This window comes from Candidatus Methylomirabilota bacterium, assembly GCA_035709005.1.
Lineage (GTDB): Bacteria > Methylomirabilota > Methylomirabilia > Rokubacteriales > CSP1-6 > 40CM-4-69-5.
The window spans coordinates 1-44,318 of record DASTFB010000092.1 but is presented as its reverse complement, the minus strand read 5'-3'; the positions used below and the strand labels follow the sequence as shown (position 1 = coordinate 44,318).

Below are 44,318 nucleotides of genomic sequence, written 5' to 3'. Positions count from 1 at the left end.
TCGTCCACGAGGAACGCCGACGGGCGCTGGGCCAAGCCTTCGGCCCCGTAGGCGCCGAGCACGCGGATTTTCACCGTGAATAGGGTAGCATAGGTTCTAGGTGTCCTCCCGCATCCTCGCGGCTCGCGCCCTCGTGAGTGGTCCCGGCGTCCCGCGTGGAGATCCGCTGCGCGGGCGGCGCGCTGCCCAAGCCGCTCGTCGCCGAAGGGGTCGTGGTGTGGCGTGACGCCGCCACGGCCGGCATCGAGTTCACCGCGCCGCCGATCGACGCGGCGTTGCCGGGCTCCTGACGGTGTGTTAAGAACAACGACATGAGCGACGCGTTCGATTATCCGGCCATGGCGCGCGCGCTGATACTGGGCGACAAGGACACGGTGGCCCGCAAGACCCGGGAAGGGCTGGAGCTCGCGATGGACCCCAAGGACCTCATCTTCAAGGGGCTCATTCCGGGGATGGACGTCGTCGGAGAGAAGTTCCGGCGCAACGAGTATTACGTGCCCCAGGTCCTGCTCTCGGCTCGCGCGATGTACGCCGGCCTGGATCTCCTCAAGCCGCTCATCACGGCCAGCGCCCGCCCCGGCGACCATCTCGGCGTGGTGGTGATCGGCACCGCCCAGGGCGACCTGCACGACATCGGCAAGAACCTCGTCGCCATGATGCTCGAGGGAGCCGGCTTCAAGGTGGTGAACCTGGGCCGCGACGTGGCGCCCGAGAAGTTCGTGGCCGCGGTGCAGGAACACGGCGCCAACATCGTCGGGATCTCCGCGCTGATGACCACGACCATGCCAGGCATGAAGCGCACGATCGACGCCCTCATCAAGGCCGGCCTGCGCGAACGCGTCAAGGTCATGGTCGGCGGGGCGCCGGTCAGCCAGGCATTCGCCGACGAGATCGGCGCCGACGGCTACGCCAAAGACTCCACCATGGCCGTGGTCAAGGCCAAAGCCCTCCTCGGCGTGGCCGCGGAGGTCCGCGGATGAAGGCGCGCGGCTGGGAGATCGTGGAGCGGATCCGCGGGGGCGAGGTCCTCCTGTTCGACGGCGGCTACGGCACGATGCTCTTCGCCGCCGGTCTGCTCAACGGCGCCTGCCCGGAGCTGTGGAACGCCACGCACCCCGAGGTGGTGCGGGGGATCCACCGAGGCTACTTCGAGGCCGGCAGCGAGATCGTCGAGACCAATACCTTCGGCGGCTCCCGGCTGAAGCTCAACGAGTATGCGCTGGGCGACCGGACCGGCGAGCTCAACGTCAAGGGCGCCGAGCTGGTCCGCTCGGTGGCTCCCCCCGGCGCTTACGTGGCCGGCTCCATCGGCCCCACCAGCCGGTTGCCCGCCGAGTACGAGCCGCTCGGCGACACGACCGACGAAGAGTATTTCGAGACCTTCAGGGAGCAGGCGACGGCCCTGGCCGAAGGCGGCGTGGACCTCTTCGCGGTGGAGACCATGATGTTCCCGCAGGAGGCGGTCGCCGCGATCCACGCCTGCAAGGCCGTGGCCGACCTGCCCGTGATGGCCACCATGTTCTTCCAGTACGAGGAGCTGCACGAGCGCGACCGCACGATGTGGGGCGAGAGTCCCACCGAGGTCGCGCGCAACCTGCTCGCTGCCGGCGCCGACGTGGTCGGGATGAACTGCGGCCGCGGCCCCGACCGGGCCATCGCCATCATCGGCGAGATGCGGGCCGCAACCGACGCCCCGCTGGTGGCCTATCCCAATGCCGGGCTGCCCGTCACCACCGGCGACAGCGTGACCTACGAGCTGGGACCCGAGGCGATGGCCCGCGAGTACCCGGCCCTCCTCGACGCCGGCTGCAACATCGTCGGCGCCTGCTGCGGCTCCACCCCCGCCCACCTCCGGCTGATTGCAGATGTAGTGCGCAGCCGCAGGGCGACGAGCCGCCGATAGGCGGCCGGCGCCCGAGGCGAGCGGTGAAATGGCGCTCAGGGAAGAACAGGTCAGCGTCCTCACCGACCTCCCCCTCGAGATAGATCCCGAGGAGGTGCTGCGCTTCCAGGGCTACAAGCGCGGCATCGACGTGCCCGACCCCGACGTGCTGGCCCTCTTCGAGGAAGCCCTCGCGCTCGGCCGGCGGCTGATCGTGCCCCGGGCCGCCATCCGCTGGACCGCCGTGCGCCGGCAGCAAGGCGACACCCTGGAGGCGGACGACGTCACGCTCACGATTCCTGGCGTGTCCCGCGGCTGGGGTGCCGTCCGCCATCTGGCCGCCGGCATCGTGACGATCGGCGACGCCCTCGAGCGCCGCATGGGCCAGCTCTGGGAGGCGCGGGAGATGCCTCTGGCCGCCATGCTGGACAGCGTCGGCTCGGGGGCGGTGGAGAGCCTGGCCGAGTACGTCAACGATCTGCTCTGCCAGGAAGGACTGACCCGCGGCTGGAAGGTCACCAACCGGATCAGCCCTGGGTACGGCGCCTGGGATGTGGGGGATCAGACCCGGCTGTTTCGGCTGTGCCCGGGAGCGCCGGTCGGCGTGCACCTCAACGAGGCCTGCTTCATGACGCCGGAAAAGTCCATCTCGCTGCTGATCGGGGCTGGGCCCGAAGCCCGCGTCGATCACTACTTCAGCCAGTGCGCCCGCTGCTGGATGGCCGACTGTCAGTACCGGCGCGCTCCGATCCGCCGGCCCGTCCGTCGCGCCTGACGGCCCGCTCTCGCCGGGCGTTGGACCCGCGCATTGCAGGGCGACGTGTCGCCGTGCTACCGTCCGCCAGCCACGATGAGTGAGAACATCACGCTGATTCGCGAGGGGCCGATCGCCTGCGTCACGCTGAACCGCCCCGACCGCCGCAACGCGCTCAGCGACGCCTTGCTTTCCGAGCTGGCAAGGGCCCTCGCCGACTTACGCGACGATGCCACCTCGCGCGTGGTCGTCCTCACTGGCGCCCCACCGGTCTTCTCGGCCGGTGCCGACGCGCCGCTGCGGCGGGGCATGTCGGACGAGGAGCGCCGGCAGGCGTTCGGCCGCCGGCAGAGCCAGTTCCGCCGGCTGTTCGAGCGCGTGACCACCCTGCTGGAAGGGCTCGAGCAATCCACGATCGCCGCCATCAACGGTCACGCCGTGGGTGGCGGCTGGGGGCTGACCCTGGCCTGCGATTTCCGGATCGCCGCGGCCGGGGCGGATTTCTGGATTCCCGAGGTGGACCTCGGGGTCCCGCTGGGCGTGGGCTCCACGACGCGGTTCGTGCGGCTGGTGGGCCCCGCCCGGGCGAAGGAGATCATCATGGAGTGCCGGCGCTACACGGCGGACGAAATTCGCGCCCTCGGCCTCCTGCACCAGGTGGTTGCCGGGGACGAGCTGGGCAAGGCGACGCGGGCGCTCGCCGAGCGGCTCGCCGCCAAGCCGGCCCGGCCGCTGGCCGAGGTCAAGGCCCGGATCAATGCCATCGCCCGCACCGGACTCCCGGAGGTCAATGCGATGACCGAAGGCTTTCTCGACCGCGAGTGATCCTCGCCGGACTGCGCGTTCTCGACCTCTCCCGGGTCATCGCCGGGCCCTACTGCGCCACGCTGCTCGCCGATCTCGGGGCCGACGTCGTCAAGCTGGAACGCCCCGGACGTGGGGACGACCTTCGTCACTGGCGCGGCGGCCAGGGAATGAGCCCGGTCTACGCGGCCATCAACCGGAACAAGCGCTGTGTGGCCGTGGACCTGCAGCATCCGGAGGGCGCGCGGCTGGCCAGGCTGCTGGCCCAACAGGCCGACGTCGTCATCGAAAACTTCCTGCCTGGCGTGGCCGACCGGCTGGGCGTGGGCTACGCAGCGGTGAGCGCGGACAACCCGGCCGTCGTGTATGCCTCGGTGACGGGATTCGGCCAGACGGGCCCGTATGCGCAACGCTCCGGCTACAACACCATCGCCCAGGGCATGAGCGGGCTCATGGCCCTCACCGGGATGCCTGACCAGCCGCCGACCAAGGTCGGCGGCTCGGTGGCCGACTTGGCCGCCGCCTTCCTCACCTTCGGCGGCGTCTGCGCCGCGCTCGTCCATCGGTTCCGAACCGGACAAGGACAGTACCTCGACGTGAATCTGCTGGCCTCGACGCTGGCCCTGCTGCCCGATCCGGTGGCGCACTTCTTCGCCTCGGGCGGCGTACGGCCCGCGCGCGCCGGCAATCGGAATCCCAGTCTGGCGCCGGCCGAGGCATTCCGCACACGGGACGGTCACCTCAACGTCGTGATCATGAACCCCGACCAGTGGGAACGGTTCTGCGAGGCGCTGGGCGACCGGGCCATGGCCACCGATCCCCGCTTCGCCACGAACGACGCCCGCGTGGCCAACCGTGAGGAGTTCCGGGCCCGCGTGGAGGCCACCCTGGCCGCTGAGGACACGGCGGCCTGGGTGGCACGGTTCGAGAAGGCCAGCATCGCCTGCGGGCCGATCTATGAGTTCGACGAAGTGTTCGACGACGCCCAGGTGCGCCACCTGGAGCTGGTGGCCCAGGTCGACCAGCCGGACCTGGGGCCGGTCCGGATGCTAGCCTTTCCCTACCGCCTGTCGGCGGGACCCGTGCGGATCCGCCGCCCGGCGCCGCGGCTGGGCGAGCACACCACCGAGGTCTTGCGCGAGCTGGGGATCCCGGCGGCGGACATCGAGCGCCTGGCCCGGGCCGGCGTCGTGCACTCGGAGACGACTCCGCCGGGGTGACATCCAGGCTGCCCTGGCCCCTCGTCTTCCAGGTCCTCGGCGTCATCGCCGCCGTCTGGCTGGTGGTGCGGACCTGGCAGATCTGGCTGCTGGCCTTCACGGCGCTGATCGTCGCCGCGGCCATCCTTCCCGCGGCCCGTCTGGGCGAGCGCTACCGCGTGCGGCGGGGGGTCACCATCCTCGTGGTCTATCTGGTGGCCGCGACTGTCCTGTCCGTCATGGGACGCCTGCTGTGGCCGGCGCTGACCGAGCAGTGGACGCAGTTCATGGAGCAACTGCCCAAGCTCATCGAGAACGTCCAGCGCTGGATGGGCAGCTTCGACGTGTTCCTGTGGCGATGGGGCGCCTCCCTGCCGGTTCCCAAGCCCGAGGACCTGCAGGGCCTGGTCGGCACCCTGCTGGCCAACACGCTGCAGGTGACCGCGGGGGTCGTCGGCTTCGTGGTGGGCCTGCTGGCGGTCATCGTCATCGCCGCCTACCTCGTGATCGACGCCGACAGCATCGGACGGGATCTGCTGCGTATCGTGCCCCCCACGTACCGAGGACGGGTGGCCAGCCTGGCCCAGCCCGTCCTGTGGCGCATCGGCGGATACGTGCGCGGCCAGATCTTATCGAGCCTCTGCGTGGGGGTCGTGCTGGCCGTCGGGATGGGGCTGCTGGGAGTGCGCTATGCGCTGCTGATCGGGGCCCTGGCTGCGGTGCTCAACGTGGTCCCCTTCGTGGGCTCGCTCCTGGCCGCCATCCTGGGCATTCTTTCCGCGCTGAGCGAGTCGATCGGGCTGGCCATCGGGACGGCCGTGCTGTTCTGGGGGACGAATCTCCTCGAAGGCAAGCTGCTCGCTCCCCAATTCGTGGGGCGGGCGACCGGTCTGCATCCGCTGGTCGTCCTGGTGGCGTTGCTGGCCGGCGCTCACCTGGCCGGGCTCATCGGCGCCCTGGTGGCCGTGCCCTTTCTGGCCGCGGTGTGGGAGATCGTCCGGGGCCTCTACCTACAGCCCGACGCCTGCTGAGTCGGTTCCCCGCGATCTGATAGGATGCGGGACATGCAGCGTGGCAGCATCATCCTGGTGGGGTTCATGGGCGCGGGGAAATCCGTCTGCGGCCGCCTGCTGGCCCGGCGGCTCGGGCGCTGTTTCGTCGAGACCGATGACATGATCGTCGCTCGACAGGGACGCTCGATCCCCGAGATCTTCAGGACCGACGGCGAAGAGCGGTTCCGCAGCCTCGAGGCCGAGATCCTGACATCGCTCGCGCTGAAATCCGGGGACGTCGTCGCCACCGGCGGCGGGTTTCCCTGCCGGGCGGGCCGGATGGAGGCGCTCCGCGCGCTGGGCACCGTGGTCTGGCTGCGGGGCCGGCTGGACGACCTGTGCGCGCGGGCCCGGCGCAGCGGCGATCGGCCGATGCTGGCCGGCCGCGCCGCCGCGGAGGTGGCGGCGCTCTACCGCGCCCGCGAGCCGTACTACGCTCAGGCCCACCTCACCGTGGACACCACGGGCCTGGGGCCCGACCAGGTCGTGGGCCGCGTGCTGGCCGCGCTGCGCGAGGCCGATGCCGCACGCCTTTAGCCGCCGGCTCGCCGAAGCGCCGCTGCTCTGCGACGGCGCGATGGGCACCTTGCTCTACGCGCGCGGGGTGTCCATGGATGCCTGCTTCGATCTCCTCAACATCAACCAGCCCAAGCTCGTCGAGGCGGTGCACAGTGACTACATCGCCGCCGGTGCCGACTGCATCGAGACCAACACGTTCGGCGCCAACCGCTTCAAGCTGGCCGTCCACGGCGCCGCCGGCGACGTGCGGGCCATCAATCTCAAGGGGGTGAAGCTGGCCCGCGACGTCCGCGAGAGCAGCGGGCGCGACGTGTTCGTACTGGGCTCGCTGGGACCGCTGGGGAAGTACCTGGCGCCCCTGGGCACGGTCACGGCTGACGAGGCGGCAGCGGCGTTCCGCGAGCAAGCCGAGGCGCTGCTGGAGGGCGGGGTCGACGCTTTCGTGGTGGAGACGTTCTCCGACCTCGCAGAGATCACGCTGGCCATCGAGGCCATCCGGTCGGTGACCGACCTGCCGATCGTGGCCCAGATGGCGTTCACCGACGAAGGACTGACCTTCACCGGCCGCACGGGCGGCGAGGTGGCGCGGGCCCTGCGCGCCCTGGACGTGACGGTGCTGGGGGCCAACTGCTCGGTGGGCTCCAGCGTCCTCTACGAAGTGCTGGAGCACATGCTGCCCGAGGCCGGCGGCGTCCCGCTGGCGATCCAGCCGAACGCCGGACTGCCCCGTCGCGTCGGCGAGCGCCTGATGTACCTGTCCTCGCCGGCCTACATGGCGGAGTGGGCGGGGCGCATGCTCGAGGCGGGGGCCCGGATCGTCGGTGGCTGCTGCGGCACCACGCCGCTCCACATCGCGGCGATGCGCGACGTCGTCGACCGGCGGGCTCCCGTGCGCCGGCCGGCTCAGCGACCGGTGGTGAGCGTGCGCTCGGGCGAGGCGTTGGAGAGCCCGGGCCTCCGCGGCGCGGCCGCGCCCACGCTCCTGGGCCGCAAGCTCGAGGCGGGCGACTTCATCGTGACGGTGGAGCTCGACCCGCCGCGTGGGCACAGTGTGGAGAAGCTGATCCAGGGCGCCAAGCTCCTCAAGGAGCGCGGCGTGGAGGTCGTCGACATCAACGACGGCTCGCTGGGCCGCGTCCGCATGTCGGTCCTGCCCACCGCCATCCTGGTGCGCGAGGCTACCGGCCTCGACATCAACATGCACTTCACCTGTCGGGACCGGAATCTCATGGGCATCCAGGCCGATCTGCTGGGCGGCCACGCGCTGGGCATCCGCAACATCCTGGCCATGACCGGCGATCCCCCGCGGGCCGGCGACTACGTCAACGCGACCGCGGTGTTCGACGTCGACGCCGTTGGTCTCATGGAAGTCCTGCGCCGGATGAACGAGGGCCTGGACGCCACTGGCAACGGGATCGGCGAGCCGACGAGCTTCTGCTACGGCGCCGCCCTGGACCCGCTGGCCCCCGATCCGGGCCGCGAGATCGAGCGCTTCCAGCGCAAGGTGGCGGCGGGGGCGCGCTGGGTCCAGACCCAACCAGTCTACGATCTGCAGGCGCTCGACCGCTTCTTCGAGCGGGCGGGTGGCTCGCCGGTGCCGGTCGTGGTCGGTGTGCTGCCCCTGCACAGCTTCCGCCACGCCGAGTTCCTGCACAACGAGGTGCCGGGCATCACGATTCCGGATGCGGTGCGCGCCCGCCTGCGCTCGGCCGGCGAAGGCGCGCTGCGTCTGGGGATCGAGATGGCCCAGGAGCTGATCCAGGCCATTCGCCGCCGTTACGCCGGCGTCTATCTGATGCCTTCGTTCGGCCGGTTCGAGGTCGTCGCCGAAGTGCTCGATGCCCTCCACTGATTCCCCCGCGCAGACCGAGCTGGGGGCGCGCCAGGCGGCCCAGGCGATTCGCGCCGGCCGACTGTCTCCCGTCGCGCTCGTGGAAGCCTGCCTGGCCCGGATCAAGGCGCTGGACGGGGAGCTGCGCGCGTGGGTCCACGTCGACGAGGCTGGCGCCCTGGCTCTTGCGCGCGAGTGCGAGGCCGAAGCGCAGGCCAGACGGTTCGCCGGCGCGCTGCACGGTGTCCCCGTGGGGATCAAGGACATCATCGACGTGGCGGGAATGCCCACCACGGCGGGCGCGCGAGCCTGGGCGCACCGGCGCGCGACCACGGATGCAACCTGCGTGGCCAGGCTGCGCGCGGCCGGAGCCATCGTGCTGGGCAAGACGGCCACCACGGAGTTCGCCTACCGCGATCCGGCGCCGACTCGCAACCCGTGGAACCGCGCCCACACCCCGGGCGGCTCCTCGGCGGGCTCGGGGGCGGCCGTGAGCAGCGGCATGGTGCCGCTGGCCCTGGGCTCTCAAACCGTCGGCTCCGTCCTGCGCCCGGCCGCCTACTGCGGCGTGGTGGGCTTCAAGAGCACCTACGGCATCGTGCCCGTGGACGGCGTGGTACCGCTCGCCTGGTCGCTGGACCACGTCGGCGTATTCGCGCGCGCCGTGGAGGACGTGGCGCTGGGCTTCGGCATCCTGGCCGGCCGGGACGTCGAGCCGGCCGCCGTCAGCCGGCCCCGTCTGGCGTTGGCGCCCGAAGCCCTGGAGGCCTCCGCGCCCGACATGGCCGCGCACGTGAAGGCGGTGGCCGACCGGTTCGCCGCTGCCGGCGCCGAGATCGTCACGGTCGCTCTGCCGTCCTCGTACGCGGCGGGCCGGGAGGCGGGGGCCATCGTGCTGGAGGCGGAGGCGGCGGCCTACCACGAGAAGTCGTTCGCTCAGCACGCCGGCGAGTACGGTCCGGAGATCCGGGGCCTGATCCAGGCGGGCCTCAAGCGCGCCGCCACCGAGTACGCGCGCGCCAACCGGCAGCGGCTCGCCTTTCGCGACGACATCATGCCGCTGCTCGCCGCTCACGATGCGCTGATCATGCCCACGGCGCCGGGGCCGGCCCCGGCCGGTCTGGGCTCCACCGGCGACGGGTCGTTCTGCGCGCCCTGGAGCAACGCGGGGGTGCCGGCCATCACGTTGCCCAGCGGATTGGCGCCGTCCGGGCTGCCCTACGCGGTTCAGCTGGTCCAGGCCACCGGGGCCACGACCCGACTGCTCGGGGTGGCCGCCTGGTGCGAACGCGTGCTGAACTTCACCGCGCGCCCCCCCCTGTGACGACAGGTGAGACGGCGAGCATGGTGTCGGCGCGCGTGAACGGGGGAGGTCTGGAGGGGGGCGCGTCTCGTGCCCCCCTCCAAGCTAACAAGATCGGAACTACATGACCCAGCTCGATATCAAAGTCGAGGGCGCTACGGTGATCGACGGGACCGGCACCGCCGGCGGGCGCACCGACCTGGGCATCCGGGACGAGACCATCGTGGCGCTGGGCGATCTGTCCCGCGAGTCCGCCGGGCGCACCATCCACGCAGCCGGACGCGTGGTGGCCCCGGGCTTCATCGACATGCACTCGCACTCGGACTGGCGGTTGTGGGACAACCGCCGGGCCGAATCCAAGATCCGCCAGGGCGTTACCACCGAGGTGGTGGGCAACTGTGGATTTTCTCCGGCGCCGGTGTCGGCGGAACACCTCGAGGATCTCCGCGGCTTCGCCCTGTACCTGCCACGCGGCATGGACTTCCGCTGGCGCTCCGTCGGCGAATATCTCGACGCGTTCGACGGCGAGGGCACCGGCCTCAATGTGATTCAGCTCGTCGGCCACGGCACGCTGCGGGTGGCCGCCATGGGGTTCGCCCGGCGGCCGCCGAGCGCGGGAGAGCTCGGGCTCATGCAGCGGATGCTGGAGGCGGCCGTCGAGGACGGCGCGTGGGGACTGTCCACGGGGCTCATCTACGCGCCGGGCTCGTATGCGACCACCGACGAGATCGTGGCCGTCGCTCGGGGAGCGCGACGGCGGGGGTTCTACGCCAGCCACATCCGCGGGGAAGGGTCCACGTTGGTGACGGCGGTGGACGAGGCGATCAGGATCGGGCGTGAGGCGGATCTGCCGGTGCAGGTGAGCCACATCAAGGCGGCCGGCCGGCCCAACTGGGGTCAGGTCGGTGCGGCTCTCGATCGCATCGATGCGGCGGTCGCCGACGGTCTCGACGTGACGGCTGACTGCTACCCGTACACGGCGTCCAGCACGACGCTGCGCACGTTGCTGCCCGACTGGGCGCTGGAGGGCGGCATCGACGCGATGCTGGCGCGGCTGCGCGACCCCGAGACGCGCCAGCGCGTGCGGCGCGACGTCGTCTCGCCCGCCAACGGGCAGAGCCTGGTCGATCGGATCGGCTGGGAGAACATCATGGTCGCTTCCTGCACCCGGCGGAAGGACGCCGAGGGCCGGCGGCTCAGCGAGGTGGGCATCGCCCGAGGCCTGGATCCGCTGGACGCGGCCCTCGAGCTCATCGCCGACGAAGACGGTCGAGGGTACGTGATCCTCTTCCAGCTCGACGAGCAGGACGTGCGGCGGGCCCTGCAGCACCCCCGCGTGATGGTCGGCTCCGACGGCTCGAGCCTGGCCCCGAACGGGCCGCTCGGGGAAGGCAAACCCCACCCGCGCAGCTACGGGACCTTTCCCCGGGTGCTCGGCGAGTACGCCCGTGAGCAGCGCGTGCTGTCGCTGGCCCAGGCGGTCCACAAGATGACGGGATTGCCCGCCCGGCGTCTCGGCCTCAAGGATCGCGGTATCATCCGGGTGGGCGCTCGCGCGGATCTCGTGGTGTTCGATCCCAAGCTCGTCGCCGATCGGGCCACCTATGGCGATCCCCACCGCTATCCGGCGGGCATCGAGCACGTCATGGTGAACGGCCGCCTGGTCGTCCGAGACGGTGAGCACACCGGCAGCCTGCCCGGTCGCGTGTTGCGTTTGCCGTGATCGCCAGCGGCCCGGTCGTCAGGGAGCTCGAGACCGGCGCCTCCTGGGAGGAAGGGCTGCAGCGGGCGCTGCGCCGTTTGCTCACCCTGACCGGCGCCACCGCCGGAGCGCTGGCCTATCGCCCCGACCGGGCGGAGGCGCAGGTGGTCACCGCGTTGAGCGGCCGCGCGCCCCGAGCCGTCGAAGACTGGCTCGCCCGGCGCCTGGCCGGGCCGCCTGCCCGCGGGCTACGACTGGCCCGCGTGGCGCCGGCCGGCGTGCCGGAGCGGACGGTGTTGCTGCGCGTGCCCCTGGGCCCTCCCCGTCGCGCCCGGGCCGAGCTGGCGCTGCTGGGCCGCCTGACCCGGACCACGCTGCCCCGCGATCTGCCCCGCGAGCTGGGCCTGGCCGTGGAGCAGGCCTGGCGCCACCACCGTGAGATGCGGCGCATGCGCGTCGCCACCGAGCTCACGCGCCTGGGCCGCTCGGGGGAGCCGCTCGACGCCGTCTACCGCGCCTTCGCCGAGGGCGTGGCCGGCCTGGTGTCGTTCGATTCCATCGGCGTCTCGTTGATCGAGGCCGAGGGGCGAGAGTTCACCATCGTCGATCTACCGGCGCGCACGCTCGGCCAGGGGGCCCGGCGGGACACCCGCATGCCGCTGGAGGGGACGCTGCTCGCGCAGATGGCCGCCAGCGGTACGCCGGTGCGGGTGGATGACCTCGCTGCCGCCACTGTGCCGCCGCTGAGCCGGCAAGCCTTGGCCGCCCGCGGTTACCGCTCGGCGCTCCTGGTGCCCCTGATGTCGCGCGGCACGGTGGCGGGTGGGGTCATGCTGACCTCGCGTCGCCCGGCCGCCTTCGACGACGCCGACGGCGAGGTCGTGGGCGGCCTGGCCCTGCCCCTGGCCTCCGCCATCGACCAGCGGCGGTTGCACGAGGACAGCCGGCGGCATGCCGACCAGACGCGTGCGCTCCTGCAGGCCGGGCGAGCGGTCTCGGCCAGTCTGGACATCCAGCAAACGATCCGGGTCATCCTGGACGAGGCGCGCCGTGTGCTGGGCGTGGAATCGTGCAGCGTGGCGACGCTGGAACCAGCCACCGGCCTGCTCACCATCCTGGCCAGCCTGGATCTGCCGCACGAGATGCTGACGCAGATCCAGATGCGCGCCGGCGAAGGCATCACCGGTCGGGCGGTCAGCGAAGGACGCCCCGTGAAGAGCGCTGACCTGTTCACCGACGGCCGCGTCCAGTATCCGGACATTCCCCGGCTCACTCGATTTCGCTCGATGCTGGCGGTGCCGCTCCGGGTGGGCGACCGGATCACGGGCACCCTCAGCGTCTTCCGGCGCGACGTCCATCATTTCTCGGCGTCGGAAGAGGAGCTGCTGCTGGCCCTCGCCGACCAGGCGGCCATCGCCCTGGAGCACGCGCGTCTGTACACCCAGCTCGAAGGTATGGTCGCCGAGCGCACCCGCGAGCTCGACGGCCAGAAGCGCTTCGTGGAGGTCGTGCTGGAAACGTTGCCGCTGGGAGTGTTCGTGCTCGACACGGAGCTGCGTGTGGTCCGCGCCAACCGGCATGCCGCCCGGGTGCTGGGATGCGGCGAGCCGGCGGGTGCGCGCCTGACCGAGCTGATGTCCACGGAGCGCGCCACGGCCGTAGAGGAGCTGGCGCGCGGCGTCCTGGCCGCGCGCCGGGTGGCCTCGACCGAGGTGGAGATGATGATCGGGGACGGGACGAAGCTCCTGCGCCTGACCGCGGCGCCCATCGAGCCGTCCACCGACCACCTCGTCCTGCTCGTGGAGGACATCACGTTGGCCAAGCGACTGGAGCGCCAGATGCTGCTCACCGAGCGCCTGACCACTGCGGGGCGGCTGGCGGCCGGGGTCGCCCACGAGCTGAACAACCCACTGGCCACGATCGCCGGGTGCGCCGAGTCGCTCCTGGCCCGCAGCCGGGAGGGCACGCTCGCTCACGCGCCGGCGATCGAGGAGTTCCGCCAGTACCTGGGCCTCATCGAGGAGGAGGCCTATCGGTGCAAGGAGATCACGGCGAGCCTGCTGCAGTTCGTGCGGGAGCCGGGCAGCCGGCGCGCCCCCGCCGACCTCAATGCGCTCGTCTTGAAGACGATCGACCTGCTGTCGCACCAGTCCCGATTCAAGGACCGCCAGTTCGCCTCCGCGCTCGATCCCGAGCTGCCGCTGGTCACCATCAACGAGGGACAGCTCCGCCAGGTGTTTCTGGGCATCGCCGCCAACGCTCTGGAGGCCATGGGCGGCGAGGGAACGCTGCACGTCCGCTCCCGGCGGCTGCGCGACGAAGTCGAGGTGGAATTCGAAGACGAGGGGCCGGGGATCAGCGACGAGCTGCTCGGCCGTATCTTCGACGCCTTCTTCACGACCAAGCCACCGGGGCAGGGCACGGGCCTGGGGCTGGCCATCGCCCAGGGCATCGTCACCGACCACGGCGGCCGCATCGAAGTCACGTCCCGGGTCGGCAAAGGCTCCGTCTTCCGCGTGGTGCTACCGGTATGACGCGCCCGATCCGCGTCCTGGTGGCCGATGACGAGCGCAATCTGCGCGAGCTGCTGGTCCGGGAACTGACGCGCCGGGGGCACGAGGTCGACGGCGTCGCCGACGGCGTGGCGGCGCTGGAGCGGATCGCCGAGGGCGGCTACGACGTCGTGGTGCTCGACATGAAGATGCCCCGCAAGGAGGGTATCGACGTGCTGCGCGAGCTGGCCGGCGCACCGGAGTGTCCTCAAGTTATCGTCATGACCGGATTCCAGGAAGTCTCCACTGCGGTGGAGGCCATGAAGCTGGGCGCCTACGACTACCTCACCAAGCCCGCCAAGCTCGAGGAGCTCGACGTGCTCATCGGCAAGGCGGCAGAGAAGGCCCAGCTCCTGCGCGAGAACGTCGCGCTTCGCGCCCACGGCCCCGGCGCGGAGCTCCCGGGCGGCATCCTGACGCGGAGCCCGCGCATGCATGAGGTGCTGCGTATCGTCGAGCGCGTGGCCCCTACTGATTCGTCCGTCCTCGTGCTCGGCGAGAGCGGAACCGGCAAGGAGCTGGTGGCCCGGGCCATCCACGAGCGTTCGCCGCGGGCCGGCCGGCCGTTCGTGCCCATCCACTGCGGCGCCTTGCCTCGGGAAGTCCTCGAATCCGAGCTGTTCGGCCACGAGAAAGGCGCCTTCACCGGGGCGCTCGGCGCCAAGCCCGGGCTCATCGAGCTGGCCGACGGGGGCACGCTGTTCCTCGACGAGATCGGCGAGATGGAGCCGGAAAGCCAGGTCAAGCTGCTGCGCGTTCTGGAGAGCCGCAGTTTCTTCCGCGTGGGCGGGACCCGGCCCCGCCGGGTCGACCTCCGTCTGGTGGCCGCGACCAACCGTGACCTCGCCGAGGCCATGAAGGCCGGTCAGTTCCGGCAGGACCTGTATTACCGGATCAACACGATCACCGTGCAGCTGCCCCCGTTGCGCGAACGTCCCGAGGACGTGGCCCTGCTCGCGCGCCACTTCGTGGACGCCAACGCCGGCTATGGCCCCAAGCGGCTCGGGGCCGCCGCGCTGGCCTGCCTGGAGGCGTACGCCTGGCCCGGCAACGTGCGGGAGCTGGAGCACGCGATCGAGCGGGCCGCGATCCTGGCCAAGGGCGAGGAGATCCAGCTTGACGACCTCCCGGCCGAAATCACCCGCGGCGCCCCGGCCCCGGCGGCGCCGGTGGCCGGCAGCCTGGAGGCGATGGAGCGCCAGCACATCGTCAGCACGCTCCGTGCGGTCGGCGGCCACCGCGGGAAGGCGGCGGCGCTGCTCCAGGTCGACCCCAAGACCCTTTATCGAAAAATCCTCGCGTACCAGATCGCCGCCGAGGAGTGGAAGTAGGCGATTCCCCGGGGCTCATGCTACCGTCGGTCGTAGGCGATGGATCCCGGACGTCAGCTGGGCCTGGTCGTCGACGACGACACCGATATCCGGTCGATGCTCGCCGACTACCTCGCCATGTCGGGATTCGAGGTCCGCCAGGCCGCCAACGGGCTCGAGGCGCTGGTGCACGTCAAGCGGGAACGCCCGCAGGTCATCGTCCTGGACCTCCACATGCCGCGCCTCAATGGGCTCGATGCCGTCCAGCGGATCCGGGCCGTGGACCGCACGGCCAAGGTCATCGTGGTCACCGGGGATGCCGACCGGGCCCTGCACGATCGTGCCTTGCGGCTGGGCGCCAGCGTGGTGTTGACCAAGCCGCTCGACTTGGCCGCCCTGGACGCGGCCATCGGGCCGCCGCCCTCTTCTCCATCCGCCGCGGCCGATGTGGGCGAGGCGGAGGCGCTCGCAGCGGTCGTCACGCCGGGGCCGCGCCGGCTAGTGCTGATCGTCGACGACGATCCGGAGCTGCGCGCCGCCCTGGAGGAGCTCATGGTCGCGCACGGCCATCGCGCGCAGGTGGCCAACGACGCCGTCGCCGCGCTCCGCATGATCGGTCACGAGGCGCCGGACCTGGTGTTGCTCGACATCGAGCTGCCGGGCCTGAAGGGCTCCGACGCGCTGCCGGCCATCCTGACGCTGGCCCCCCGTGCGAAGGTGATCATGGTGAGCGGAAGCCCGAACAGCGACGTCGCCAAGCAGTCGCTGGCCGCGGGCGCCTTCGACTACGTGATGAAGCCCATCGACCTCGAATACCTGACCCAGACCGTGGAGACGGCGCTGGCCACGACCCGGGCGGGACGCTAGGCGATGGCCTCCCCCCGTCACCGCGTCATCATCATCGACGACGAGCCCGCGCTGCTCAGCGTCCTCAAGGAATACATCGAGACCCGGCGGCCGCCGGCGGAGTGCGTCGTGGAGACGGCGCGCGACGGATCGGAGGGGCTGGACCTCCTCGTTCGTCACCGGCCCGACCTGATCATCCTCGACGTCGACATGCCCGGGCCGAACGGGCTCGTCGTGCTCCGCAAGATCCACAACCTCGATCCCACGATCCCGGTCGTCATGCTGACGGGAAAGGCCAACGCCGCCCAGGCCGGCGAGACGCTCAAGGACGGTGCAGTCATGTACGTGCCGAAGCCTTTGGACCTGCGGTACCTCGATCATCTGCTCGCGATGTACTGCCCGCCGGCGGCGTGAGCACCCTCGTCGGCTCAGGTCATCGCGACGCTTGCGCCCGGGTCGGACCTGTGTAGACTGAGGAACGTCTGCCGGTATGGCCGGACCTCGCCTCCGACGTCGCTCTTCCGTCCACGGGGCGTGCGAGTCGGTCTGGGAAGAGTCGAGGAGGTGACACAGATGGCGGCGAAACTCTACATCGGCGGTCTTTCCTACTCCACCACCAGCGAAGCCCTACGGGAGTTCTTCGCACAGTCCGGCAACGTGGTCTCCGCGACCGTCATCACCGATCGCTTCTCCGGGCAATCCCGGGGCTTCGGGTTCGTCGAGATGGGCACCACCGAGGATGCGCAGAACGCCATCGCCCAGCTGAACGGCCGCGAGCTCGACGGCCGCCGCATCGTCGTGGAAATCTCCAACCCGCAAGCGCCCCGCACCGGTGGCGGCGGTGGCGGTCGGCCGGGCGGGGGCGGACGTCCCGGCGGCGGAGGCGGTGGTCGGCGGCCCGGCGGTGGTGGCGGCCGCGAGAGCGGTTACGCGCACCGGCCCTCCAAGCCCATCAAGTGGTGACGCCGAGCGCGGCTCGCTCCGGAACTGCGTCGCACCTCACGTGAACGGGGGAAGTTTGAAGGGGGGCGCGTCTCGCGCCCCCCTTCAAACTAATAGAAGAAAGATCGCCGCCTAGCCGCTCTCCGAGCTAAAGATCCGGTCGTAGCGTCCGTACTCCCGGGCGGTGTCCATGAACCAGCGCACGATGTCCGGGTTCGAGCGCGGAGGGATCTCGCACGACGTCGACAGGATGAAGCCGGAGTGCCGCGCCGCGCTGTCGATGCAGCGCTTGACTTCGGCCTCGATCTCCTCCCGCGTCGCCCGTTCGAACTTCGTGGCGTCGACGTTGCCGATCGCCACCGCCCGCCCCCGGGCGACCTGCATGAAGCGGTCGAGCTGGTCCACGTAGAGGCTGGGATCGGCCTGCTGGTCCAGATCGAAGGAGATCGTGGTGAAGCCGCACTGGATGAGGTCCTCATAGATCGGGTACGTCGTGCCACAGATGTGGGTGGTCACACCCACTTTCTTGGCCTTGAAATGGGCGACGAGCTCCTTGTGATAGGGAGCGATGAAGTCGCGGTAATTGTCGGGCGAGATCAGGCTGATGGACGCCGTGGGCTCGGAGAAGCTCAGCCCGATCCCGGTCTTCACGATCGCGTCGCCCCACAGCTTGCAGAAGTCCGTGGCGACCCGCATGAGGTCGTGAATGAACTGCGGGTCCTCGAACGTGTCGAGCAGCATGGTCTCCGGGTTGCGCAGGAGCATGGCGATCGTCCAGGGGCCCACGGCCACGGCTCCGATGGCCGTCGGCGGGCGGGCGTTCACCAGCGCCTCGCACTGCTCGAGGAATCCGGGCAGCCGAGCCGTGCGGTACGGATCGGGCATGGCCAGCGTGGCCAGCCGGGCCTTGTCCTCGGCCAGTACGTGGACGTCGATGGACGGGACCACGTAGTCGGAGTACTTGACCCGGCAGCCGAAGGCCTCCGCTTCCTTGGCCAGATCGTTGTAGGCCAGCACCACGTCCGGCTGATACCGCTCGAAGTAGTTCAGCATGGCTTTGATGGCCTTGCTGGGGCTCGTGCAGTATTCCTCGATGGAGAGCCCGTCGAGCGTCCCCGCGAACGATGCCACGATCGGGTACGTCGGCACGCGGTCGGCGAAGGTCCGCTTGTAAGCGGCCACGACCCGGTCGCGGGGCGTGTAGGGGGCGCGGCCCTGCTCGGCGTCCCACACCCGGTTGGCTTCCAGGTAGCGGGGCGGCAGTTTCGGCTCGTACTCCAGAAACTGCGTGATGGGGTAGCGGATGCCGCCGGCGTGCGTGCCGCGCAGACCGGCCAGGATGTCCTCCATCTGGGGCCAGGGAATCGTGAAGGCCATCTCGTGGTCCTGCGTCTGGCCGAAGATCCGATCACCCGAGCAGGGCATGATCACCTGAGGGCGGTCGGTCTGCATGGTCGTCACGATGATGTCGGCGCAGGCCACGCGCCCCGCGAACGACGAGGTGAGCTTGCCCCCCTGTTTCCACAGGGCGGCCTGGACCAGGCGCATGATCTGGGCCGGGTTGCCGTAGACACACACCAGGTCGGGCTCGAACGACGCCCGCTCCAGGGGAGCGACCAGCAGCGCGGAGAACTCACCCGGCTCGAAGCGATCGACGGCGACTTCCGAGCGCTGACCGGCCTCCTTGGTCTCCGTGTACATGCCCTCGCACAGCGTGCCGGAGTTGTGCAGGTGCGTCGGCTTCTCGAAGCCGAGGGCGGCGATCCCCAGCGAGCAGATGTGATCCTCGCGGGTCAGGGCGATGGTCCAGCCATATCGGCGCGCCATGTCGATGACCTGGCAGTTCATGCTGAGCTTCTTGAAGTCCCTGGCCGGGCGCTTGGCCTTCTCGGGAATCTCCTCGCCGGGCCTCAGCATCCGGATCGCCACCGGAAAGGTCTGCGGCCGGATGTAGGTCATCAGCTCCCGGTCGGCGGTCTTGACGTCGATCATGCGTCCTCCTCGATGTTGCCGGTCCGGCTGAGCGTACTACGCCCCGGCGACGCGCCGCAAACGCCCGCCGGGCCCGCGCGCCCCGCCGGGATTGGCGGGCGGCGGCGCGCTCCAACAGAGGTAGAATACCGCTCACTCGGGAGCCCGAGAGGCTCGGACAGGAGCGCATCATGACCAACCCGCCCAGTGCGAGCTACAGCATGACCGTTCGGCTTCAGATCACGAACCGCCCCGGCATGCTGGGCAAGCTCACCTCCGCCATCGGCCGGGCGGGCGGCGATATCGGCGCCATCGACCTGGTGGAGGTCGACAAGACGACCATCACCCGCGACCTGAGCTTCAAGGCCAGCGACGAACGCCACGCCCAGCAGATCGTCGATCGTGTCCGGGCCGTGCCGGGCGTCCGCGTGGTCAACGCCTCCGACCGTACGTTCCTCATGCATCTGGGCGGCAAGATCGAGGTCCGGGGCAAGGTCTCGGTCAAGACCCGCGACGACCTGTCCATGGCCTATACCCCCGGCGTGGCCCGCGTCTGCCTGGCCATCCACCAGGACGCCGAGAAGGCCTACGCGCTGACGATCAAGCAGAACACCGTGGCCGTCGTGACCGATGGCTCGGCGGTCCTCGGCCTGGGCGACATCGGCCCCAGCGGGGCCCAGCCCGTGATGGAGGGGAAGGCTCTGCTCTTCAAGGAATTGGCCGGCGTCGACGCGTTTCCTCTCTGTCTGGCCACGCAGGACGTGAACGAGATCGTCCTCATCGTGAAGGCGATTGCGCCGGTCTTCGGCGGCATCAACCTCGAAGACATCTCGGCGCCCCGCTGCTTCGAGATCGAGGAGCGCCTACAGCGGGACCTGGACATCCCGGTCTTCCACGACGATCAGCACGGCACGGCGGTGGTGGTGCTGGGCGCCCTGCTCAATGCCCTGAAGATCGTCAAGAAGCGGTTGGCCGACGCCCGGATCGTGTTCTCCGGGGCCGGAGCCTCGGCGATCGCTACCGCCAAGCTCCTCATGAAGGTGGGGGCCCGGCACATCGTGGCCTGCGATCGCGCGGGCGCGCTGTACCGGGGGCGGACCGAGAACATGAACCCGATGAAGGAGTGGTTCGCCCGGCACACGAATCCCCGGCGAATTCACGGGTCGCTGAGCGACGCGCTGACCGGCGCCGATGTGTTCATCGGGCTGTCCGGGCCCGGCGTCATCTCGGCCAAGGACGTGAAGACGATGAACCGGGACGCCATCGTGTTCGCGATGGCCAACCCCATCCCGGAGATCCGACCGGAGGAGGCCGGGTCCCACGTGCGAGTCATGGCCACCGGTCGCTCGGACTATCCCAACCAGATCAACAACGTGAACTGCTTCCCCGGATTCTTCCGGGGCATGCTCGACGTGCGGGCCCGGCGGGTGAACGATGCCATGAAGATCGCCGCGGCCGAGGCGTTGGCCGGCATCGTGGGCAAGGACGAGCTGGGCGAGGAGTACATCACCCCGTCCGTCTTCGACCGACGGGTGCCGGAGGCGGTCGCCGCGGCGGTGGCGCAAGCCGCCATCCGCACCGGGGTGGCCCGCCGCCGGCCTCGCCCCGTGTCCGGCCGGGCGCGCTAGCGCTGGCCGGGCCGGGACTCGTGCTCGTCGCCTGATTTTGGTCACCCGGCTGAAGGCAGACTGGCACACCTGGGCGCATTCTGCCCACGCGGCCCCCGATGTGCTTCGCCGTTCGTCGTCGTCGTCGTCCCGACTTTTCAATGAATTAGTCGGCCCCGTCCTACGTCTGAAGGCTCGGCACCCAAGTTGCACCGCCCCGGGTGCCGTCACGCAGACGGGAGGGGGGCCAATGAACGGAGTCAAGGAGCGGCTGGAGCAGGATCTGATGACCGCCGTGGGGCGGCTTCGCCAGATGGACGGGGCCGTCGCCCTAGAGGAACTTCCAGGACCGATCGCCGTCGATGGCGACGAGTTCGACGAGATCCAGGAGACGGTCCGGCGCGAGATCGGGTTCGCGACACGCGAGTTGCTGGTCGCGCGCGTCCAGCGGCTGCAGGCGGCGCTCGAGCGGCTTCGCGACGGGGGCTATGGCACGTGCGTGGAATGTGGCGAGCCCATCGCGGTCGCGCGGCTGCGGGCGCTGCCCGAGGTCCAGACCTGCGTGCGATGCCAGGACCGGCTGGAGCGGTTGGGGCGGCGTCTCGAGGCGGTCGAAGTCCAGCTCGATTCCGTCGAAGACGACGACGACTAGACCCTCTTGGTGTGAGACCGCGGGACCGGGGTGACCCGGTCCCGCGCGCTTTTGTGTACTGTAGGGGCGTGTCGACGCCCGTCCTCGACCTGTTCCGTCCCCTGGCCCACGCGTTGGCCCGCGGCTACTTCGGCCTGGACCTGCACGGTGTCGAGAACATCCCGACGACGGGCCCGGTGCTGATCACGCCCAACCACCAGACGTACGCCGACCCTCCCCTCGTCAGCCTACCCGTCCGCCGACCCGTTCACTACATGGCGTGGAGCCGACTCTTCCAGGTGCCCGTGTTCGGCCAGGTCATCCGCCTGCTTCGCGCCTTTCCCGTCGACATCGACTCGACCGATTCCCGGGCGACCCGCGAGGCCGTTCGGCTGCTCCAGGCTGGCGCGGCAGTGATGATCTTTCCCGAGGGGGGCCGCAGCCTCGATGGCCGGATCGGTCGCTTCCGCGCGGGGGCCTTTCGCCTGGCCGTGGCCGTGCGGGCGCCTGTCCTGCCGGTGACGATCGTCGGCGGTCACCAGGCGTGGCCGCCGCAGCGGCTGTTGCCGCGACGCGCGCGCATCGCGATCACGTATCACCCGCTGCAGTGGTCGGACCCTTCGCTGGGGCCCCGGGAGGCGGCGCGCCAGCTCGCGGCCCGGACGCAGCAGGCGATCATCAGCGCGCTGGAGCATCCCGGCGGAGCCGGCGCCGACGCTCAGTCGCGGGGGCGCTCCACGACGCGGTAGCCGTCGGCGGCCAGGCGTTCGCGCAAGCGCTCGACGTGGGGCCGGCCGGAGGTCTCCAGGGTCAGATCGACCTCGGTGCTGCCGATGGCGGCCCGGGAGAACGCCCGGTTGTGCTCGATGTGCACGATGTTCGCCCGCTCGTCCGCGATGAGCGCGGCCAGCCGGGCCAGCTCGCCCGGGCGATCTTTGAGCAGCACGCCCACCCGCACCAGCCGTCCGTCCTTGACCAGCCCCCGCTCGATGATGCGCGCCAGCATCGTGACGTCGATGTTGCCTCCCGACAGCACGAGGACCACGCGCGCGCCCTCGAGGTTCAAGGCGCGATTGACGAGGGCGGCCAGCGGGGCGGCGCCGGCGCCTTCGACCACGGTCTTCTCGATCTCGAGCAGGAGCAGGATCGCGTTAGCCAGCTCCTCTTCGCCCACCGTGACGACGTCGTCGAGCAGCTTGCGGGTGAGCGCGAAGGTCCGCTCGCCCACGCGGCGCACGGCGATGCCGTCGGCGATCGTCGAGGCCGGCGCCAGGGTGACGCGCTCCCCTGCGTCCAGCGAACGGCGCATGGCCGGCAGCACGTCGGCCTCCACGCCGATCACCCGCACCTCGGGGCGGCGGCTCTTGATGGCCAGGGCGACACCCGCCGCGAGGCCGCCGCCGCCGACCGCCACCAGCACGGCGTCGAGGTCCGGGCGCTGCTCCAGCAGTTCCAGGCCGATGGTGCCCTGACCGGCGATGACCCGGGGGTCGTCGAACGGATGTACCAGCAGGAGCCCACGACTGTCCTCGAGCTCGCGCGCCCGGCGGTAGGCCTCGTCGTAGTCGGCGCCGTGCAGGATCACCTCGGCCCCGTAGCGACGGGCCGACGTCACCTTGATGAGCGGCGCCCACTCCGGCATCACGATCACCGCCGGGATGTTCAGGCGCGCCGCGTGGAAGGCCACCGCCAGACCGTGATTGCCGGCGCTGGCCGCCACCACGCCCCGCGGCCGCTGGGACTCGTCGAGCTGGAGCAGGAGGTTGGCCGCGCCGCGCTCCTTGAAGGAGCCGGTCATCTGGAGGTTCTCGAGCTTCACGAAGCACCGGGTTTTCGTCAGCTCGGACAGCGTCGCCGAGTACGCGCACGGTGTCTCGTAGATGGCGCCACGCAGGCGCTCTCGGGCCGCCTCGATCTCGGCGATCATTGGACAGGGCATGGGCACCCGGGCTTCGCCACGCCCATGCCCCGCCGGAACCGCGCTGTGCGGTGCATCTGTCGCGCGATCAGAGTCCTGACGATGGTTCAGCAATTGACTCCGGGTTCATCCAGGCCGGGGGACATCCAGGCGACGGGCATCAGGGGGGTGGAGTGGGCCCAGCCGAACCGGCCGCGCCAGTCCAGCAGGATGAGTCCGCCGTCGCCGCCTCCCTCCTCGACGAGCAGGTCCACTGCCACCCGGGCAGCGTAGTCGGCGTCGTCAGCGTCCTTGAGATACGTGAGCGCCCGGCGAGCCAGCACCACGCGAATGATAGCTTCCCCCCGGCCCGTGCACGAGGCGCCACCGATCGTGCTATCGGCGTACGTTCCGCAGCCGATCAGAGCACTGTCCCCGACGCGACCCGGCAGCTTGCCGGCCATTCCGCCGGTGGAGGTCGCCGCCGCGAGGGTGCCGCGCCGGTCCAGGGCCACTGCTCCCACCGTGCCGCCGCCCGGGCCGGCCCGGGCCAGGGCTTCCCGATGGCGCCGGTGCTCCCGGTCGGTGATCAGGGTCCGGGGATCGCACTCCGGCACTGTGTGGACGCGGGCGAAGCCGAGAGCGCCCTCGGCGACCAGCAACACGTGTCGTCCGTCCTCCATGATCCGACGGGCCAGGGTGACGGGATTCGCGATGCCGGACACGGCGCCGACCGCCCCGCAGCGCAGGCGGTCGCCTTCCATGATCGAGGCATCGGTTTCCACCGTCCCGGCCGTGGTGAGCACGGAGCCCCGCCCCGCGTTGAAGTGCGGATGATCCTCGAGCACGCGGACGGCAGCCTCGACCGCGTCCACAGCGCTGCCACCTGCCTCGAGACGGCCCCAGCCGGCCAGCGCCGCCGCCTGCACGCCGGCGCGCAGCTCGTCGCGCCCCTCGGCCGGGGAGGCGCCGGCGCCGCCGTGGACCACGACGGCGGGCACCCGGGCCCGGCGGCCGTCGTGTCCTCTCACTTCGGGCCTTCGCGGCCGGCGTCACTGCTCACGGTGGGCGGATTCTACTACGGGAGCCGATGACGACTCGCTCGTGGCACAATCCGCCCGCCGTGCCCGGTCAGGTCTCGCTGGAGCGCCTCAACGCGCGCATCGTGCGGTGCCGTCGGTGTCCGCGCCTCGTCGCCCACCGCGAGGCGGTGGCCACGGCCCCGCCCCGGCGGTTTCAGGGGCAGGCGTACTGGGCCCGGCCGCTGCCCGGCTTCGGGGATCCGCGCGCGCGGCTGTTGCTCATCGGGCTGGCGCCGGCCGGCCACGGCGGCAACCGCACGGGGCGCATGTTCACCGGGGACGAGAGCGGGAACTGGCTCTTCCGCGCGCTCTACGAGGCCGGCTTCGCCAACCAGCCCGACTCGGTGCGGCGGACCGACGGCCTGCGGCTGCGCGACGCCTACATCACCGCGACCATTCGCTGCGCGCCGCCGGCGAACCGCCCGCAGATCGACGAGATCGCCAACTGCCGGCCATACCTGCTCGAGGAGCTGCGCCTGCTATCGCGGGTCCGCGTCGTGGTCGGCCTGGGCCACATCGGCTGGCGTGCCTACCTCGGCGCCCGCCGGGCCCTCGGGCTCGAGCTCCCCACGCCACTGCCCACCTTCGGTCACGGCGCCGAGACGACGTTCGCCGACGGGGTGACCCTCATCGCCAGTTACCATCCGAGCCAACAGAACACCTTCACCGGCAAGCTGACCCGGGCCATGCTGCGCCAGGTGTTCGTCACCGCGCGCGAACGGCTGCAATAGGACAGGCCCCGCCGGTTCCGTGGGTATAATCGTTCTCGTGCAGCGTCTGCTCCTCGCCGTCGTCCTGGTCGGCGTCTCCGTCGCTCCCGTCGTCGCCCAGGCGCCCTCGGCCGGCACCGCGGCCGTGCTGGCGACGACCCTGAACAACGGCCTGCGCGTGCTCCTGCTCGAAGACCACCGCAGCCCGATCGCGTCGGTCCAGCTCTGGTACCGCGTGGGCTCCCGCAACGAGCGGCCGGGCGCCACCGGGATCGCCCACTTCCTGGAGCACATGATGTTCAAGGGTACCCATCGGTATGGACCCCGTCAGTTCGCCCGGCTGATCGAACAGAACGGCGGCCAGGACAACGCCTTCACCACTCAGGACCTGACGTCGTACTTCGTCAACATCGCGGCCGACAAGGTCGGCCTCGTGCTCGAGCTGGAAGCCGACCGCATGCGCAACCTGCTCCTCGAGCCCAAGGAGATCAACGCCGAGCGAGAGGTCGTCATCGAGGAGCGGCGCACGCGGACGGAAGACGATCCCGGCAGCTTCCTCGGCGAGGAGGTCAGCTCTCTCGCGTTCAAGGCCCACCCCTACGGCGCGCCGATCATCGGCTGGATGGAGGACCTGAAACGCATCACGCCGGCCGAGATCCGGGCCTTCTACGACGTCCACTACGTCCCCAACAACGCGACCCTGGTCGTGGTGGGGGACATCGAGGCGCCGGCGGTGCTCGATCAGGTCAAGCGGCAGTTCGGCGGCATCGCCCGCGGCGCCGATCCGCCCCCGGTGGTGGTCACCGAGCCGGTCCAGAACGGCGAGCGGCGCGTGATCATCCAGAAGCAGGCGAAGCTCCCGATCGTGTATCTGGCCTGGCATGTGCCCAGCCAGAAATCCCCCGACGCGCCGGCCCTGGAGACGCTGTCCGTGATCCTGTCCGGGGGGCGGGCCTCCCGGCTCTACCGCAGCCTCGTCTACGACCGCCGGCTGGCCCTGGAGGCGGGCGGTGACTATTCCTACTTCTCGCTCGATCCGAACCTCTTCTGGTTCTGGGCCACCCCGATGCCCGGCCAGACGCCCGAGACGCTGGAACAGGCGCTCCTGGACGAGATGGAGCAGCTGCGCAGCGAGCCGGTGGCCGCCGAGGAGCTCGCGCGGGCCCGGAACCAGGTCGAGGCCTCATTCGTCTTCCAGCAGGATTCCGTGTACCGGCGCGCCGCGCTCCTGGCCCGGTTCGAGATGATCGGCGGCTACCGGCTCCTCGACGCCTACGTGGATCGCATTCGGGCGGTGACGGCCGCCGACGTGCAGCGCGTAGCCCGAATGTACTTCCCGGCCGATCGAAAGAATGTCGGTGTCTTGCTACCGCTGCCTTGACGGCCGACTGCCGCGCCGGCGCCGGCCGATGGCGAGCCTGCTGCTGTTGCTCGCGCTCCTCGCGGTCGCGTCGGCCCCGGCGACGGCGGCCGGGCGACCGCTCGCCCATCGCGAGGTCCTGCCCAACGGCATCGTGTTACTGGTGGCCGAGCGGCCAGCCATTCCCATCGTCGCGGTGCGCGTGCTGCACCGGGCCGGCGCCGTCTTCGATCCGGCCGGGCGCGAAGGGCTGGCCAACCTCACCGGCACGGTGCTCACCCGGGGCGCCGGGACGCGCTCGGGCCAGGAGATCGATGCGGCCATCGAGTTCGTGGGCGGCCGGCTGGAGGCCGGAGCCGGGCGCGACGGGCTCACCGTGTCGCTGGCGGTCCTGGCCAAGGACGTGAGGCTGGGGCTCGACCTGCTCGCCGACGTGGTGTTGCGCCCGAAGTTTCCCGAGGCCGAGGTCAAGCGCAAGGTGGCCGAGATCCAGGCGGCCATCCAGCGGTCGGAGGAGAGTCCCGAGGTCGTTGCGGCCCGCGCTCTGTCCCGCCTCCTGTTCCCGGGCCATCCCTATGCGACGCCCGTGGAAGGCACGCGAGAGTCCGTGGGACGGCTCGGGCGCGACGATGTCGTGAAGTTCTGGGGAGAGTTCGTGCGTCCCGATTCCACGATCATCGCGATGGTGGGCGCGGTGACCGCGGCCCAGGCCCGCCGGGAGATTCTCGCCCGGTTCGGGGCGTGGCCGCGGCCGGGCGGGACGCCGCCGACACCGCCGTCGCCGCCCGTCGGCATGGCGGCCGGTTCGGAGACGGTCAAGCGGGATCTCACCCAGGCCACGATCGTGCTCGGCCGGCAGGCCGTGAACCAGCGGCACCCCGATTACTATCCACTCACCGTCGCCTCATACATCCTGGGAGGCGGATCGGCCTCGCGCCTGTACGCCCGCGTGCGGGACGAGGGCGGATTGGCCTACGCCGTCTTCAGCTATCTGGCGCCCGGCAAGTACGGCGCCTCCTTCAGGGTGTCGGCCCAGACGCGAAACCAGGAAGTCCCGAGGGTGACCAGGATCTTCGAGGAGGAACTGGCCCGCATGGCCCGGACGCCGGTGGGGGAGCGCGAGCTGGAGCTGGCCAAGGCCTACCTCATCGGCAGCTTTCCCCTGCGTCTGGACACCTCCGCGAAGGTCGCCGACTTCATCGTCGCCGTCGAGGAGCTGGGGCTCGGTCTGGATTACGCCGACCGCTACCGCGAGCGCATCGGCCAGGTGACGGCGGCCGACGTCCAGCGGGTGGCCATGCGGTATTTCGACCCGGGCGACTTTCACCGCGTAGTGGTCGGACAGCCGCCGTGAAGGGCGGGGCCCGGGTGGCGTGGCTGGCCGTGGCGCTGGCCACGGCCGCGCCGGCCGCCGGCGCGGCCTCCTTCACGCTCGGGGAACAGGCACAGGCCGAGGCGCTGCGCGAGGGCGAGCGCAGCATCATCAGCGAGAGCTTCGGTGACGAGTGGCGGGTGGTGAACGGCTCCGGCGAGAGCGTGAGCGTCCTGACGCCCTTCCACCGTCTGGCTCTGGCCGCGCGCCACGCCGCCTTCCGCAACGAGGCGCTCACGCAGCAAGATCGGCAGCGCGTCCTGCGCGACTACCGGGACCGGATCACGCTGTCGGTGCAGCTCTACGGAGCGCGCCCGGACTTCGCCCGGCATCTGCGGCCGCGCCTGCTGGCCGGCGACCGCGAGATCGCCCCGGCGCTGGTCCAGAACGAGCACACGGCCCGTCCCGACGCCGGCCGGTTCCTGGCGCGCTGTGAATACTGGTTTCCCACCCGGGATCTCAAGGCAACCGCCAAGCTGATCCTCATCATCGCCAATGCGAACGGCCAACCGATCGCCCGATTCCCCATCGACCTGGCGGAGATGCGGTGAGCACAGCTTCGTCGGTGCTCGACGTGCCGGAGGTGTCGTGGAAGATCCACGGCGAGGTCGTGCTGCTCCTGGGGTGGGGCAGCGCCATCCTGTTGCAATTCGCTCACCCGCTGGTGGCCCGCGGCGTCGCCGACCACAGCGGCTTCCGCCGGGGATGGCTGGCCCCCTGGCGGCGGTTGCACCGCACGCTGCACGCCATGGTCACGCTGACGTTCGGGGGCGAGGAAGCGGCCCGGCGCATCGCCGGCGCCATCAACGCCGTGCACGACCGCGTGCACGGCGCCCTGACCGACGCCGAAGGCCCATTTCCGCGGGGCACGCGGTACACGGCTCACGATCCGGCGCTGCTGGCCTGGGTGCATGCGACGTGCCTGCATGCCTTCATGAGCGCCTACGAGCTCTACGTGGGCCCGCTCACCGGGGACGACAAGGACCGGTATTGCGCGGAGAGCGCCGCCGCCGCCCCGCTGCTGGGCCTGTCCCCGAGCTCGCTGCCCCGCAGCCAGGCCGAGCTGGACGCCTATATGGCCCGCATGCTGGCCAGCGGCGACATCGTCGTGACGGCGACGGCGCGCCGGCTGGCCCGGGAGCTTCTGACGCCCCCCGTGCTGCGTCACTGCTGGCCGGTTCGCTGGCTGCTCCAGCTCACCGCGGTCGGCCTGCTGCCGGACGCGATCCGCGAGGCCTACGGCATACGCTGGACCGCCCGGCACCGTCGGGCCCTCGTGGCGCTGGCCTGGCTCGTGCGCCACGCGCGGCCGCTGGTGCCGCCGCCGCTGCGGCAGTGGCCGATGGCGCGGTCGGCCCGGCGGGCCCGGGCGCGCACGCACCCGGTGCTATAATCCGCCGCACCCCGCGCCAGAACTCACCACGTTGAGGAGGTCGTCGATGAAAGCCGTTCGCATTCACACAACCGGCGGTCCCGAGGTGCTGCGCTACGAAGACGTGCCGGAACCGACACCCAAGGCCGGCGAGGCGCTGATCAAGATCGATGCCGCCGGGCTGAACTACATCGACGTGTACTACCGGACGGGTCTCTACAAGACCGAGGTGCCCTTCACGTTGGGCATGGAGGGCGGCGGCACCGTCACCGCACTGGGCTCCGGCGTCACCGACCTCAAGGTCGGCGACAAGGTGGCCTACACCGGCGCCGCCGGCGCCTACGCGGAGCTGGCCGCGGTGCCCGCCGCCCGCCTCGTCAAGCTTCCGGCCGGGGTCACCACCAGGCAAGGCGCGGCGGCCATGCTGCAGGGCATGACGGCCCACTACCTGGCGTGCTCGACGTATCCGCTGAAGGCGGGCGAGACGTGCCTCGTGCATGCGGCGGCCGGGGGGGTGGGATTGCTCCTCGTGCAGATCGCCAAGCTCCGGGGGGCCCGCGTGATCGGCACCGTGTCGAGCGAGGACAAGGCCAAGCTCGCCCGCGAGGCCGGCGCCGATCACACCATCCTCTACACGCAACAGGACTTCGAGGCGGAGGTCAAGCGGATCACGGGCGGCAAGGGCGTGCAGGTCGTCTACGATTCCGTGGGCAAGACCACCTGGGACAAGAGCCTCAACAGTCTGGCGCCTCGCGGGCTCATGGCCCTCTTCGGCCAGTCCAGCGGGCCCATCGGCCAGATCGACCCGCAGATCCTCAACCAGAAGGGCTCGCTCTTCCTCACGCGCCCGAGCCTTTTCCACTACATCGGGACCCGGGACGAGCTCGTGGCGCGAGCCGGCGAGGTGCTGGGCTGGATTCGGGACGGCAAGCTGAAGCTGCGCACCGAGTTCGAGTACCCGCTCAAGGATGCGGCGGAGGCCCACCGGGCCCTGGAAAGCCGCCGGACCACCGGCAAGGTGCTGTTGCTGCCCTAGCTCGCCGCCCGGGCTACAATTCTGGGCATGAGGCGTGTATGGACGTGGATCGCCGTCGCCCTGGCGGCGATCCTCGTCCTCGTGCTCGCTGCGGTGATCGCCGTCCCCTTCCTGGTCGACACGCCGCGCATCCAGTCGCTGATCGCCAACACCGCCAGCCAGGCGCTCGGTCGCCCGGTGCGGTTCTCGTCGGTGTCCGTGTCGGTCATTCCGCGGCCGGCGGTCGTCCTCCGCGACCTCGAAGTGGCCGAGGACCCGAAGTTCGGCAAGACGCCGTTCCTCAAGCTGGAGCGGGCCGAGGTGCGGCTCCGCTTCTGGCCGCTGCTCCGGTTGCGGGTCGAGCTGGGTGACTTCGTGCTCAAGGAGCCGGTCATCTCGCTGGTTCAGGCCGCCGACGGCACCTGGAACGTCGCCACGCTGGGTGGCCCGGCCGAGGCGCCGCCCGCCCGGCCCAAGGGTCCCGGCGGCCCCGGCCCCGGGGCGGCGGGCGTGATCGCCTCGCAGGTGAAGATCGAGGACGGCGTCGTCGTCTACGAGTCGCGCACCGGCGGCGAGGCCCAGCGCTACCGGGTGGAGGATCTCGACCTCACGCTGACGCCGAGCGCGGGGCCTCTGGGCTTTCGCGGCAACGCTCGCGTCACGCCGGGGGACCTCGTGCTGAGGATCAGCGAGGGCACGATCGGCCTCAACGGCTCGCGCACGGTGACCGGCGCTCCCGTACGAGGGACCGTCGCCCTCGAGGGCAAGCAGGTGCGCGAGCTGGTGGCGGCGGCCCTGGGGCCCGAGCCGGCCATCGCCGGCGGGCTGAAAGGCGCGTTGACCCTCGGCGGCACCGTGGGCAAGCCGCGCGCCGCTGGCGAGGTCGAGCTGACCGACGTCACGATCACCCAGCGCAACCCGCAGTGCCCGGATCCCAAGCGCCGCACGCTGGCGCTGGAGCCGGTCAAGCTGAATCTGACCTATGAGGATCTACGGGTCACGGTGCGACCGGTGACGACCGCGATCGGCAAGGGCACGATCACCACCAATCTGGTGGCGACGCTCGGAACGCCCATGCGCGCGGAGCTCGGCGATCTCGCCCTCAAGGCCGTGCCGCTGGACAAGGTCCTGGTGGACTTCCTCTGCCAGGGATACGCGGTCACGGGGCCGCTGGATCTCACCGGCTCGGCGGCGGCGCAGCCGGCCGCGCTGTGGACGACCCTCGACGGCAAGGGCCGGCTCCGCGTGGGGGCGGGGAAGGTCGTGGGCGCCCAGGCCCTCGCGCTGCTGGACCGCGTCGTCCGCCTGGGCGGCGCCCTGGAGTCGGTGCTGGGCGGCGAGCTGCCGGCCGGCGCGCTCGACTCGGCCCTCGATTACGACTCGATCACCGCCACCTACACGATCACCAACGGCGTGGTGTCCACGCGCGATCTCACGCTCAGCGGGCGCGCCCTCAAGGCCACCGCCGCCGGCACCTATGCCCTGGCCTCGGGCGCCATGAACGTCGAGCTCAACGTCACCGCCTCGCGCCGCCAGCTGCGGGCACGGGTGACGGGGACCGCCGCCGCGCCGAAGATCGCCATCGCGCCCGGATCCCTGCTGCGCGAAGGCGAGCAGCGGCGGATCGAGGAAGGGTTGAAGGACATCCTGCGAAAGCTGCGTTGAGGCGAGCCCTCAGCGGAGCGCGGTGAATCGGCCACCGCCGAGCTTGCCGGCCTCGACCAGCTCCACGAAGAATCGATCCAGCTCCAGAAACTCCCGCGACCAGCGCTCCCCGAAGCGGGCTGCCGTCTCGTCCTGCAGGGCGCGGTGCACGTGCAGGCGCCGCCGCAGCAGGGGCCGCCACTCGTCGGTGATGTCCTCGACCTCGATGGCGCCGAAGCCAGCCCGGCCCAGGAGGGCCCGGTAGCCGTCCAGCGTCTGCAGCGTCGTCGCCGCCATCCAGTCGCGCAGTCGGGCGCGCTCACGGTCGGCCAGGCGAGGCCGCGCGATCCAATCGGTGAACGCCAGGCGCCCTCCGGGCACCAGCACGCGGCGGCACTCGCCGAGCACCGCCGGCTTGTCCGCGACGTGCAGCAACCCCTCCTGGCTCAGGCACGCGTCGAACCGGCCGGCCGCCAGCGGGAGCCTGGCGGCGTCGCCGCGCACGACCGTGACCGGTCCCGCCAGGCCCACGCGGCGGGTGAGCCGCGCCGCACCGGCCGCGCGCCGGTGGTTCAGCTCCAGGGCCACGACGCGGCAGCCCAGGCGCTGGGCCAGAACGCGCGCCGGACCGCCCAGGCCGGCGCACACGTCGAGCACGCGGCACCCGGGCCCGATGGCGGCACGCCGGGCCAGGGTCTCGACCGCGGCCAGGCCGCCGTAGTGGTCCTGATCGAAGTCGAAGAAGTCCTCGGCGTGCAGCCCCGCCAGCGTCCCGCGCCGGCGTGCCGCGCTCGTCAGGACGTGTTCCTCGTCGATGGGGTGGTGGTCGTAGAACTCGCTGAGACTCACGGGGCGTGCCTTGAAGGCTCCTGGCAGCTATGATAAAAGCAATCCGTCTCCAAACACCCGGGCGAGGGGCAGGTATGAGCGAAAGCTTCAAGGAAGGTCTCGAGGATGTCGTCGTCTCGACCTCGGAGATCTGCTTCATCGACGGGCGCCAGGGGCGCCTGCTCTACCGCGGCTACGACGTCGACGAGCTCGTCCAGCACTCCTCGTTCGAGGAGGTCGTCTACCTGCTCTGGCATGGCAGCCTGCCGAGCCGCAAGGAGCTCGACGCCCACGTCAAGGCGCTGTCGGCCACCGCGTCGCGCAAGCTGTCGCCCAAGCTGGTGGCGATGCTCCGGCAGTTGCCGAAGAAGACCACGCCCATGGAGGTCGCGCGCACCGGCGTCTCCGCGCTGTCGGCGTTCGACCCCGATGCCGCCGACAACTCCCGCGAGGCCACCATACGCAAGGCCACACGGCTGACCGCCCAGCTGCCCACCCTGGTCGCGGCCTGGGAGCGCTTGCGGCGCGGCAAGTCTCCGGTGGCGCCCAACCCGCGTCTCAACCTCGCCGCCAACTTCCTCTACATGCTGTCGGGCAAGAAACCCACCGAGCTCGCCGCCAAGACGTTCGACGTCGCGCTCATCCTGCACGCCGACCACGAGTTCAACGCCTCGACGTTCGCGGCCCGGGTGACGGCGGCCACGCTCTCCGATCTGCACTCGGCCATCGTCTCGGGAATCGGCGCGCTGAAAGGTCCGCTGCACGGCGGCGCCAACGAGCAGGTGATGCGGATGGTGGAGGAGATCGGCACGCCTGCCCGCGCGGAGGCCTGGATCCGCAAGGCCCTGGCCGACAAAACCCGGGTGATGGGCTTCGGTCACCGGGTCTACCGGGTGGAGGACCCTCGAGCCAAGCACCTGCGGCGGCTGGCCACCGAACTGGGCCAGCAGACGGGGCGGACGCATTACGTCGAGATCCTCAATATCGTGGCCCGGGTGGTGAGCGAGGAGAAGAAGATCTATCCCAACGTCGACCTCTACTCGGGCGCCGCCTACGCCTGCATGGGGATCCCCACCGACCAGTTCACGCCGATCTTCGCGATGAGCCGGGTCGCCGGCTGGGCGGCGCACGTGCTGGAGCAGCACGCCCACAACCGGCTGATCCGCCCGCGCGCCGAGTACACGGGGCCGGCGCGCCAGCCCTACGTGCCGCCTGACCGACGGTAGGTGGGGGACGAGCCCCGCCATCCACCCGCGGTCTGCGGACCGCGCGTGATCCCGTTCGTCAAGAGCCACGGCCTGGGCAACGACTATCTCGTCGTCGACCAGCGCGACCTGCCGGGGCCACTGAGCGGTCAGGCCATCGTCCGGATCTGCGATCGCAATCGTGGGGTCGGCTCCGACGGCATTCTGCTGCGGGTCCCGTCGCCCCGGGCCGACTTCGGGCTGCGGATCTTCAATCCCGACGGCAGCGAGGCCGAGAAGTCCGGCAACGGGCTCAGGATCTTCGCCAAGTACCTGTGGGACCACGGCCACGCCAAGCGGGACACGTTCACGGTGGACACTAAAGGCGGCATCGTCGAGTGCCGGCTCCATGTCCAGCAGGGCCGGGTCCATTACGTCACCGTGGAGATGGGACGCGCCACGTTTCGCCCCCACGAGGTCCCCATCCGCGCGGACGCCGACGAGGCCGTGGACGTCCCACTGCGCCTGGCCGATGGCACCCGGCTCCTGGTGACGGCGGTGTCCGTGGGCAACCCGCACTGCGTGGTGTTCGTCGACAGGCTGGAGGAGGCGGCCTGCCGGCGGCTGGGTCCGCAGCTCGAGACCCATGAAGCGTTTCCCAACCGCACCAACGTGCAATTCGCCCGGGTGACCGGACGGGACGCGCTGGACATCCTCATCTGGGAGCGCGGTGCCGGCTATACGCTGGCCTCCGGCTCGTCCTCCTGCGGGGCGGCCGCCGCGGCCGTCCGCCGGGGTGTCTGCGACCACGGCCGCGTCCTGGTGCGCATGCCGGGAGGTGAGCTCGCCGTACACGTGCGGCCCGACTGGTCGCTGCGCCTGGAAGGACCGGTGGAGGAGACCTGCACGGGCACGCTCAGCCGGGAGTTCGTCGAAGCCCACGTCCTGGCCCGATGACCCGCGTCTGCGTCTTTGCCGGATCGTCGGCGGGCGCGCGGCCCGAGTACGCGGGGGCCGCACGGGCGCGCGGGGTTGAGCTGGCGCGCCGCCGGTTGGGCCTCGTCTACGGCGGCGGCTCGGTCGGGCTGACGGGCGTGCTCGCCGACACGGTGCTGAGCGAAGGCGGGGAGGGCATCGGCGTCATTCCCCAGGGCCTGGCGATGGCTCGGGCCTGGGTGGAACTCTAGCCTCCCGGAGCCGCCCTCGCACCGGCAGGAAGGGCGCCGGCGAAGTCGAGATGGCGCGGCCGGCGGCCTTGGCCTATCTTGTTGGTCGCGATGACGCACCCTGCGGCGCCCCTGGCCGGAACGATCGACGTGCTGGAGACCCATCGGGTCGATGTGCCGACGCTGGAGCGATACCTGGAGGGTCACGTCGAAGGCTTCCGGGGCCCTCTCACGATGCGGCAGTTCGTGGGGGGGCAGTCGAATCCGACGTACTACCTGCAGGCCGGCAGCGGGGAGTACGTGCTGCGTCGCAAGCCACCGGGCAAGCTGCTACCTTCCGCGCACGCCGTGGAGCGCGAGTACCGCGTGATGACGGCGCTGGCCGGCCGCGGCGTCCCCGTGCCTCGCACCTACGCGTTGTGCGAGGATCCGGCCGTCGCCGGCACGCCGTTCTTCGTGATGGAGTACGTGCCGGGCCGTGTGTTCAAGGACCCGCGGCTGCCCGGCGTCGAGCCGGAGCACCGGGCCGGGATCTACGAGGCGCTGGCCGACGTTCTGGCGCGGCTGCACACGGTGGACTGGCGGGCGGCCGGGCTGGAGGACTTCGGCAAGCCGGGGAACTACTTCGCGCGGCAGCTCCATCGCTGGACCTCGCAGTACCGGGCGTCGGCGACCGAAACGATCGAGCCCATGGAGCGCCTCATCGTGTGGCTGCCCGCCCACATCCCGCCGGGCGACGAGACGACCCTGGTCCACGGCGATTTCCGGCTCGGCAACATGTTGATCTATCCGAGCGAACCGCGGATCGCCGCCGTGCTGGACTGGGAGCTGTCGACGCTCGGTCACCCGCTGGCCGATCTCGGCTACAACTGCCTGCCCTTTCGCCTGCGCCACGAGCAGTTCGAGGGCTTTGCCGGCCAGGAACGTCCGGCCGGTATCCCGTCCGAGGCGCAATACCTGGACTGGTACTGCCGGCGCACCGGGCGCCCGGGCATCCCGCAGTGGGACTTCTACATCGCCTTCGCGATGTTCCGGCTCGCCGCCATCGCCCAGGGGATCATGGGGCGGGTACTGGCCGGGACCGCCAACGACCCCAACGCTCGCGATCGCGGTCGTCGGGCTCGCCCGCTCGCCGAGGCGGCGTGGGCCCTCGTGCAGCGGGCGTTCGGCGCCGACTAAAGCTGACGTCAGGCCCAGGGCGCCGATCGGCCCACCTCCGGGATGAAGCGGTCGGGAGTGGCGGCCCGCTCGCGACGGCGGGCGATCACGATCGCCACGAGCAGGACACCCAGGATCGCGTTGTGGTAGAGGGCGAATCGCAGCGCGACCTCCTTCAGGGCCACGACGAGGAAGGCGCCGCCCACCGGGCCGAAAAAGCGCCCGGGCCCGCCCAGGACGGTGGCCACGACGAGCTGGATCGAGAAGAACCAGTCGAGCTGCTGGGGAGTGATCTGTCGGTCGAGCTGGCCGGTGAGTCCGCCGGCCAGGCCGGTGAACATGGCCGAGATGACGAAGGCCCGCCAGCGATAGCTCCGCACGGGGATGCCCACGCAGGCCGCCCGGGTGGCGTTGTCCCGGATGGCGCGCAGCGCCGTGCCGAAGGGTGACCTCACGAGCCGCCACATGAGCCCGAGGGAGATCAGGAACGCCGTCAGGATGATGTAGTACAGGACCGTGACGAAGGCTTCCGGGCCCGGATCGATCCCGGCGATGGTGAACCGGGGGATGTGGAAGCCGCCGTGCCCGACGAGGTAGAAGCCCTTGCCCCGGTCGCCGAAGGGCAGGAATACCGCGCCGCCGACGAAGAGCGAGTGCAGCACCTGGGCCAGTGCCACGGTCAGGATGCTGAAGTGCAGGCGCGTGGCGTGGACGCAGACGAGTCCCGAGACGGCGGCCAGGGCCGTGGCGGCGCCGACGCCCGCGGCCAGATACGTCTCCAGCGATTCGGCGTCGCCGAACGCATAGAGAAAGGCGCCGGCGTAGGCCCCCGTCCCGAAATAGGCCGCGTGGCCGAGCGAGAGAAGCCCGGTGTAGCCGAGCAGGAGGTTCACGCCCAGACACGCGATGGACAGGGCGAGCGCCGAGCTGATGACGATCACCCAGTAAGCGCCCACCAGGCCGGGGACGGACAGCAGCAAGCCGAGCAGGACGATCACGAGGACGGCGGCCCGACGGGGCGCCGTGGTAGGGGTCTCGATCCGCACAGGCGAGGCATCGCCGGGTCCTGACACCCTCCCGACCTTGGGGCGGAAAGGTGTCAGGACCGGGCGCGGAACGGACTACTTCTTGGCGGCGAGCCCGAGCCGCTGCTCCAGCAGCGCCTTGATCTCCTGGGCGGCGGACCGCCACAGCGGGCCCCCGGGCACCTCGTACTCGGCCTGGACCTGCTTGCGGTACTCGCCCATGGCGGCTTCCTGCTTGTCGGGAGGAGCCGCCTCCACCGTCCGGGACCGGATCCCGGCGACCTTGGCCGTCGCCGCGTGCGCGCGCTCGACCCAGCGGCCGATCTCGTTCCAGTCCTTGTCGAAGAAGACGACGACCGGGATGGACTGGTAGCCGTTGTTGAGGAAGGTGTCGCGCAGGTCCGTTTCCTTGTCGCGGAAGAAGACGCGCAAGTCGCAGTTCTGCATCGCCTCGCAGATGTGGGCGACGAGCGGGGAGTTGCGGTGGACGTCGCCGCACCAGTTCTCGGCCAGCATCATGACGTAGGGGACCTGCGTGATGCTACCGAAGAACTTCTTCTCCTCGGGGGTCAGCTCCGAGTTCTTGTAGTTCTGCTCGGTGCGGGCGCGCGTGTCTCCCATCTGGGCCATGTAGTCCTTCCAGGTCAGGCCTTTGGAGAACCGCTGCGCATCCAGGGGAATCCTCAACTGGGCCATGTCATGTCTCCTTGGTGATGTGGACGTCAGACGTGCTCACGCACCTCCGCTACTGCCAGCCGTTGCGCCAGTACAGGCACAGCCGCTCGACGTTCATGGGCAAGAACTCGTTGTAGCGGCCCGACGACTCGTACTTGGGCAGCTTGACCTCTTTCATCGCCCGGTCCAAGCGTTTGCCCTCGGCGCTGGCGACCCGCACGGCGTCCTTGAGGTCGACCATGCCGGGGCATCTGCCCCGCCTGGGATCGAGAGGGGACGGTACCGGGAAGGCGAGGGCTTGTCAACGGCGCCGGCCCCGGCGTAGAAGGGGCCTCGTGGCTGTTGCCACCGCCGCCAGACAGCTTGCCCGCTTCGTCCTGGGCCTCACGCTGGACCGGGTGCCGGCGCCGGTAGTCGACAAGGCCGCGCTGCTCGCGCTGGATACCCTCGGCAACGGCCTGGCGGCGTCACGCGAGGACTTCGGCCGCGCCGTGCTCGACGTGGCCGAGCGCCTGGGCGGGACGCCCGAGAGCGGGCTGCTCGGCACCCGGGCCCGGACGGCATCGGCCAATGCCGTCCTGGCCAACGCCACGCTGGCCCACGGCCTGGATTTCGACGACACGCGCGAGGATGCCATCGTCCACACCGGCTGCGTCGCCGTGACGACCGCGCTGGCGGTGGGCGAGGCGGTGGGGGCGCGAGGCCAGGCGGTGCTGGAGGCCCTGATCGCGGGTGTCGAGGTCATGTGCCGCGTGGGTCTGGCTGTTCCCGGCGCGCTGCATGCCCGCCACTTCCATCCGACGGCCATCGCCGGCGGCTTCGCGGCCGCCGCCGCCGCGGGGAGGCTCTATCGCCTCGCCGAGGACCAGCTCGTGCACGCGTTCGGCGTATGCGGCAGCCAGGCGGCCGGCATCATCGAGTACCTCGCGGACGGGTCGTGGACGAAGCGGCTGCACCCCGGCTGGGCCGCCCACGCCGGCGTCGTGGCCACGCTGCTCGCCCGCTCAGGCTTCACCGGGCCCGAGAGCGTGTTCGAGGGCGCGCACGGTCTCTACGCGGCCTTTGCCGGCTCTCACGACCCCACCCGGCTCCAGGCGCTCCTGGAGAGTCTGGGGCGAGCATGGGAGCTCGAGCAGCTCACGCTGAAGCCCTATCCCTGCGGCTCGATCGCGCAGCCGTACATGGACTGCGCGCTCCGGCTGCGCGAGGCGCATCGGATCCGGGCCGGAGACGTCACGGCCGTCCGCTGCCGCACCGCGGCGGGGCCGCTGCCCCGCCTGTGGGAGCCGCTCGCCGCCAAGCACCGACCACCCAACGGCTATGCCGCGAAGTTCAGCTTGCCGTACCTGGTCGCCGTGATCCTGATCAAGGGCCGGGCCGGGCTGGCCGAGTTCACCGACGAGGCCGTCCGCGATCCCGAGGTGCTCGACGTCGCCCGGCGGGTCGGCTACGAAATCGATCCGACCATCGACTACCCCCGTCAGTTCGTGGGCGACGTCGAGATCACGCTCGCCGGCGGCCGGGTGGTCCGCGAGCGCCGTGACCGGCCGCGGGGCGGGCCGGATTCCCCGCTCACGCGGCAGGAAGTGCAGGCGAAGTTCGTCGGCAACGCCTCGCTCGTGTTGCCTCGCGAACAGGCCGAACGGGTGATCAGGACTGTGGACGGGCTCGCGGCCGACCCCCCTCTGGGCGAGCTCCTTGCCGCGCTCCGGCCGTAGCCCGCGCGCCCGCAAGCTGGGATTGCGTTCGAGCGTGCCGGACGGCGTCCAGATGCAACGTCAGCTTGCATTCGCCCCTGGTAAACCCGCGGAATTTCTGCCCGCCACGCTGGGCACGCCTCTTGCCGGAGCATGAAGGCCATGGAGCCGGTGATCATCGGGATCGACGTGGGAGCGACGTCCATCTCCGGAGGGCTGCTCACGCCGCAGGGTGAGGTGCTGACGGCCGTCGAGTCGCCCACGCGTCGGCAGGGCAACGCGCTGGACACCCTGATGGCGGTCGTGGATGAGCTGGTCGAGCGCGCCCGGAACCGCCGCTTCCACCTCGAAGGCGTCGGTGTCGGCTTGCCTGGTATCGTCGACATCGACCGAGGCATGGTGGTGAGCTCGATGAATCTCGTCCCCGAGCTCGCCCACGTGGCAGTGGCCGAGCACCTACAGGCCTCCACCGGCGTGCCGGCGTTCGTGGAGAACGACGTCAATGCCCTCGCCGTCGGGCAGTTGACGTTCGGACTGGGCCGGGGCGCGCGCTCGCTGGCCGTGGTCGCCGTCGGTACCGGAGTGGGCGGGGCTCTCGTCCTGGACGGCCGCCTCGTTCGCGGCCACAGTGGTTGCGCGGGGGAGTTCGGGCACATGCCCGTCGAACGTGACGGCCCACCATGCATCTGTGGGCGGCGGGGCTGTCTCAATCAACGGGTGGGAGGCAGGGCGCTGGCTGAAACGGCGACCCGCTTGCTGGCCATGGGGATGGCGTCGAGCCTCTCCGGGCTGGCCGACGGCGATACCCAGGAGATCACGGCCGCTCGCATTTTCGAAGCTGCCGAGGCGGGAGATCCGCTGGCCCGGCAGCTGGTCGACGGGGCCTGTCAGGCCCTGGGCGTTGCGGTCGGGGCGATCATCAACGCGGTCGACCCCGGGCTGATCATCATCACCGGCGGGGTGGCGACGTCGCTGGCCCGCTTCGAGCCGGACATTCGCGCCGCCGTCGCGGCCCATGCGCTGGCTCCCGCCCTGGCCGGCACGTCGATCCGCTTCGTCCCCGTCGACAAACGGCAGACCGTGCGGGGCGGCGCCGCGCTCGTCCTCTACGAGCTGGGCCGACGGGGGGAACGTCCGGCGACCGCATCGCAACCATGACGGCGACCAGAGAGAGGTGATCGCGATGTATCTCGAACGCCCCGGGGCGCGGATCTACTATCAGACGACGGGGAGTGGCCCCTGCGACATCTTGCTCCATCCCCCCTCTCAGCCCGCTTTTTACAGCCGACTATGGAAGAACAACATCGCGTACCTTGCGCGGTACTTCCGCGTGATCACCCTTGACCCGAGGGGCAACGGACGCTCGAGCCGGCCCGCGACGGGGTACGACTTCGCCAGCCGCTACGACGACATGGTCGCCGTGCTGGACGAGACGGCGCGGTATCCGGTCGTCCTCGTCGCCTACTCCTGCGCGAGCATGCTGGCGGTCCGTTACGCCGTCGAGCATCCGGAGCGTGTGAGTCGCCTTGTCGGCATTGCTCCCCAGTACGCGCAGTCCCTGCCCAAGCCCTTCGAGGAGCGGGTAGCCCGGGTGATCCGCGAGGACTTCGACGGCTGGCGGACCCGGCTGGTTACCAAGGCGTACCCCGAACCCCACTCGCTCAAGGGCGTGGAAGACGCGATCCGGTGGATGGGGGAGACCACGCCCGACATTTTCGTGGAGGCCCTGCGCCAGCTCGAGAAGGACAACGTGGGCGATCTCCTGGGCCAGCTCAGAATTCCCGTGCTGCTGCTGCACGGCAGCGACGACCCCATCGTGCCCTACTCGCACGGCTGCAAGTTCGCCGAGGCGGTCCCGGGCGCCCGCCTCGTCACCTTCGCCAAGGGCGGGCACGGGCTGCCGGGCCGCGAGGCGGCCAAGGTCAACCGGCTCATCCGTGACTTCGTTCTCGACCGGCCCGTCGAGTCTCAGCGCATCCCGCCCATGGCCGAGCGAAAGGTCCCGTCCCGGCCGCCGCAGCGGTCATCCCGGCGGCGCATCCTGTGGCTGTCGAGCCCCATCGGCCTGGGCCACATCCAGCGCGACATCGCCATCGCCCGCCAGATCCGAGCGATCCATCCGGACGCCACGGTGGAGTTCCTGGCCGCCGACCCGGCCCGGCGTGTCGTCCAGGAGATGGGCGAGCGCCTGCACCCGGCCACGGAGCTCCTGCTGAACGAGAGCGCTCACATGGAGAGCTGGGTCACGGCCGACCACGAGCTGCACGCCTTCAACGCGCTCTGGGACATGGACGAGATCATGGCCGCCAACTTCATGGTGTTCGCCGACGTGGTGGAGGGCGGCGGCTACGACCTGTGGGTGGGCGACGAGGGCTGGGACCTCGATTACTACCTGCACGAGAACCCCGAGATCAAGTCGGCCCCGTACGTGTTCATGACCGACTTCATCGGCATGCTGCCCATGCGGGACGACCCGGCCTCGCTCGAATTCAAGCGGGCCTGGGAGAAGAATGCCGAGAACATCGACCACCTGCGCCTGCACCCCGACGTGCGCGACCTCTCGCTCATGGTCGGCGACGAGGAGGACGTGCTCGACCGGCCCTTCGGGCCCGACCTGCCCAACATGCGCCAGTGGGCGCGCGAGCATTTTCGCTTCTCGGGGTACACTTACCAGTTCGACCCCGCCGACTTCCGGGACCGGGCCGCCCTCCGCCGCCAGCTCGGCTTCAGGGAGGATGAGCGGATCATCGTCGTGTCCGTGGGGGGCACGCGAGTCGGCAAGAGCTTGCTCCTCAAGTGCGCCGAGGCCTTCCGGCTGATCGCCGGCCGGATTCCCGACGCCCGCATGATCCTGGTCGCGGGACCCCGGCTCGACCCGAGCGAGCTGCCGCGGCATCCCCGCCTGGACGTGCGGCCCTTCGTGCCGAGCCTCTTCCGCCACCACGCCGCCGCGCACCTGGCCATCGTCCAGGGAGGGTTGACCACGACGATGGAGCTGGCGGCTCTGCGCACTCCGTTCCTGTACTTCCCGCTGCGCAATCACTTCGAGCAGACGTTCTTCGTCAGCCGGCGCCTGGAGCGGCTGGGCGCCGGCGCGCGGATGGACTACGATCGGACGACGCCCGAGGAGCTGGGCGCCGCCATCCTGGATCACCTGGGCAAGCCCGTGCACTGGAGTGAACCCGCGTCGGGCGGCACCGAGCGCGCCGCCCGGCTGATCGCCGACCTCTTGTGAAAGGAGAATTCCCCATGGCCGATCAGATGAACGACGTCAACGTCGAGGCGATGAAGGAGCTCGATCGCAAGGTTCGCGAGAACCCGGCCCTCGGCAAGCGCACCGTGAAGGTCCGGTCCTCGTGGCTCCGGGGGACCAAGTCCCTCGTGGAGCTGGGGGAGCATCAGGGCGTCAACGGACGGGCCACGCCCCGGACCCGCAGCTTCATCATGACCGGCGATGCGCCTCCCGGGCTGGGCGGGGTCGACGGCGCGCCGGCATCCATCGAGGTATTGCTGGGGGCGCTCGCTGGCTGCCTGACCGCGGGGATCGCCGCCAATGCCGCCCTCTTCGAGGTGCCGATCGACGGCCTCGACATCGACATGGAAGCCGACATCGACCTGCGGGGCCTGCTCGGGCACGACAAGACGGTGCGCAACGGCTTCAGCGACATCCGCTACACGGTGACGATCAAGAGCTCGGCCCCCGAGGACAAGGTCCGCCGGTGCAAGGAGACCATCGACCGCAAGTCGCCCGTCCTCGATGCCCTGACCGCGCCGGTGAAGGTGAGTTCCAACTTCGTGTACAAGCCGCGCTGACCCGCATGCCGGGTGAAGTGAACTGCCTGGTCACGAAGGTCCTGATCCCCTTCGTGGAGCGGCGGGCCGGCCCCGAGGGCGTCGCGGCGATCTGTCGCGCCGCCGGGCGCCCTCGGGACTGGTTGATGGCCGACCATAACTGGATTCCCCTGGGGCTGGCCAATGAGCTCATGCGGCTGGCCCAGCAGCTCGCGGGCGAGGCCGACGAGGAGCGTTTCCAGCGGGAGCTCTGGGAATTCGCGATGGACTGGAAGCCGTCGCGGGAGGAGCGCTCGTACCTGGGGACGTACTCCATGGGGATCGGCGACCCCCGGACGGTGTACCTGCGGCAGGACATCTTTCAGCACCAGCAGATGCGCTGGGGCAAGTTCGAGACCCTCGAGGTGGGTCGCGCTCACGCCCGGTTCCGCAGCACCCCGCTGCCGGGGTTCCGGGCCCCCCTATGGGCCTGTCGGATGCGGAACATCGTCTTCGAGCGGTTCCCGACGAACTGGGGGTTACCCCGGGCCGTAGTCGTCGAGCGCACCTGCGCGGCCCGCGGGGACGAAGCTTGTCTGATCGAGGTTCGCTGGAAAAACCCTTCGCTGGGCCGGCGCTTCTGGATTGCGACCGTCGCCGGCGGCATCGGTGGTGTCATCCTGGCGGCGCTGGGGGCGTTTGCGCTCCCCGGCCTGCCCTGGGCCGCCTACGCCATCGCGGTCGGGCTGTCCCTCGTGTCGGGCGTCGCCTTCGGCCTCGGGCTGCGCGAGCGCGAGCGGCGCCGGCACACGGAGCGCCTGCTCGACCTCCAGGGCGAGGAGGTCATCTACTCCAACAACGAGCTGGAGAAGAAGTTCCGCGACCTGGAATCCAAGATCGAGCAGCTCTCGCTGCTCATCGAGCTGTCCGCTGCCGTCAACGCCGCCCTCGATCCCGAGCGGATCTACGACCAGGCGCTCGATCGGCTGGTCCACCGCATGGGCTATCCCGCCGCCCACCTGTTCCTCGTCGACCAGGACCGTGGGGTGCTCCGGGGCCATCGCGCCGTCGGTGCGGGCGCCGGTCCGCGGTTCGAAGGATACGAGATTCCGCTCGAGGCCGGGGTCAGCGGCTCAGCGAAAGCCGCCGTCACCGGCGTTCCCGTGCTCGTGCACGACGTCGACGCCGCCGACGAACCGGTCCATAGAGAGAGCGTCCGCGCCTTCAACGTCCGCAGCTTCGTCGCGCTGCCGCTCAGGGTCAAAGGCCGCGTCTTCGGCGTCCTCACCCTGGCTGCCAGCGAGCCCGGCCGCTTGGGCGAGAGCGACGCCGAGCTGCTGGCGGCCGTGGCCAACCATGTGGCCATGGCCGTGGACCGGGCCGAGAGCTTCCAGACCATCGAGGAGCTCAGCCGGGGCCTGGAGGAGAAGGTCCGGGTGCGCACCGAGCAGCTCCGG

41 protein-coding genes and 1 pseudogene are annotated in these 44,318 nt (G+C 70.6%); 35 read left to right on the top strand and 7 right to left on the bottom strand.

Annotation, left to right across the window (positions count from 1 at the left end; all coding sequences use genetic code 11):
- Nucleotides 1–155: 155 nt before the first annotated feature.
- The 16 genes from VFR64_17345 to VFR64_17270 all read left to right on the top strand — a co-directional run bounded on the left by VFR64_17345 (nt 156) and on the right by VFR64_17270 (nt 16,717).
- Nucleotides 156–290 carry a hypothetical protein gene (locus tag VFR64_17345; GenBank protein ID HET9491507.1) on the top strand — a complete coding sequence of 45 codons (135 nt, stop codon included), beginning with the start codon at nt 156–158 and terminating at the stop codon, nt 288–290.
- Nucleotides 291–311: 21 nt separating this feature from the next.
- Entirely contained in the window at nt 312–980 is a 669-nt protein-coding gene (locus tag VFR64_17340; GenBank protein HET9491506.1) for a corrinoid protein, read from the top strand.
- Nucleotides 977–1,903, top strand: coding sequence for a homocysteine S-methyltransferase family protein (locus tag VFR64_17335; GenBank protein ID HET9491505.1), 927 nt, complete (start codon nt 977–979; stop codon nt 1,901–1,903). The genes VFR64_17340 and VFR64_17335 overlap by 4 nt, the downstream gene beginning before the upstream one ends.
- 28 nt (nt 1,904–1,931) lie before the next feature.
- A complete protein-coding gene (locus VFR64_17330) occupies nt 1,932–2,657 on the top strand; it encodes a vitamin B12 dependent-methionine synthase activation domain-containing protein (protein ID HET9491504.1) in 726 nt (241 codons plus the stop codon).
- Nucleotides 2,658–2,732: 75 nt separating this feature from the next.
- Entirely contained in the window at nt 2,733–3,461 is a 729-nt protein-coding gene (locus VFR64_17325; GenBank protein HET9491503.1) for an enoyl-CoA hydratase/isomerase family protein, read from the top strand.
- Nucleotides 3,458–4,660: a CoA transferase gene (locus VFR64_17320; GenBank protein ID HET9491502.1), complete on the top strand. Its 1,203-nt coding sequence runs from the start codon at nt 3,458–3,460 to the stop codon at nt 4,658–4,660. The genes VFR64_17325 and VFR64_17320 overlap by 4 nt, the downstream gene beginning before the upstream one ends.
- Nucleotides 4,657–5,670, top strand: coding sequence for an AI-2E family transporter (locus VFR64_17315; protein HET9491501.1), 1,014 nt, complete (start codon nt 4,657–4,659; stop codon nt 5,668–5,670). Before VFR64_17320 ends, VFR64_17315 begins: the two co-directional genes overlap by 4 nt.
- A gap of 33 nt (nt 5,671–5,703) precedes the next feature.
- Nucleotides 5,704–6,228 carry a shikimate kinase gene (locus VFR64_17310; GenBank protein ID HET9491500.1) on the top strand — a complete coding sequence of 175 codons (525 nt, stop codon included), beginning with the start codon at nt 5,704–5,706 and terminating at the stop codon, nt 6,226–6,228.
- On the top strand, nt 6,212–8,062 hold the full coding sequence (locus VFR64_17305; protein ID HET9491499.1) for a bifunctional homocysteine S-methyltransferase/methylenetetrahydrofolate reductase: 1,851 nt from the start codon (nt 6,212–6,214) through the stop codon (nt 8,060–8,062). Before VFR64_17310 ends, VFR64_17305 begins: the two co-directional genes overlap by 17 nt.
- A complete protein-coding gene (locus VFR64_17300) occupies nt 8,049–9,365 on the top strand; it encodes an amidase (protein HET9491498.1) in 1,317 nt (438 codons plus the stop codon). The genes VFR64_17305 and VFR64_17300 overlap by 14 nt, the downstream gene beginning before the upstream one ends.
- A gap of 103 nt (nt 9,366–9,468) precedes the next feature.
- Nucleotides 9,469–11,067 (top strand): D-aminoacylase, encoded by a 1,599-nt coding sequence (locus VFR64_17295; GenBank protein ID HET9491497.1) that lies wholly within the window; start codon nt 9,469–9,471, stop codon nt 11,065–11,067.
- Nucleotides 11,064–13,580, top strand: a complete 2,517-nt coding sequence (locus VFR64_17290; protein HET9491496.1) for a GAF domain-containing protein — start codon at nt 11,064–11,066, stop codon at nt 13,578–13,580. The genes VFR64_17295 and VFR64_17290 overlap by 4 nt, the downstream gene beginning before the upstream one ends.
- On the top strand, nt 13,577–14,929 hold the full coding sequence (locus VFR64_17285; protein ID HET9491495.1) for a sigma-54 dependent transcriptional regulator: 1,353 nt from the start codon (nt 13,577–13,579) through the stop codon (nt 14,927–14,929). The genes VFR64_17290 and VFR64_17285 overlap by 4 nt, the downstream gene beginning before the upstream one ends.
- A 39-nt stretch (nt 14,930–14,968) precedes the next feature.
- The gene (locus VFR64_17280; GenBank protein ID HET9491494.1) at nt 14,969–15,775 is read left to right on the top strand and encodes a response regulator; all 807 of its coding nucleotides are present in this window, start codon (nt 14,969–14,971) and stop codon (nt 15,773–15,775) included.
- A gap of 3 nt (nt 15,776–15,778) precedes the next feature.
- Complete coding sequence (locus VFR64_17275; protein ID HET9491493.1) at nt 15,779–16,168, top strand: response regulator; 390 nt, start codon at nt 15,779–15,781, stop codon at nt 16,166–16,168.
- Between the two features lie 159 nt (nt 16,169–16,327).
- Complete coding sequence (locus tag VFR64_17270) at nt 16,328–16,717, top strand: RNA-binding protein (GenBank protein ID HET9491492.1); 390 nt, start codon at nt 16,328–16,330, stop codon at nt 16,715–16,717.
- Nucleotides 16,718–16,828: 111 nt separating this feature from the next.
- Here VFR64_17270 and VFR64_17265 read toward each other — a convergent pair whose 3' ends face one another.
- Nucleotides 16,829–18,688 carry a DUF169 domain-containing protein gene (locus VFR64_17265; protein HET9491491.1) on the bottom strand — a complete coding sequence of 620 codons (1,860 nt, stop codon included), beginning with the start codon at nt 18,686–18,688 and terminating at the stop codon, nt 16,829–16,831.
- Nucleotides 18,689–18,858: 170 nt separating this feature from the next.
- On the opposite strand from VFR64_17265, the gene VFR64_17260 reads away from it, so the two are divergent.
- From VFR64_17260 to VFR64_17250, 3 genes are all read left to right on the top strand, one after another.
- Entirely contained in the window at nt 18,859–20,295 is a 1,437-nt protein-coding gene (locus VFR64_17260) for a malic enzyme-like NAD(P)-binding protein (GenBank protein ID HET9491490.1), read from the top strand.
- 229 nt (nt 20,296–20,524) lie between these two features.
- Entirely contained in the window at nt 20,525–20,926 is a 402-nt protein-coding gene (locus VFR64_17255; GenBank protein HET9491489.1) for a TraR/DksA C4-type zinc finger protein, read from the top strand.
- A gap of 68 nt (nt 20,927–20,994) precedes the next feature.
- Nucleotides 20,995–21,654, top strand: a complete 660-nt coding sequence (locus tag VFR64_17250) for a lysophospholipid acyltransferase family protein (GenBank protein ID HET9491488.1) — start codon at nt 20,995–20,997, stop codon at nt 21,652–21,654.
- Here the strand turns inward: VFR64_17250 and VFR64_17245 are convergent.
- Nucleotides 21,624–22,844 (bottom strand): threonine ammonia-lyase, encoded by a 1,221-nt coding sequence (locus tag VFR64_17245; GenBank protein ID HET9491487.1) that lies wholly within the window; start codon nt 22,842–22,844, stop codon nt 21,624–21,626. The genes VFR64_17250 and VFR64_17245 overlap by 31 nt on opposite strands.
- Nucleotides 22,845–22,930: 86 nt before the next feature.
- Nucleotides 22,931–23,833 carry an isoaspartyl peptidase/L-asparaginase gene (locus VFR64_17240; GenBank protein HET9491486.1) on the bottom strand — a complete coding sequence of 301 codons (903 nt, stop codon included), beginning with the start codon at nt 23,831–23,833 and terminating at the stop codon, nt 22,931–22,933.
- Nucleotides 23,834–23,892: 59 nt separating this feature from the next.
- On the opposite strand from VFR64_17240, the gene VFR64_17235 reads away from it, so the two are divergent.
- The 7 genes from VFR64_17235 to VFR64_17205 are packed head-to-tail and all read left to right on the top strand — an operon-like array spanning nt 23,893 to nt 31,378.
- Nucleotides 23,893–24,615, top strand: coding sequence for a uracil-DNA glycosylase (locus tag VFR64_17235; protein HET9491485.1), 723 nt, complete (start codon nt 23,893–23,895; stop codon nt 24,613–24,615).
- A gap of 37 nt (nt 24,616–24,652) precedes the next feature.
- On the top strand, nt 24,653–25,975 hold the full coding sequence (locus tag VFR64_17230; GenBank protein HET9491484.1) for a pitrilysin family protein: 1,323 nt from the start codon (nt 24,653–24,655) through the stop codon (nt 25,973–25,975).
- 28 nt (nt 25,976–26,003) lie between these two features.
- Nucleotides 26,004–27,308 carry a pitrilysin family protein gene (locus VFR64_17225; protein HET9491483.1) on the top strand — a complete coding sequence of 435 codons (1,305 nt, stop codon included), beginning with the start codon at nt 26,004–26,006 and terminating at the stop codon, nt 27,306–27,308.
- Nucleotides 27,305–27,877: a hypothetical protein gene (locus tag VFR64_17220; protein HET9491482.1), complete on the top strand. Its 573-nt coding sequence runs from the start codon at nt 27,305–27,307 to the stop codon at nt 27,875–27,877. The genes VFR64_17225 and VFR64_17220 overlap by 4 nt, the downstream gene beginning before the upstream one ends.
- On the top strand, nt 27,874–28,719 hold the full coding sequence (locus tag VFR64_17215; GenBank protein ID HET9491481.1) for an oxygenase MpaB family protein: 846 nt from the start codon (nt 27,874–27,876) through the stop codon (nt 28,717–28,719). The genes VFR64_17220 and VFR64_17215 overlap by 4 nt, the downstream gene beginning before the upstream one ends.
- Nucleotides 28,720–28,765: 46 nt before the next feature.
- Complete coding sequence (locus VFR64_17210; GenBank protein HET9491480.1) at nt 28,766–29,734, top strand: quinone oxidoreductase; 969 nt, start codon at nt 28,766–28,768, stop codon at nt 29,732–29,734.
- Between the two features lie 27 nt (nt 29,735–29,761).
- Nucleotides 29,762–31,378, top strand: a complete 1,617-nt coding sequence (locus VFR64_17205) for an AsmA-like C-terminal region-containing protein (protein ID HET9491479.1) — start codon at nt 29,762–29,764, stop codon at nt 31,376–31,378.
- Nucleotides 31,379–31,387: 9 nt separating this feature from the next.
- On the opposite strand, the gene VFR64_17200 is transcribed toward VFR64_17205, so the two are convergent.
- Nucleotides 31,388–32,206 carry a methyltransferase domain-containing protein gene (locus VFR64_17200; GenBank protein HET9491478.1) on the bottom strand — a complete coding sequence of 273 codons (819 nt, stop codon included), beginning with the start codon at nt 32,204–32,206 and terminating at the stop codon, nt 31,388–31,390.
- A gap of 74 nt (nt 32,207–32,280) precedes the next feature.
- Here VFR64_17200 and VFR64_17195 point away from each other — a divergent pair, with 74 nt between their 5' ends.
- The 4 genes and pseudogenes from VFR64_17195 (at nt 32,281) to VFR64_17180 (ending at nt 35,714) form a co-directional block, all read left to right on the top strand.
- Nucleotides 32,281–33,411, top strand: coding sequence for a citrate synthase (locus tag VFR64_17195; GenBank protein HET9491477.1), 1,131 nt, complete (start codon nt 32,281–32,283; stop codon nt 33,409–33,411).
- 45 nt (nt 33,412–33,456) lie between these two features.
- The gene (dapF, locus tag VFR64_17190; protein ID HET9491476.1) at nt 33,457–34,326 is read left to right on the top strand and encodes a diaminopimelate epimerase; all 870 of its coding nucleotides are present in this window, start codon (nt 33,457–33,459) and stop codon (nt 34,324–34,326) included.
- Nucleotides 34,323–34,526: pseudogene (locus VFR64_17185) on the top strand (TIGR00730 family Rossman fold protein). The gene dapF and the pseudogene VFR64_17185 overlap by 4 nt, the downstream one beginning before the upstream one ends.
- Before the next feature lie 120 nt (nt 34,527–34,646).
- Nucleotides 34,647–35,714: a phosphotransferase gene (locus VFR64_17180; GenBank protein HET9491475.1), complete on the top strand. Its 1,068-nt coding sequence runs from the start codon at nt 34,647–34,649 to the stop codon at nt 35,712–35,714.
- A gap of 8 nt (nt 35,715–35,722) precedes the next feature.
- Here VFR64_17180 and VFR64_17175 read toward each other — a convergent pair whose 3' ends face one another.
- The 3 genes from VFR64_17175 to VFR64_17165 form a co-directional block, all read right to left on the bottom strand.
- On the bottom strand, nt 35,723–36,739 hold the full coding sequence (locus VFR64_17175; GenBank protein ID HET9491474.1) for a branched-chain amino acid ABC transporter permease: 1,017 nt from the start codon (nt 36,737–36,739) through the stop codon (nt 35,723–35,725).
- A 75-nt stretch (nt 36,740–36,814) separates the two neighbouring features.
- On the bottom strand, nt 36,815–37,414 hold the full coding sequence (locus VFR64_17170) for a thioredoxin family protein (GenBank protein ID HET9491473.1): 600 nt from the start codon (nt 37,412–37,414) through the stop codon (nt 36,815–36,817).
- Between the two features lie 49 nt (nt 37,415–37,463).
- Nucleotides 37,464–37,634 carry a hypothetical protein gene (locus VFR64_17165; GenBank protein ID HET9491472.1) on the bottom strand — a complete coding sequence of 57 codons (171 nt, stop codon included), beginning with the start codon at nt 37,632–37,634 and terminating at the stop codon, nt 37,464–37,466.
- 94 nt (nt 37,635–37,728) lie between these two features.
- On the opposite strand from VFR64_17165, the gene VFR64_17160 reads away from it, so the two are divergent.
- The 5 genes from VFR64_17160 to VFR64_17140 all read left to right on the top strand — a co-directional run.
- Nucleotides 37,729–39,111, top strand: a complete 1,383-nt coding sequence (locus VFR64_17160) for an MmgE/PrpD family protein (protein HET9491471.1) — start codon at nt 37,729–37,731, stop codon at nt 39,109–39,111.
- Nucleotides 39,112–39,252: 141 nt separating this feature from the next.
- Complete coding sequence (locus VFR64_17155; protein HET9491470.1) at nt 39,253–40,248, top strand: ROK family protein; 996 nt, start codon at nt 39,253–39,255, stop codon at nt 40,246–40,248.
- 25 nt (nt 40,249–40,273) lie between these two features.
- Nucleotides 40,274–42,325: an alpha/beta fold hydrolase gene (locus tag VFR64_17150; GenBank protein HET9491469.1), complete on the top strand. Its 2,052-nt coding sequence runs from the start codon at nt 40,274–40,276 to the stop codon at nt 42,323–42,325.
- A 14-nt stretch (nt 42,326–42,339) separates the two neighbouring features.
- Nucleotides 42,340–42,903 carry an OsmC family protein gene (locus tag VFR64_17145; protein HET9491468.1) on the top strand — a complete coding sequence of 188 codons (564 nt, stop codon included), beginning with the start codon at nt 42,340–42,342 and terminating at the stop codon, nt 42,901–42,903.
- A 5-nt stretch (nt 42,904–42,908) separates the two neighbouring features.
- On the top strand, nt 42,909–44,318 hold a 1,410-nt coding region (locus VFR64_17140), incomplete at its 3' end, for a GAF domain-containing protein (protein ID HET9491467.1).

What these genes read in the sequence shown, in the direction of transcription:
- VFR64_17265 (HET9491491.1), bottom strand. Translation starts at nt 18,688, where the DNA reads ATGATCGACGTCAAGACCGCCGACCGGGAGCTGATGACCTACATCCGG.
- VFR64_17340 (HET9491506.1), top strand. Translation starts at nt 312, where the DNA reads ATGAGCGACGCGTTCGATTATCCGGCCATGGCGCGCGCGCTGATACTG.
- VFR64_17295 (HET9491497.1), top strand. Translation starts at nt 9,469, where the DNA reads ATGACCCAGCTCGATATCAAAGTCGAGGGCGCTACGGTGATCGACGGG.
- VFR64_17305 (HET9491499.1), top strand. Translation starts at nt 6,212, where the DNA reads ATGCCGCACGCCTTTAGCCGCCGGCTCGCCGAAGCGCCGCTGCTCTGC.
- VFR64_17195 (HET9491477.1), top strand. Translation starts at nt 32,281, where the DNA reads ATGAGCGAAAGCTTCAAGGAAGGTCTCGAGGATGTCGTCGTCTCGACC.
- VFR64_17285 (HET9491495.1), top strand. Translation starts at nt 13,577, where the DNA reads ATGACGCGCCCGATCCGCGTCCTGGTGGCCGATGACGAGCGCAATCTG.
- VFR64_17270 (HET9491492.1), top strand. Translation starts at nt 16,328, where the DNA reads ATGGCGGCGAAACTCTACATCGGCGGTCTTTCCTACTCCACCACCAGC.
- VFR64_17325 (HET9491503.1), top strand. Translation starts at nt 2,733, where the DNA reads ATGAGTGAGAACATCACGCTGATTCGCGAGGGGCCGATCGCCTGCGTC.
- VFR64_17330 (HET9491504.1), top strand. Translation starts at nt 1,932, where the DNA reads ATGGCGCTCAGGGAAGAACAGGTCAGCGTCCTCACCGACCTCCCCCTC.
- VFR64_17205 (HET9491479.1), top strand. Translation starts at nt 29,762, where the DNA reads ATGAGGCGTGTATGGACGTGGATCGCCGTCGCCCTGGCGGCGATCCTC.
- VFR64_17155 (HET9491470.1), top strand. Translation starts at nt 39,253, where the DNA reads ATGGAGCCGGTGATCATCGGGATCGACGTGGGAGCGACGTCCATCTCC.
- VFR64_17150 (HET9491469.1), top strand. Translation starts at nt 40,274, where the DNA reads ATGTATCTCGAACGCCCCGGGGCGCGGATCTACTATCAGACGACGGGG.
- VFR64_17245 (HET9491487.1), bottom strand. Translation starts at nt 22,844, where the DNA reads ATGCCCTGTCCAATGATCGCCGAGATCGAGGCGGCCCGAGAGCGCCTG.
- VFR64_17300 (HET9491498.1), top strand. Translation starts at nt 8,049, where the DNA reads ATGCCCTCCACTGATTCCCCCGCGCAGACCGAGCTGGGGGCGCGCCAG.
- VFR64_17145 (HET9491468.1), top strand. Translation starts at nt 42,340, where the DNA reads ATGGCCGATCAGATGAACGACGTCAACGTCGAGGCGATGAAGGAGCTC.
- VFR64_17260 (HET9491490.1), top strand. Translation starts at nt 18,859, where the DNA reads ATGACCAACCCGCCCAGTGCGAGCTACAGCATGACCGTTCGGCTTCAG.
- VFR64_17275 (HET9491493.1), top strand. Translation starts at nt 15,779, where the DNA reads ATGGCCTCCCCCCGTCACCGCGTCATCATCATCGACGACGAGCCCGCG.
- VFR64_17180 (HET9491475.1), top strand. Translation starts at nt 34,647, where the DNA reads ATGACGCACCCTGCGGCGCCCCTGGCCGGAACGATCGACGTGCTGGAG.
- VFR64_17280 (HET9491494.1), top strand. Translation starts at nt 14,969, where the DNA reads ATGGATCCCGGACGTCAGCTGGGCCTGGTCGTCGACGACGACACCGAT.
- VFR64_17255 (HET9491489.1), top strand. Translation starts at nt 20,525, where the DNA reads ATGAACGGAGTCAAGGAGCGGCTGGAGCAGGATCTGATGACCGCCGTG.
- VFR64_17210 (HET9491480.1), top strand. Translation starts at nt 28,766, where the DNA reads ATGAAAGCCGTTCGCATTCACACAACCGGCGGTCCCGAGGTGCTGCGC.
- VFR64_17310 (HET9491500.1), top strand. Translation starts at nt 5,704, where the DNA reads ATGCAGCGTGGCAGCATCATCCTGGTGGGGTTCATGGGCGCGGGGAAA.
- VFR64_17165 (HET9491472.1), bottom strand. Translation starts at nt 37,634, where the DNA reads ATGGTCGACCTCAAGGACGCCGTGCGGGTCGCCAGCGCCGAGGGCAAA.
- VFR64_17225 (HET9491483.1), top strand. Translation starts at nt 26,004, where the DNA reads ATGGCGAGCCTGCTGCTGTTGCTCGCGCTCCTCGCGGTCGCGTCGGCC.
- VFR64_17170 (HET9491473.1), bottom strand. Translation starts at nt 37,414, where the DNA reads ATGGCCCAGTTGAGGATTCCCCTGGATGCGCAGCGGTTCTCCAAAGGC.
- VFR64_17335 (HET9491505.1), top strand. Translation starts at nt 977, where the DNA reads ATGAAGGCGCGCGGCTGGGAGATCGTGGAGCGGATCCGCGGGGGCGAG.
- VFR64_17235 (HET9491485.1), top strand. Translation starts at nt 23,893, where the DNA reads ATGACGACTCGCTCGTGGCACAATCCGCCCGCCGTGCCCGGTCAGGTC.